The organism is Pseudomonas sp. GL-R-19, from assembly GCF_019956375.1.
Lineage (GTDB): Bacteria > Pseudomonadota > Gammaproteobacteria > Pseudomonadales > Pseudomonadaceae > Aquipseudomonas.
Genome location: NZ_JAHBDJ010000092.1, coordinates 56,325 through 111,428 on the forward strand (window position 1 = coordinate 56,325; position 55,104 = coordinate 111,428).

58 protein-coding genes (2 of these 58 running past the window's edge) are annotated in these 55,104 nt (G+C 61.3%); 32 read left to right on the top strand and 26 right to left on the bottom strand.

Annotation, left to right across the window (positions count from 1 at the left end):
- On the bottom strand, nt 1–1,040 hold the 5' portion of the coding sequence (locus tag KGA83_RS29125) for a M16 family metallopeptidase (RefSeq protein ID WP_108217066.1). 316 nt of this gene lie to the left of the window's left edge; the window shows 1,040 of its 1,356 coding nt (coding positions 1–1,040); its start codon is at nt 1,038–1,040; the stop codon falls past the left edge of the window.
- Between the two features lie 343 nt (nt 1,041–1,383).
- Here KGA83_RS29125 and ftsY point away from each other — a divergent pair, with 343 nt between their 5' ends.
- From ftsY to rpoH, 4 genes are all read left to right on the top strand, one after another.
- A complete protein-coding gene (gene ftsY / locus KGA83_RS29130; RefSeq protein WP_223531466.1) occupies nt 1,384–2,859 on the top strand; it encodes a signal recognition particle-docking protein FtsY in 1,476 nt (491 codons plus the stop codon).
- Nucleotides 2,856–3,527 carry a cell division ATP-binding protein FtsE gene (ftsE, locus tag KGA83_RS29135; protein WP_007975383.1) on the top strand — a complete coding sequence of 224 codons (672 nt, stop codon included), beginning with the start codon at nt 2,856–2,858 and terminating at the stop codon, nt 3,525–3,527. Before ftsY ends, ftsE begins: the two co-directional genes overlap by 4 nt.
- Nucleotides 3,524–4,546 (top strand): permease-like cell division protein FtsX, encoded by a 1,023-nt coding sequence (gene ftsX / locus KGA83_RS29140; RefSeq protein WP_108217064.1) that lies wholly within the window; start codon nt 3,524–3,526, stop codon nt 4,544–4,546. Before ftsE ends, ftsX begins: the two co-directional genes overlap by 4 nt.
- A gap of 119 nt (nt 4,547–4,665) precedes the next feature.
- Nucleotides 4,666–5,520, top strand: a complete 855-nt coding sequence (gene rpoH, locus KGA83_RS29145; protein WP_108217063.1) for an RNA polymerase sigma factor RpoH — start codon at nt 4,666–4,668, stop codon at nt 5,518–5,520.
- 148 nt (nt 5,521–5,668) lie between these two features.
- Here the strand turns inward: rpoH and mtgA are convergent, their stop codons facing one another.
- The gene (gene mtgA, locus KGA83_RS29150) at nt 5,669–6,391 is read right to left on the bottom strand and encodes a monofunctional biosynthetic peptidoglycan transglycosylase (protein ID WP_223531467.1); all 723 of its coding nucleotides are present in this window, start codon (nt 6,389–6,391) and stop codon (nt 5,669–5,671) included.
- 74 nt (nt 6,392–6,465) lie between these two features.
- Here mtgA and KGA83_RS29155 point away from each other — a divergent pair, with 74 nt between their 5' ends.
- The 4 genes from KGA83_RS29155 to trmB all read left to right on the top strand — a co-directional run bounded on the left by KGA83_RS29155 (nt 6,466) and on the right by trmB (nt 8,797).
- On the top strand, nt 6,466–6,837 hold the full coding sequence (locus KGA83_RS29155) for a DUF423 domain-containing protein (protein ID WP_108217061.1): 372 nt from the start codon (nt 6,466–6,468) through the stop codon (nt 6,835–6,837).
- A gap of 169 nt (nt 6,838–7,006) precedes the next feature.
- Nucleotides 7,007–7,207 carry a sulfur carrier protein ThiS gene (gene thiS / locus KGA83_RS29160; RefSeq protein ID WP_007953386.1) on the top strand — a complete coding sequence of 67 codons (201 nt, stop codon included), beginning with the start codon at nt 7,007–7,009 and terminating at the stop codon, nt 7,205–7,207.
- Between the two features lie 60 nt (nt 7,208–7,267).
- On the top strand, nt 7,268–8,062 hold the full coding sequence (locus KGA83_RS29165) for a thiazole synthase (protein ID WP_008019974.1): 795 nt from the start codon (nt 7,268–7,270) through the stop codon (nt 8,060–8,062).
- Nucleotides 8,063–8,071: 9 nt separating this feature from the next.
- Entirely contained in the window at nt 8,072–8,797 is a 726-nt protein-coding gene (gene trmB / locus KGA83_RS29170; RefSeq protein ID WP_108217060.1) for a tRNA (guanosine(46)-N7)-methyltransferase TrmB, read from the top strand.
- Between the two features lie 130 nt (nt 8,798–8,927).
- On the opposite strand, the gene KGA83_RS29175 is transcribed toward trmB, so the two are convergent.
- From KGA83_RS29175 to KGA83_RS29220, 10 genes are all read right to left on the bottom strand, one after another.
- Nucleotides 8,928–9,251, bottom strand: a complete 324-nt coding sequence (locus KGA83_RS29175) for a DUF3392 domain-containing protein (protein WP_007987827.1) — start codon at nt 9,249–9,251, stop codon at nt 8,928–8,930.
- Between the two features lie 9 nt (nt 9,252–9,260).
- Nucleotides 9,261–10,466: a radical SAM family heme chaperone HemW gene (gene hemW, locus KGA83_RS29180; RefSeq protein ID WP_223531468.1), complete on the bottom strand. Its 1,206-nt coding sequence runs from the start codon at nt 10,464–10,466 to the stop codon at nt 9,261–9,263.
- Complete coding sequence (gene rdgB, locus KGA83_RS29185; RefSeq protein WP_108217057.1) at nt 10,463–11,059, bottom strand: RdgB/HAM1 family non-canonical purine NTP pyrophosphatase; 597 nt, start codon at nt 11,057–11,059, stop codon at nt 10,463–10,465. The genes hemW and rdgB overlap by 4 nt, the downstream gene beginning before the upstream one ends.
- Nucleotides 11,056–11,490, bottom strand: a complete 435-nt coding sequence (locus tag KGA83_RS29190; protein WP_108217056.1) for a DUF4426 domain-containing protein — start codon at nt 11,488–11,490, stop codon at nt 11,056–11,058. The genes rdgB and KGA83_RS29190 overlap by 4 nt, the downstream gene beginning before the upstream one ends.
- A gap of 26 nt (nt 11,491–11,516) precedes the next feature.
- Nucleotides 11,517–12,137, bottom strand: coding sequence for a methionine biosynthesis protein MetW (gene metW, locus KGA83_RS29195; RefSeq protein ID WP_056726485.1), 621 nt, complete (start codon nt 12,135–12,137; stop codon nt 11,517–11,519).
- Between the two features lie 7 nt (nt 12,138–12,144).
- Nucleotides 12,145–13,284 carry a homoserine O-succinyltransferase MetX gene (gene metX / locus KGA83_RS29200; RefSeq protein ID WP_108217055.1) on the bottom strand — a complete coding sequence of 380 codons (1,140 nt, stop codon included), beginning with the start codon at nt 13,282–13,284 and terminating at the stop codon, nt 12,145–12,147.
- A 159-nt stretch (nt 13,285–13,443) separates the two neighbouring features.
- Nucleotides 13,444–13,731 (bottom strand): DUF167 domain-containing protein, encoded by a 288-nt coding sequence (locus KGA83_RS29205; RefSeq protein WP_008019963.1) that lies wholly within the window; start codon nt 13,729–13,731, stop codon nt 13,444–13,446.
- 4 nt (nt 13,732–13,735) lie between these two features.
- Nucleotides 13,736–14,326, bottom strand: coding sequence for a YggT family protein (locus KGA83_RS29210; RefSeq protein ID WP_108217054.1), 591 nt, complete (start codon nt 14,324–14,326; stop codon nt 13,736–13,738).
- A gap of 10 nt (nt 14,327–14,336) precedes the next feature.
- Nucleotides 14,337–15,155 carry a pyrroline-5-carboxylate reductase gene (gene proC / locus KGA83_RS29215; protein ID WP_115947973.1) on the bottom strand — a complete coding sequence of 273 codons (819 nt, stop codon included), beginning with the start codon at nt 15,153–15,155 and terminating at the stop codon, nt 14,337–14,339.
- A 34-nt stretch (nt 15,156–15,189) separates the two neighbouring features.
- Nucleotides 15,190–15,876: a YggS family pyridoxal phosphate-dependent enzyme gene (locus tag KGA83_RS29220; protein ID WP_108217052.1), complete on the bottom strand. Its 687-nt coding sequence runs from the start codon at nt 15,874–15,876 to the stop codon at nt 15,190–15,192.
- 56 nt (nt 15,877–15,932) lie between these two features.
- Between KGA83_RS29220 and KGA83_RS29225 the strand changes: the two genes are divergently transcribed.
- Nucleotides 15,933–16,967 carry a type IV pilus twitching motility protein PilT gene (locus KGA83_RS29225; protein WP_108217051.1) on the top strand — a complete coding sequence of 345 codons (1,035 nt, stop codon included), beginning with the start codon at nt 15,933–15,935 and terminating at the stop codon, nt 16,965–16,967.
- Nucleotides 16,968–17,027: 60 nt separating this feature from the next.
- On the opposite strand, the gene KGA83_RS29230 is transcribed toward KGA83_RS29225, so the two are convergent.
- Nucleotides 17,028–17,648, bottom strand: coding sequence for a C40 family peptidase (locus tag KGA83_RS29230; RefSeq protein WP_108217050.1), 621 nt, complete (start codon nt 17,646–17,648; stop codon nt 17,028–17,030).
- Between the two features lie 251 nt (nt 17,649–17,899).
- On the opposite strand from KGA83_RS29230, the gene KGA83_RS29235 reads away from it, so the two are divergent.
- Nucleotides 17,900–18,319: an NINE protein gene (locus KGA83_RS29235; protein WP_046039250.1), complete on the top strand. Its 420-nt coding sequence runs from the start codon at nt 17,900–17,902 to the stop codon at nt 18,317–18,319.
- Between the two features lie 95 nt (nt 18,320–18,414).
- On the opposite strand, the gene KGA83_RS29240 is transcribed toward KGA83_RS29235, so the two are convergent.
- The 8 genes from KGA83_RS29240 to gshB all read right to left on the bottom strand — a co-directional run bounded on the left by KGA83_RS29240 (nt 18,415) and on the right by gshB (nt 25,297).
- Nucleotides 18,415–18,813, bottom strand: coding sequence for a hypothetical protein (locus KGA83_RS29240; protein ID WP_223531469.1), 399 nt, complete (start codon nt 18,811–18,813; stop codon nt 18,415–18,417).
- Between the two features lie 592 nt (nt 18,814–19,405).
- A complete protein-coding gene (locus tag KGA83_RS29245; protein WP_223531470.1) occupies nt 19,406–20,677 on the bottom strand; it encodes a dihydroorotase in 1,272 nt (423 codons plus the stop codon).
- Nucleotides 20,674–21,678: an aspartate carbamoyltransferase catalytic subunit gene (locus tag KGA83_RS29250; RefSeq protein WP_007939362.1), complete on the bottom strand. Its 1,005-nt coding sequence runs from the start codon at nt 21,676–21,678 to the stop codon at nt 20,674–20,676. The genes KGA83_RS29245 and KGA83_RS29250 overlap by 4 nt, the downstream gene beginning before the upstream one ends.
- Nucleotides 21,679–21,705: 27 nt before the next feature.
- Nucleotides 21,706–22,209, bottom strand: coding sequence for a bifunctional pyr operon transcriptional regulator/uracil phosphoribosyltransferase PyrR (pyrR, locus tag KGA83_RS29255; protein ID WP_108217047.1), 504 nt, complete (start codon nt 22,207–22,209; stop codon nt 21,706–21,708).
- A gap of 79 nt (nt 22,210–22,288) precedes the next feature.
- Nucleotides 22,289–22,726 carry a Holliday junction resolvase RuvX gene (gene ruvX / locus KGA83_RS29260; RefSeq protein ID WP_057398155.1) on the bottom strand — a complete coding sequence of 146 codons (438 nt, stop codon included), beginning with the start codon at nt 22,724–22,726 and terminating at the stop codon, nt 22,289–22,291.
- A complete protein-coding gene (locus KGA83_RS29265) occupies nt 22,726–23,298 on the bottom strand; it encodes a YqgE/AlgH family protein (protein WP_108217046.1) in 573 nt (190 codons plus the stop codon). Before KGA83_RS29265 ends, ruvX begins: the two co-directional genes overlap by 1 nt.
- 81 nt (nt 23,299–23,379) lie before the next feature.
- Nucleotides 23,380–24,279 (bottom strand): energy transducer TonB, encoded by a 900-nt coding sequence (locus KGA83_RS29270; protein WP_218431208.1) that lies wholly within the window; start codon nt 24,277–24,279, stop codon nt 23,380–23,382.
- Nucleotides 24,280–24,343: 64 nt separating this feature from the next.
- Nucleotides 24,344–25,297: a glutathione synthase gene (gene gshB / locus KGA83_RS29275; RefSeq protein WP_223531471.1), complete on the bottom strand. Its 954-nt coding sequence runs from the start codon at nt 25,295–25,297 to the stop codon at nt 24,344–24,346.
- A gap of 344 nt (nt 25,298–25,641) precedes the next feature.
- Here gshB and pilG point away from each other — a divergent pair, with 344 nt between their 5' ends.
- From pilG to madM, 15 genes are all read left to right on the top strand, one after another.
- Nucleotides 25,642–26,046: a twitching motility response regulator PilG gene (gene pilG / locus KGA83_RS29280; protein WP_108217043.1), complete on the top strand. Its 405-nt coding sequence runs from the start codon at nt 25,642–25,644 to the stop codon at nt 26,044–26,046.
- Between the two features lie 57 nt (nt 26,047–26,103).
- The gene (gene pilH, locus KGA83_RS29285) at nt 26,104–26,469 is read left to right on the top strand and encodes a twitching motility response regulator PilH (protein WP_008068134.1); all 366 of its coding nucleotides are present in this window, start codon (nt 26,104–26,106) and stop codon (nt 26,467–26,469) included.
- 10 nt (nt 26,470–26,479) lie between these two features.
- Complete coding sequence (locus tag KGA83_RS29290; RefSeq protein ID WP_108217042.1) at nt 26,480–27,019, top strand: chemotaxis protein CheW; 540 nt, start codon at nt 26,480–26,482, stop codon at nt 27,017–27,019.
- Nucleotides 27,020–27,173: 154 nt separating this feature from the next.
- Nucleotides 27,174–29,234 carry a methyl-accepting chemotaxis protein gene (locus KGA83_RS29295; RefSeq protein WP_108217041.1) on the top strand — a complete coding sequence of 687 codons (2,061 nt, stop codon included), beginning with the start codon at nt 27,174–27,176 and terminating at the stop codon, nt 29,232–29,234.
- A gap of 37 nt (nt 29,235–29,271) precedes the next feature.
- Complete coding sequence (locus tag KGA83_RS29300) at nt 29,272–35,286, top strand: Hpt domain-containing protein (RefSeq protein WP_223531497.1); 6,015 nt, start codon at nt 29,272–29,274, stop codon at nt 35,284–35,286.
- A complete protein-coding gene (locus tag KGA83_RS29305; protein WP_108217039.1) occupies nt 35,279–35,740 on the top strand; it encodes a chemotaxis protein CheW in 462 nt (153 codons plus the stop codon). The genes KGA83_RS29300 and KGA83_RS29305 overlap by 8 nt, the downstream gene beginning before the upstream one ends.
- A gap of 220 nt (nt 35,741–35,960) precedes the next feature.
- A complete protein-coding gene (gene mdcA, locus KGA83_RS29310; RefSeq protein WP_108217038.1) occupies nt 35,961–37,631 on the top strand; it encodes a malonate decarboxylase subunit alpha in 1,671 nt (556 codons plus the stop codon).
- Nucleotides 37,631–38,506 (top strand): triphosphoribosyl-dephospho-CoA synthase, encoded by an 876-nt coding sequence (locus KGA83_RS29315; protein WP_108217037.1) that lies wholly within the window; start codon nt 37,631–37,633, stop codon nt 38,504–38,506. The genes mdcA and KGA83_RS29315 overlap by 1 nt, the downstream gene beginning before the upstream one ends.
- Nucleotides 38,506–38,805, top strand: a complete 300-nt coding sequence (locus KGA83_RS29320) for a malonate decarboxylase subunit delta (protein WP_007975424.1) — start codon at nt 38,506–38,508, stop codon at nt 38,803–38,805. The genes KGA83_RS29315 and KGA83_RS29320 overlap by 1 nt, the downstream gene beginning before the upstream one ends.
- Nucleotides 38,798–39,649 (top strand): biotin-independent malonate decarboxylase subunit beta, encoded by an 852-nt coding sequence (locus tag KGA83_RS29325; RefSeq protein WP_108217036.1) that lies wholly within the window; start codon nt 38,798–38,800, stop codon nt 39,647–39,649. Before KGA83_RS29320 ends, KGA83_RS29325 begins: the two co-directional genes overlap by 8 nt.
- A complete protein-coding gene (gene mdcE, locus KGA83_RS29330; protein WP_108217035.1) occupies nt 39,646–40,449 on the top strand; it encodes a biotin-independent malonate decarboxylase subunit gamma in 804 nt (267 codons plus the stop codon). The genes KGA83_RS29325 and mdcE overlap by 4 nt, the downstream gene beginning before the upstream one ends.
- Complete coding sequence (locus KGA83_RS29335) at nt 40,443–41,063, top strand: malonate decarboxylase holo-ACP synthase (RefSeq protein WP_108217034.1); 621 nt, start codon at nt 40,443–40,445, stop codon at nt 41,061–41,063. Before mdcE ends, KGA83_RS29335 begins: the two co-directional genes overlap by 7 nt.
- Complete coding sequence (mdcH, locus tag KGA83_RS29340) at nt 41,060–41,971, top strand: malonate decarboxylase subunit epsilon (RefSeq protein WP_108217033.1); 912 nt, start codon at nt 41,060–41,062, stop codon at nt 41,969–41,971. The genes KGA83_RS29335 and mdcH overlap by 4 nt, the downstream gene beginning before the upstream one ends.
- 65 nt (nt 41,972–42,036) lie before the next feature.
- Complete coding sequence (gene madL / locus KGA83_RS29345) at nt 42,037–42,453, top strand: malonate transporter subunit MadL (RefSeq protein WP_108217032.1); 417 nt, start codon at nt 42,037–42,039, stop codon at nt 42,451–42,453.
- Between the two features lies 1 nt (nt 42,454).
- Nucleotides 42,455–43,219, top strand: coding sequence for a malonate transporter subunit MadM (madM, locus tag KGA83_RS29350; RefSeq protein WP_108217031.1), 765 nt, complete (start codon nt 42,455–42,457; stop codon nt 43,217–43,219).
- Between the two features lie 110 nt (nt 43,220–43,329).
- Here madM and KGA83_RS29355 read toward each other — a convergent pair whose 3' ends face one another.
- Nucleotides 43,330–44,244 (bottom strand): LysR substrate-binding domain-containing protein, encoded by a 915-nt coding sequence (locus KGA83_RS29355; protein ID WP_090451917.1) that lies wholly within the window; start codon nt 44,242–44,244, stop codon nt 43,330–43,332.
- Nucleotides 44,245–44,464: 220 nt separating this feature from the next.
- On the opposite strand from KGA83_RS29355, the gene trhA reads away from it, so the two are divergent.
- Nucleotides 44,465–45,082 (top strand): PAQR family membrane homeostasis protein TrhA, encoded by a 618-nt coding sequence (gene trhA / locus KGA83_RS29360; protein WP_108217030.1) that lies wholly within the window; start codon nt 44,465–44,467, stop codon nt 45,080–45,082.
- Here trhA and KGA83_RS29365 read toward each other — a convergent pair.
- Complete coding sequence (locus KGA83_RS29365; protein WP_108217029.1) at nt 45,079–45,996, bottom strand: LysR family transcriptional regulator; 918 nt, start codon at nt 45,994–45,996, stop codon at nt 45,079–45,081. The genes trhA and KGA83_RS29365 overlap by 4 nt on opposite strands.
- A 109-nt stretch (nt 45,997–46,105) precedes the next feature.
- Between KGA83_RS29365 and KGA83_RS29370 the strand changes: the two genes are divergently transcribed.
- From KGA83_RS29370 to KGA83_RS29380, 3 genes are read left to right on the top strand one after another with little or no spacing between them, the layout of a single operon-like run.
- Nucleotides 46,106–47,347 carry a D-amino acid dehydrogenase gene (locus KGA83_RS29370; RefSeq protein ID WP_115947975.1) on the top strand — a complete coding sequence of 414 codons (1,242 nt, stop codon included), beginning with the start codon at nt 46,106–46,108 and terminating at the stop codon, nt 47,345–47,347.
- A gap of 27 nt (nt 47,348–47,374) precedes the next feature.
- Complete coding sequence (locus tag KGA83_RS29375; RefSeq protein ID WP_115947976.1) at nt 47,375–47,725, top strand: RidA family protein; 351 nt, start codon at nt 47,375–47,377, stop codon at nt 47,723–47,725.
- 29 nt (nt 47,726–47,754) lie between these two features.
- The gene (locus KGA83_RS29380; protein WP_108217026.1) at nt 47,755–48,657 is read left to right on the top strand and encodes a transporter substrate-binding domain-containing protein; all 903 of its coding nucleotides are present in this window, start codon (nt 47,755–47,757) and stop codon (nt 48,655–48,657) included.
- Nucleotides 48,658–48,722: 65 nt separating this feature from the next.
- On the opposite strand, the gene KGA83_RS29385 is transcribed toward KGA83_RS29380, so the two are convergent.
- Together KGA83_RS29385 and KGA83_RS29390 are read right to left on the bottom strand one after the other, a co-directional pair.
- Nucleotides 48,723–49,442, bottom strand: coding sequence for a 16S rRNA (uracil(1498)-N(3))-methyltransferase (locus tag KGA83_RS29385; RefSeq protein WP_115947977.1), 720 nt, complete (start codon nt 49,440–49,442; stop codon nt 48,723–48,725).
- Nucleotides 49,443–49,523: 81 nt separating this feature from the next.
- On the bottom strand, nt 49,524–50,930 hold the full coding sequence (locus tag KGA83_RS29390; protein WP_108217024.1) for an adenosylmethionine--8-amino-7-oxononanoate transaminase: 1,407 nt from the start codon (nt 50,928–50,930) through the stop codon (nt 49,524–49,526).
- A gap of 223 nt (nt 50,931–51,153) precedes the next feature.
- Between KGA83_RS29390 and KGA83_RS29395 the strand changes: the two genes are divergently transcribed.
- From KGA83_RS29395 to KGA83_RS29405, 3 genes are all read left to right on the top strand, one after another.
- Nucleotides 51,154–52,905, top strand: a complete 1,752-nt coding sequence (locus KGA83_RS29395; RefSeq protein ID WP_115947978.1) for a flavin monoamine oxidase family protein — start codon at nt 51,154–51,156, stop codon at nt 52,903–52,905.
- 265 nt (nt 52,906–53,170) lie between these two features.
- Nucleotides 53,171–53,722, top strand: a complete 552-nt coding sequence (locus KGA83_RS29400) for a cytochrome b (protein WP_108217022.1) — start codon at nt 53,171–53,173, stop codon at nt 53,720–53,722.
- 32 nt (nt 53,723–53,754) lie between these two features.
- On the top strand, nt 53,755–54,348 hold the full coding sequence (locus tag KGA83_RS29405; RefSeq protein WP_108217021.1) for a YceI family protein: 594 nt from the start codon (nt 53,755–53,757) through the stop codon (nt 54,346–54,348).
- 178 nt (nt 54,349–54,526) lie between these two features.
- On the opposite strand, the gene KGA83_RS29415 is transcribed toward KGA83_RS29405, so the two are convergent.
- Nucleotides 54,527–55,104, bottom strand: the 3' end of a protein-coding gene (locus KGA83_RS29415; RefSeq protein ID WP_108217020.1) for a DEAD/DEAH box helicase. 1,294 nt of this gene lie beyond the right edge of the window; 578 of the gene's 1,872 nt are visible here — the last part of the coding sequence; its start codon lies beyond the right edge, outside the window — the gene reads right to left on this strand; the stop codon is at nt 54,527–54,529.

Genomic DNA, 55,104 nt, shown 5'->3' on the forward strand with positions numbered 1-55,104 from the left:
GTCTTGTGTTTCTGTGAGTTTGGCGATGCCGACAGGGTGAAGAGGCTGTCGCCACGGGTGTAGGCGTCGTAACTCGACGAGCCGCCGGACACCAGTTCTTCTCCGCGCTCCAGTTGTGTCGGGATGCGTCCGCTGTAGCCGCCGTCGAGCAGCGCCGACATCAGGCGCAGCGCATTGACCAGGCGTTTGTCGTCGGTGGTGGCGATGCTTGGCACGTTGAAGGCCAGCATCAGGCTAGGCAGTTGGGTCTGCACATGCAGGGTGATCTGGCGCTCGCCCGGCTCGGCCAATTCCAGCGGTTTTTTCGCGGCGGGCACTTCACGCTTGGCGATCGGGCCGAAGTAGCGTTGGGCCAGGGTTTTGACTTCGTCCGGCGTGACATCGCCAACCACCACCAGCGTGGCGTTGTTGGGCACGTACCAGGTTTCGTACCAGTGGCGCAGTTCTTCGACGTTCATCCGTTCAAGGTCGGCCATCCAGCCGATGGTCGGCGTGTGGTAGCCGCTAGCCGGGTAGGCCATGGCCTTGAAGCGCTCGTAGGCCTTGGACATCGGCTTGTCGTCGGTGCGCAGGCGACGCTCTTCCTTGATGACTTCGATTTCCTTGGCGAACTCGTCGGGCGGCAGGCGCAGGCTGGCCATGCGGTCGGCTTCAAGCTCGAAGGCTACGCCCAGGCGATCCCGGGCCAGCACCTGGTAGTACGCGGTGAAGTCGTCGCTGGTGAATGCATTCTCTTCGGCGCCGAGGTCGCGCAGGATCAGCGAGGCTTCGCCGGGGCCAACCTTCTCGCTACCCTTGAACATCATGTGTTCCAGAGCGTGGGACAGGCCGGTATTGCCCGGCGTCTCGTAGCTGGAGCCGACCTTGTACCAGACCTGGGAAACCACCACGGGCGCACGGTGGTCCTCACGCACGACCACCTTCAGGCCATTGTCGAGGGTGAATTCGTGGGTGGGTTGCGGGTCGGCGGCCAAGGCCGAGAGAGGCAGGCAAACTGTGCTGAGCAGCAGGCCTGCGGCGCGGCGGGCAAGAGCATTCATTCGTTTTTAAACCTTTGGGGCTGCCCGCTTGTTCTTAGCGTCAGCGGGCGAGAGGGTGCTAGGATACTGATCCGTTTTAGCGGCGGCCACGCCTATCAGGCCTTTATGCTTGATCAGGTTGTATGGGTTTGCGACGGAAGGTGGATATTTATCAACCGAGTTCCGCTTTTTCGCCGATTTTGCTGCTTTAGTCCTATGAGAAATCGATTGCTTGAGGTGCCGCTGAGCACTTCGACAAAATGTTGCGCGTGAACAAGCTGGGTCAATCGCAGTCTGTTCTGCATCGAATATTTATTTGCCGGGGCGCCATTGGCGCGTCGCTACCGTGAGATAGCCGTCCTCCATGTTTGGTTCCAACGACGACAAGAAGACCCCAGCTGCGGCTGGCGAGAAAAAAAGCCTGTTCGGATGGCTGCGCAAAAAGCCGCAGGAACCCGTCGTCGAACAGCCACAAGCCATTCCTGAACCAGCGCAGACGCCTGTCCCGGTAATAGAAGAAGCGCCTGCACCGGTTGCTCTGCCGATTGCCGAGCCAGTGCTGCAGACGCAGGCCGAAGTCGTCGCCGAACCTGCCCGTGAAATCATCGAGCAACCGCTGACCACCGCCACCGAGCCATGGCTGACATTGCCCGTGGCGGAAGAGCCGGTGGCACTGGTCGAGAATGACCAGGCCCCCCACATGACACCGCCGATTCCGGCCCCGGCTGAGTTTGCGCCGGCCCCGGTTCATGCGCCTGTGGTCGAGCCGGTGGTGGCGCCAGTCGCTGTGGCTGAGCCTGCACCTGCACCGGTTGTAATCGAACCGGCAGCGCCGATTGTTGCAGCACCCGCTCCCGCTCCCGCCCCCGTCGAAACCCCAGTCCAGCCAGTGCGCACCGAAGAAACCAAAGCCGGTTTCTTCGCCCGTCTCAAGCAGGGCCTGTCCAAGACCAGCGCCAGTATCGGCGAAGGCATGGCCAGCCTGTTTCTGGGCAAGAAGGTCATCGATGACGAACTGCTGGAAGACCTCGAAACCCGCTTGCTGACCGCCGACGTCGGTGTCGAAGCCACTTCGGTGATCATCCAGCGCCTGACGCAGAAGGTCGCACGCAAAGAGCTGGCCGACGCCGATGCCCTGTACAAATCCCTGCAGGCTGAGCTGGCGGCCATGCTCAAACCTGTAGAGCAACCGCTGAAAGTCACCTCGCAGAACAAGCCGTTCGTGATTCTGGTCGTTGGCGTCAACGGTGCCGGCAAGACCACCACCATCGGCAAGCTGGCGAAGAAACTGCAGCTGGAAGGCAAGAAAGTCATGCTTGCCGCCGGCGACACCTTCCGCGCCGCGGCGGTGGAGCAGTTGCAGGTCTGGGGCGAGCGCAACAAGATCCCGGTGATCGCGCAGCACACTGGCGCCGACTCGGCTTCGGTGATCTTCGACGCCGTACAGGCCGCCAAGGCTCGTGGCATCGATGTGCTGATCGCCGACACCGCCGGTCGCCTGCACACCAAAGACAACCTGATGGAAGAGCTGAAAAAGGTTCGCCGGGTGATCGGCAAGCTCGACGCCGACGCACCTCACGAAGTGCTGTTGGTGCTTGACGCCGGCACTGGCCAGAACGCCATCAACCAGGCCAAGCAATTCAACCAGACCGTCGAGCTGACTGGCCTGGCGCTGACCAAGCTCGACGGCACCGCCAAGGGCGGGGTGATTTTCGCCCTGGCCAAGCAATTCGGCCTGCCGATCCGCTACATTGGCGTCGGCGAAGGCATCGACGATTTGCGTACCTTTGAAGCAGAACCCTTTGTCCAGGCATTGTTTGCCGAGCGGGAGCGTTCATGATTCGTTTCGAACAGGTCGGTAAGCGCTACCCGAACGGTCACGTCGGCTTGCATGAGCTGAGCTTTCGAGTCCGTCGTGGCGAGTTTCTGTTTGTCACCGGCCATTCCGGCGCCGGTAAATCCACGCTGTTGCGCCTGTTGCTGGCGATGGAGCGCCCGACCAGCGGCAAGTTGCTGCTCGCCGGGCAAGACCTGAGCACCATCAGTAACGCACAGATTCCTTTCTTGCGCCGGCAGATCGGTGTGGTGTTCCAGAATCACCAGTTGCTGTTCGATCGCACGGTGTTCAACAACGTTGCGTTGCCATTGCAGATCCTGGGTCTGTCCAAGGCCGAGATCGCCAAGCGCGTGGACTCGGCGCTGGAGCGCGTGGCGCTGTCGGATAAAACCGATCTGTACCCGGGTGATCTATCCACCGGTCAGCAGCAGCGCGTCGGCATCGCCCGCGCTATCGTCCACCGTCCGGCCTTGCTGCTGGCGGACGAGCCGACCGGCAACCTCGACCCGCGTCTGGCCGCCGAGATCATGGGTGTGTTCGAAGACATCAATCGCCTGGGTACCAGCGTGCTGATCGCCAGTCACGACCTGGCCCTGATCGCCCGCATGCGCCATCGCATGCTGACGCTGCAACGCGGTCGATTGATCGGTGACGGGGAGGCGGCAGTATGAGCGCAACACGTAGCCCCAAGGTTTCCGAGCGCGTGGCCCCGAAGGCCGCCGATCCGCAGCCGCAAAAGAAAAAACGCGACGATGACGACGGGCCGGACTTCGCCACGTTGTTCCGTGCCTGGATCGAAAGCCATCGCGCCAGCCTGGTGGACAGCCTGCGCCGCCTGGGCAAGCAGCCCATCGGCAGTTTTTTCACCTGCATGGTGATGGCGGTGGCCCTGAGTTTGCCCATGGGGCTGTCACTTTTGCTAAGTAATGTCGAGCGTCTGGGCGGTTCCTGGCAGCGCGCGGCGCAGATTTCCCTGTATCTGGACCTTGAGGCCAAGCCGGCGGAAGGTGAATCGCTGCGCGATCAGATCAAGGGCATGCCTGGCGTCGCCGATGCCGAATATGTTGGCCGGGAGCAGGCGCTGGAAGAATTCCAGCAGCAGTCCGGTCTGGGCGAGGCGCTCAAGGAGTTGCCGGAGAACCCGCTGCCGGGCGTGGTACTGGTGACGCCGACCGAAGTCGACAAGCCGGCCCTTGAAGCATTAAGACAAAAACTATCCGAGCTGCCGAAGGTACAACAGGCTCAACTTGATTTAGTCTGGGTCGAGCGTCTGGCAGCCATCCTCAAGCTGGGTGATCGATTTGTCTTCGGTCTGACCGTGCTTCTGGTTTCTGCATTACTTTTGGTGATAGGCAATACCATTCGTCTTCATATTGAAAACCGCCGCACAGAGATAGAAGTGATTAAACTGGTCGGCGGCACTGACAGCTATGTACGCAGGCCCTTTCTGTATATGGGCGCGCTGTATGGCTTCGGTGCGGGGATTCTGTCCTGGGGTGTACTGGCGTTCGGCCTTGATTGGCTGAACGACGCAGTGGTAGGGCTGGCCGGCTTGTACGGCAGTGATTTTGCGCTGGCTGGAGTGCCAGTTGCCGACGGTCTGTCTCTCTTGCTTGGCGCGGTGCTGTTGGGGTATATCGGTGCATGGATTGCAGTCGCACGCCACCTGAGGGAGCTTGCGCCTAAGTAGTATCATTTTGCTCGTATTGACCTTTCAGCGTTTTTGGGTTTTGGGAACTTGTCTTTCGGTTTCCGGTCAATTTTCGCAGTGCTGAACTGCACGAGTTTGTAAGTCGGAGGTTTTTTCGTATGACCAATTCTTTGCAACCTGCATATGCTCTGGTCCCGGGTGCGAACCTGGAGGCCTATGTGCACACCGTCAACAGCATTCCATTGCTGTCGCCGGAGCGGGAGCGTGAACTGGCCGAGAGTCTCTATTATGAGCAGGATTTGGGGGCGGCTCGGCAGATGGTGCTCGCCCACCTGCGTTTTGTCGTACATATCGCCCGTAGCTATTCCGGCTACGGCCTGGCTCAGGCCGACCTGATCCAGGAAGGCAACGTCGGCCTGATGAAGGCCGTGAAGCGCTTCAACCCGGAAATGGGCGTGCGCCTGGTGTCCTTTGCCGTGCACTGGATCAAGGCGGAAATCCACGAATTCATCCTGCGTAACTGGCGTATCGTGAAGGTTGCGACCACCAAGGCCCAGCGCAAGCTGTTCTTCAACCTGCGCAGCCAGAAGAAACGTCTGGCCTGGTTGAATAACGAGGAAGTCCACCGCGTGGCGGAAAGCCTCGGCGTTGAGCCTCGGGAAGTGCGCGAGATGGAAAGTCGCCTGACCGGCCATGACATGGCCTTCGACCCGGCTGCCGAAGCGGACGACGACAGTGCTTTCCAGTCGCCAGCCAATTATCTGGAAGACCACCGGTACGACCCGGCCCGTCAACTGGAAGACGCTGACTGGAGCGACAACTCCAACCACAACCTGCACGAAGCGCTGGAAGTGCTGGACGACCGCAGCCGTGACATCCTCTACCAGCGCTGGCTGGCGGAAGAAAAGGCCACGCTGCACGACCTGGCGCAGAAGTACAACGTGTCGGCGGAGCGTATTCGTCAGCTTGAGAAGAGCGCGATGAACAAACTCAAATTGTCGATCGCTGCTTAATTTGCGAGCAGGCAACGCAAAACGCCCCGATCATTGATCGGGGCGTTTTGTTTTCAGGGTCAAAAGATCGCAGCCTTCGGCAGCTCCTACATAGGATCGCGTCTCCCCTGTAGGAGCTGCCGAAGGCTGCGATCTTTTGATTTTTCAGTTACTGCGCCCAAGGCGCCCGGCGCGAATCGTTCAGCCCCGCCAGATAGCTGTCGCCACCGAGTTGGCTCATCTGTCGCCGAATCCAGCCTGCACGTCGCGCCACGTAAGCGGTCGGATGGCTCGCACTCCACACACGAGGATTGGGCAGTACCGCAGCCAGCAAGCTCGATTGCTGACGGCTGAGGTTCTTGGCGCTCACGCCAAAATGATGTCTGGCCGCCGCTTCGGCGCCAAACACGCCGTCATCCCACTCGACACTGTTGAGGTACACCTCAAGAATCCGCTGCTTGGGCCAGAGCACTTCGATCAGCCCGGTGAACCAGGCTTCCAGGCCTTTGCGCAGCCAGCTGCGGCCGGACCACAAGAACAGGTTTTTCGAGACCTGCTGGCTCAGGGTGCTGGCGCCACGGATCGAACCGCCGCGCTCGTTATGGGCAAACGCCGCCTGAATCGCGTCGATATCGAAGCCCCAGTGCTCCGGAAATTTCTGGTCTTCGCCGGCAATCACCGCGACTTTCAGGTCATCGGAGATCTCGTCCCAGGGTTTCCAGGTCCGTTGCAGGTCGATGGGTTCGCCGTCAAACCAGGATTCGATCTTGCGCTCGACCATCAGCGCTGTTCCCGGTGGTGGTACCACGCGAAAGATCAGCACCAGCAATACGCTGCCACCCATGAACCAGAGCGCGGCCTTGGTGAAATGACGGAAATAGATACGCAGCATAGAGATGGCTTGGCCGAACCCGTTGAGCGGGCCATTATACAGACCCTTGGGATCGAAACTGACTGGAGTTCTGCATGCTGCGTGGCTTTCTGATGCTGGCCGCTTTTTTCGGCTTCACCGGTGTCGGCCTCGGCGCCTTTGCCGCCCATGGCCTGAAGAGTCGCCTGAGTGCCGAGTACATGGCGATTTTCCACACGGGCGTCACCTATCAACTGGTGCACGCCTTGGCGTTGCTGGGTGTCGCATTCCTGGCCACGCAGATTCCCGGCCGCCTGATCAGTTGGGCCGGCGCATCGTTTGCCATCGGTATCCTGCTGTTCTCCGGCAGCCTGTACATCTTGACGCTGACCGGCATCAGCAAGCTCGGCATCATCACCCCGTTCGGTGGCCTGGCCTTCCTGGTGGGTTGGTTTTGCCTCGGACTTGCCGCTTGGCGCCTGAGCTGACCTTGTAGGAGCTGCCGCAGGCTGCGATCTTTTGATCTTAAAAAATCAAAGTCAAAAGATCGCAGCCTGCGGCAGCTCCTACAGGATCGAGTTTCAAGACGAATGGCTTGGGTCGGCCTGACTGATCGGGCTAGAATGCCAGCCCCTAAAAATGATGGCGGCATCCGGCATGCGCATTCAGTTGAACGGCGAATCCTTTGAACTGCCCGACGGTGAAACCGTTGCGGCCCTGCTGACCCGTCTGGACCTGACCGGACGTCGGGTGGCGGTCGAACTCAATCTGGATATCGTCCCGCGCAGTCAGCACGCAGACACCACGTTGAACGACGGCGACAACGTCGAAGTGGTGCACGCCATCGGCGGCGGCTAGCAGCCTCGGCCGAGTAGCCACAGAATTCTGCAAGAACCTCACCCCTACAGAGGATTTCCCATGAGCATCGTTCGTAGCGACAAGCCCTTCGTCCTGGCCGGTCGTACTTACCAGTCGCGTTTGCTGGTCGGTACCGGCAAGTACCGTGACATGGAAGAAACCCGCCAGGCCATCGAAGCCTCGGGTGCCGAGATCGTCACTTTCGCTGTGCGCCGCACCAACCTCGGGCAGATCGAGGGTGAGCCGAACCTGCTCGAAGTGCTGTCGCCGGATCGCTACACCTTCCTGCCAAACACCGCTGGTTGCTACGACGCTATCGAGGCCGTGCGCACTTGCCGCCTGGCCCGTGAGCTGCTCGACGGTCACAACCTGGTGAAGCTGGAAGTGTTGGCCGATCAGAAAACCCTGTTCCCCAACGTGATCGAAACCCTCAAGGCCGCCGAAACGCTGGTCAAGGAAGGCTTCGACGTGATGGTCTACACCAGCGATGACCCGATTATCGCCCGTCAATTGGCGGAAATCGGCTGCATCGCCGTCATGCCGCTCGCTGGTTTGATTGGTTCGGGTCTGGGGATCTGCAATCCGTACAACCTGCAGATCATCCTTGAAGAAGCCAAGATCCCGGTGCTGGTGGATGCTGGTGTCGGTACCGCTTCCGACGCCACTATTGCCATGGAACTGGGGTGTGATGCGGTGCTGATGAACTCGGCCATCGCCCACGCCCAGCAGCCAGTCATGATGGCTGAAGCCATGAAACATGCGATCGTCGCAGGCCGCCTGGCCTACCTCGCCGGCCGCATGCCGAAAAAACTCTATGCCAGCGCCTCTTCGCCGCTGGATGGTCTGATCAAGTAAGAGCCATTGATGACTGAATCGAACGACACGCCTATCCAGACGGAAGAAGGCGACGAGCGCCAACACCGCCGTATCAAGAGTTTCGTGATGCGTGCCGGGCGCATGACCGAAGGCCAGCAAAAGGGCCTGGAGCAGGGTACTCCGCTGTTCGTGCTGCCGCTGGCTGATGCGCCGGTGGACTTCGACCAGGTGTTCGGTCGCTCGGCACCGCGCTCGCTGGAAATCGGTTTCGGCATGGGTCATTCGCTGCTGGAAATGGCCGCGGCCGCGCCGGATCAGGATTTCATCGGCGTCGAGGTTCACCGTCCGGGTGTCGGCGCGCTGCTCAATGGCGTGCTGACGCAAGGCCTGACCAACCTGCGGGTCTACGATTGCGATGCCATCGAAGTGCTCAACCGCTGCGTGGCCGATAACAGCCTCGATCGCCTGATGCTGTTTTTCCCGGACCCGTGGCACAAGAGCCGTCACCACAAGCGTCGTATTGTTCAGGCGTCCTTCGCTGAGCTGGTGCGCAGCAAGTTGAAGGTCGGCGGCATTCTGCACATGGCCACTGACTGGGAACCATACGCCGAATACATGCTGGAAGTAATGAACGTGGCGCCGGGTTATCGCAACCTGGCCGAAGACGGCAAGTGCGTGCCGCGTCCGGCCGAACGGCCGATCACCAAGTTCGAACGCCGTGGCGAACGTCTTGGGCATGGCGTGTGGGATTTGAAGTTCGAAAAGCAATTGTAGGAGCAGCCGGTCGACGCTCGATTGCTCGCGAAAAACTACAAAACAACGCGGGGCTTCAGATGCCCCGCGTTTTCGTTTGCGACCATCGCGAGCAAGCTCGCTCCTACAGTGGTCTTGTGGGTATTTGAGATCAGCGACGATCAGCGACTACGCCAATCAACACCAGCACCACCAGCAACACCGGCGCCAGGCTGTAGTTGTTGAACTGGCTCAAGCCGCGCACGACCCATGGCGTGGCGTAGATCAACGCCGCGCCGCTGCCAATCATGCACAGCAGGGACATCAGCGGCACGCGCAACGCGCCGGCGATGCTGCCCAGGCGCTGCTCGACCCAGCCTTTGAAATCCGCACCGAACAGCACCAACAGGCAACCCACCAGGGCCAGGGCGATTTCCGAGAGGTTGCTGCGGCTCCAGCGGGACACGGTGGCAAGCAGGTCGAGTACCAAATCCATTCGATTTCCTTATGTCAGAAATTTCTGCAGCAAGTCGTTGAGGAAGAGTTGTCCGCGCGTCGTGGCTACCAGACGTGACGGTTCGACCTGCAACAGGCCGCTTTGTTCGGCTTCACAGCGGCCTTCAGCAAGGCTTTCCAGCGTCATGCCGGTACGTTCCGGGTACAGTCGCGATTCGACGCCTTCAGTCAGGCGCAGCGCGTTCATCAGGAACTCGAACGGCATTTCATCATTGGTCAGCGCTTTCTCGCCAGCCTGGAAGCTTTTCGCCGGATTCAGGTAGTCCTTCGGCAGGCGGGTCTTCCAGGTGCGAATGATGCGCCCGTCCGGATGGCTGAGCTTGCCATGGGCGCCCGCGCCAATGCCGATGAAATCGCCAAAACTCCAGTAATTGAGATTGTGGCGTGCCGGGCGATCGGGCAGGGCGTAGGCCGAGACTTCGTATTGCACGTAACCGTGTTCGGCCAGCAACGCTTGCCCCGCCTCCTGGATGTCCCACAGCGTGTCGTCTTCCGGCAGCGTCGGCGGCTGGTTCCAGAACACTGTGTTCGGTTCCAGGGTCAGTTGATACCACGACAGGTGCGTCGGTTTCAGGGCGATGGCTGTGCGCAGGTCCGCCAAGGCATCGTCCAGGGACTGATTCGGCAAGCCATGCATCAAGTCCAGGTTGAAGTTGTCGAACCCGGCCTGCCGTGCCATGCCGGCGGCGCGTACGGCTTCGTCACCGTTGTGAATCCGCCCAAGGGCTTCGAGCTTTTCTTGCTGAAAACTCTGGATGCCGATCGACAGGCGGTTGATGCCCAGTTTCCGGTACGCCACGAATTTGTCTTGCTCGAACGTCCCCGGATTGGCTTCCAGCGTGATTTCGATGTCGCTGGCAAACGGAATGCGCTGTTCGACGCCGTTGAGCAAGCGCCCCAGCGAATCAGCGCTGAACAGGCTTGGCGTGCCGCCACCAAAGAAAATCGAGCTCAGCTCACGGCCATAGACGGCGTGCAGGTCCTGATCGAGATCGGCCAGCAAGGCATCGACGTACTCTTCTTCCGGCAGCACAGGGCTGGCAGTGTGGGAGTTGAAGTCGCAATAAGGGCATTTGCGCACGCACCACGGGATGTGGATATACAGCGCCAGCGGCGGCAGCACAGGCAGGGTTGCCCGAGGCGATTGAGCGTCGCCGCCGAAGATCAGCGGTGACGCGGATGATTCGCGGGTCATTTCAAGCCCAGACGCTGGCGCAGCAGTTCCATTGCACGGGCGCGGTGGCTGATCTGGTTTTTGTCGCCCGGGCTCAGCTCGGCGCTGGAGCACTCGCGCTCCGGCACCCAGAACAGCGGGTCGTAGCCGAAACCGTGTAAACCGCTGGCCTGGGTCAGGATTCGCCCGTGCCACAAACCTTCGCAGAGGATCGGCAACGGATCATCGGCATGACGAACCAGTGCCAGCACGCAGACGAACTGCGCACCGCGTTCGGCTTCAGGCACATCTTTCAACACGTCGAGCAGTTTGGCGTTGTTCGCCGCATCGCCCTTGCCGTCTGCATAACGCGCCGAGTAGATGCCTGGCGCGCCGCCCAGGAAATCCACCGCCAGCCCGGAATCGTCGGCCAGCGCCGGCAGGCCGGAAATGCGCGCGGCATTGCGGGCTTTCAGGATGGCGTTCTCGACGAACGACAGGCCGGTTTCTTCAGGCTCCACACTGCTGAACTCGCCGATCGAGCGCAGATGCACCGACTCGCCGAGCATGGCCTGGAGTTCCTTGAGTTTGCCGGCGTTATGGCTGGCCAATACGAGTTGCGTGAAGTTGATCATTGGCCGGGGAAGAGCTCTTGGTTGAAATTGATGGTGTTGATTTTGTCACCGGTCTGCACCTTGATGTCGAAGGTGCGGGTTTCCTGCTGCGGTACCGGAAATTGGGCGATGTAGTAGATCGCACCTTGTTCAGTGATCTGGCGGAACTTCAGGTCCACACTTTGGCTGGTCAGGTCTTTGACCGTACCGCTGACCTGTGCCATCTGCGGTTTGCCGTCCTTGAGCACCGCAATGTTGATCACACCCTGGTTCTTGCTGCGGGTGAGTTCGGCGGACTTGGCAATGTCCGGGGTCAGGTAGGTGGAGTTGAAGGTGTTGTAGTGCACCGTCACGTCGCCGAAGGTTTCCTTGCGTTCGCCCTTGATGGCGTCGGCGGCCATGGCGGTGACGCTCAGGCAGGCAGTGAGTAGAAACAACGCTAGACGACCCATGATCGTTCTCCTTGAAATAGGGTGGATCAGACTGCGACCTTGTGGTCGGAAAGTCCCGGGCTGCTGACCCGGTAGATGCCGATCTCACCTAACAGATTAGGCCATAGCTTGCTGGCCCACCCGTGCCGATGCTGTTGATCCACGGCAAGTCGATCAATGACCTTCGCCTCACGTTCGCGACACAAGGCTTCAAAGTCCGCGAAGGTGCAGAAGTGAATGTTCGGCGTGTTGTACCAGGTGTACGGCAGGAACTCGGAAACCGGCATCCGGCCCTTGCTCGCCAGGTACCAGCGGCAGCGCCAGTGACCGAAGTTGGGGAAGGTGATGATGCACTGCCGGCCCACGCGCAGCATTTCTTCGAGGATCCTGTCCGGGTAGTGCACCGCTTGCAGCGCCTGGGTCATGACCACGACATCGAAACTGTTGCTGGCAAAGTTGCCCAGGCCCTTGTCCAGGTCCTGTTCGATGACGTTGATGCCCTTGGCCACGCACTCGGCAATGTTGTCGGCGTCGTTTTCCAGGCCATAACCGGTGACTTGCTTGTTATCGCGCAGCCAGGTCAGCAGTTCGCCATCGCCGCACCCGAGGTCAAGCACGCGGCTGCCGGCGGGGATCCATTCCTGGATGATTTCCAGATCAGCTCTCATGGCTTTCTCACAACGTAATGCGGTTCATGTAATTGCCGAAAGCCTGCAGATAGCGCGGGATCGGAATCAGGAAGGCGTCGTGGCCTTGCGGTGCGTCGATCTCGAGGTAGCAGACGTCCTTGCGCGCGGCCATCAGCGCATCCACCAGTTCCCGCGAGCGGGCAGGGGAGAAGCGCCAGTCGGTGGTGAACGACATCACGCAGAACCTGGCCTTGGCGCCTTCAAAGGTTCTCGCCAGGTTATCGCCGAAGTCCGCCGCCGGATCGAAGTAATCGAGCGCTTTGGTCATCAACAGATACGTATTGGCATCGAAGCGCCCGGAGAACTCCTCGCCCTGATAGCGCAGGTAGCTTTCGACCTGGAACTCGACGCTGTGGAAGTCGTAGTTGAGCTTTTCGCTCTTGAGCCCTCGGCCGAATTTCTCGCCCATGGAGTCGTCGGACAGGTAAGTGATGTGCCCGACCATCCGCGCCAGCATCAGGCCGCGCTTGGGGATCACACCGTGTTCCTGAAAAGAACCGCCGTGGAATTCCGGGTCGGTGAGGATCGCCTGACGCGCCACTTCGTTGAACGCGATGTTCTGTGCCGACAGCTTGGGCGCCGAGGCGATGGCCAGGCAATGACGGATGCGGTCAGGGTAGGTGATGCTCCATTGCATCGCCTGCATGCCGCCGAGGCTGCCGCCGATCACGGCCGCGAACTGGGCGATACCGAGGCGATCCGCCAGGCGCGCTTGACTGTGCACCCAATCCTCGACGGTCAACACCGGGAAGTCGGCGCCGAACGGCTTGCCGGTGTCCGGGTTGATGCTGCTCGGGCCGGTGGAACCGTTGCAGCCGCCGAGGTTGTTCAGGCTGACCACGAAGAACTTGCTGGTATCGATCGGCTTGCCGGGGCCGATGCAGCTGTCCCACCAACCGGGTTTGCGGTCGTCGGCGCTGTGGTAGCCAGCGGCGTGGTGGTGACCGGACAGGGCGTGGCAGATCAGCACGGCGTTGCTCGCCATGGCGTTGAGTGTGCCGTAGGTTTCGTAAATCAGGTCATAGGCCGGGAGCGAACGTCCACAGGCCAACGCCAGGGGTTCGCTGAAGTGCGCCACTTGCGGCGTCACCAGACCAACAGAATCGGGGGGAAAGGCAGCTGGCATCGACCCTGCTCTCGTTGAAATGAGGCGTAAGTCTAAAGACCGCTGCCCCTAGCAGCAAGCTAACCCTTGCCCACTGTAGGAGCCGGCTTGCCGGCGAACCAGATGTCACGGTGTGTCAGTCACGCCGCCTTCGCTGGCAAGCCAGCTCCTACAGTAGGTTCAGCGTTCCAGTCCGGGCAAATCCGGCAGTTTTTTCGGCGAACAGATTCGCACCCGCTTCTGCCGGTTCAACTCGCCACTGATCAAACTGACCTGGCTCTTGGACACGCCAAAGGCCTTGGCCAGAAACGCCATCAGATACGCGTTGGCCTTGCCCTCGACCGGCGGCGCGGTCAGGCGGATCTTCAGGCGATCGCCGTGCAGCCCGCAGAAGTCATCGCTACGGGCTGCCGGTTGCAGGTGACACTCCAGAATCAGGTCGTCGCCGTCCCAGCGAAAGTAGCTCACCGGGTCAGATCAACACGCGGAGGATTTCCGGCATCATGGTCATGGCTGCGAGGTTGTTGATCACCAGCATGTCGACCAGTTTGATGGCCAGGAACGCAAAGATCGGCGACAGATCCAGGCCGCCGAGACTCGGCAGGAACTTGCGGAATGGCGCCAGGGCCGGTTCGCAGACGTCGTTCACCAGTTCGGCGCCCGGGTTATGGCTGCCCGGAGCGACCCAGGACAGGATCACGCTGATGATGAGGGCGAAGAAGAAAATCTTCATGAACAGCGCGGTCACGCCGATGATCGACCAGATCAGCAGTGTTAGCGGGTTGCCGGTGGTGCCGTAGGTCAGCAACAGGGTCAGGGCCATCAGCGCCAGTTGCACCAGGATCGCCAGCACCAGCGAGGACATGTCCAGGCCGAACACGCTCGGGATGATCCGGCGCAGTGGCTTGAGCAGTGGCTGAGTGGCCTTGACGATGAACTGGCAGATCGGGTTGTAGAAGTTCGCCCGTACCAGTTGCAGTACGAAGCGCATCAGCACGATCAGCAGATACAGGCTGCCGAGGGTTTGCAGCACGTAGACCGCTGCGGTATTCAATCCAATCATGAAAGGCTCCTTATTGACCCAGTTGTTCGGCCATCTCGGCCGAGCGATGCGCGGCAGCGCCGAGTGCTTTTTCGACCAGGGCTTCGAAGCCATTGGCCTGGAACGACTTGATTGCAGCTTCTGTGGTGCCCGCGGGCGAGGTGACACGGCGGCGCAGCTCGGCCGCGTCGACATCGCTGGAGACGGCCATGTGGGCGGCGCCCAGTGCGGTTTGCAAGGTCAGTTGCGCGGCGATGTCCGCCGGCAGGCCGAGTTTCACGCCGGCGGCGGTCATGGCTTCGATCAGCAGGAAGAAATACGCCGGGCCCGAGCCTGAAACGGCGGTGACGGCGTCCAGTTGCTGCTCTTCATCCAGCCATAAGGCGATGCCGACTGCGGACAGCAGCTCCTGGGCCTGCTGACGCTGTTCGGCGGTCACTTCGGCTGTCGCGAACAGGCCGCTCGCGCCCTGACGCACCAGCGCCGGGGTGTTGGGCATGCAGCGCACGATCGGCTGGGCGCCGAGCCAGTTGTTCATGCTGGCGCAGGTGATGCCCGCGGCAATCGAAACCACCAGTTGATTGGGCTTGAGGCTTGGGCGAAGCGCTTCGCACACGGCTTTCATCGCCTGGGGCTTGACCGCCAGGACGACGACGTCGGCGCCATCAACGGCTTGGGCGTTGTCGGCGAAGGTTTCGATGCCATGCTCGGTACTCACGCGGGCGCGGGTTTCTTCGCCCGGATCGCTGGCGCGAATCTGTGCGGCTTCCAGACCCTTGGCCCGCAGGCCGCCAATCAAACTGGCGGCCATGTTGCCGGCACCGATAAAGGCAATACGTGTCTTGCTCATGTCAGGTCCTTATTCAGAAGTGTGTCAGCCATGTTTACGGCTGGCTGTAGTCGCGGGCGCCAAACAGGGCCGTACCGATGCGGACCCAAGTGGCGCCCTGGGCAATGGCCGACTCGAGGTCGTGGCTCATGCCCATGGATAGTGTGTCGAGTGGCAGGTTCAGGCTGGCTTGCAGGCTTTGCACGGCAGCGAAAGCGGCGTCCTGGGTGGCGCGATCTTCAGTCGGTTCAGGGATAGCCATCAACCCGCGCAACTTCAAGCGCGGGAGGGCGCTGATGGCGTTGGCCAGGGCCGGCAGGTCGGCCGGGGTGCAGCCGGATTTGCTGGCTTCACCGCTGACGTTGACCTGGATGCAGATATTCAGTGGCGGCAGATCGGCAGGACGTTGTTCGGACAGGCGTTGTGCGATTTTCAGGCGATCCACGGAATGCACCCAGTCGAAGTGCTCGGCGATAGCACGAGTCTTGTTCGATTGAATGGGGCCGATGAAGTGCCAGATCAAGGGCAGGTCGGCCAGTTCGAGCTGCTTGCCCAACGCTTCCTGCAGGTAGTTCTCGCCAAAGTCGCGCAGGCCGGCGGCGTAGGCTTCACGTAGGTCTGGCGCGGGTTTGGTCTTGCTCACGGCCAGCAGCTGGACGCTGTTCTCGGCGCGGTTGGCGGCGAGTGTTGCGGCATGGATGCGCGAACTAACTTCGAGAATGTTGTCTGCTATGGTGGACATCAAGAGGCGCCAGCGGTCTGAAGGTTCGCGGCATTCTACTGGAATTGAGGGACGCTATGGATATCACCGAACTGCTGGCATTCAGCGCCAAACAGGGGGCGTCCGACCTGCACTTGTCTGCTGGCCTGCCGCCGATGATCCGGGTGGATGGCGATGTGCGGCGCATCAACCTGCCGGCCCTGGATCACCAGCAGGTGCAGGCGCTGATCCATGCCATCATGAATGACACTCAGCGGGCGGACTTCGAGAAACACCTGGAAACCGATTTTTCCTTTGAGGTGCCCGGTGTGGCGCGCTTTCGGGTCAATGCGTTCAATCAGAACCGTGGCGCGGGCGCTGTGTTTCGTACCATACCGTCGAAAGTGCGGGGCATGGACGAACTGGGCATGGGGGACGTGTTCCACAAAATGACCGACGCGCCCCGTGGCCTGGTGCTGGTGACTGGCCCGACCGGTTCCGGCAAGTCCACCACGCTGGCGGCGATGATCGATTACCTCAATACCCATCGCCATCACCACATCCTCACCATCGAAGACCCTATCGAGTTTGTCCACGAGCCGCGCAAGTGCCTGATCAACCAGCGTGAAGTTCATCGCGATACCCGCAGCTTCGCCACCGCCTTGCGATCGGCACTGCGGGAAGATCCGGATGTGATTCTGGTGGGCGAGATGCGCGATCTGGAGACTATTCGCCTGGCATTGACTGCCGCCGAAACCGGCCATCTGGTGTTCGGCACGCTGCACACCACGTCGGCGGCGAAAACCATCGACCGTGTGGTGGACGTGTTTCCGGGGGACGAGAAGTCGATGGTGCGTTCGATGCTCTCCGAGTCGCTGCTGGCGGTGGTGTCCCAGACCCTGGTGAAGAAGATCGGCGGCGGACGCATCGCGGCCCACGAGATCATGCTGGGGACATCGGCGATCCGGAACCTGATCCGCGAGGACAAGGTGGCGCAGATGTATTCGGCGATTCAGTCGGGAGGGTCGTTGGGGATGCAGACGCTGGATATGAGTTTGAAGGATCTGGTGACCAAGGGGTTGGTCAGTCGTGATCATGCGCGGGAGAAGGCGCGGTCACCGGATGGCTTTTAAAAGCAAAAGATCGTCCGAACGCGGCCCGAGCCTTCGGACGATCTTTTGATCTTGCTTCAATCAGCGCTGAACAACCCGCAACTGATTCGGCTCTTTCGGCAGAACTCGCTTGGCAACCACATAGTGGTTTTCCCAGTACGGTTTATTCAGGGTGTCGATGGACACCGACTTGCCGCGACGTGGCGCGTGGATGAAGCGATCGTTGCCCAGGTAAATGGCGACGTGATTGACCCGACGGCTCTTGATGTTGAAGAAAATCAGGTCGCCGGGTTTCAGGTCATTGCGATCGACTTTTTCCCCATGACCGCTGGCCATGGCATTGGAGGTGCGTGGCAGGTCGAACGTGGCGTCGTTGAACGCGTACTTCACCAGGCCGCTGCAATCGAAGCCTTTGCTTGGGCTGCTGCCGCCCCAGCGATAGGGAGTGCCAAGGACGTTCACGGCGCGGCTCAGCACGTCGCTGCTTTCCTTGGTGCCCATCGGTGGAACCAGGCCGCTTTTGCTGCTGGCCAGGCTTGGAGCATATTTGGCGAATTTTTTGTCTTTGCTCGAAGGAGCAGAGGCATGGGATTTTGGGGTGTAACCATTGACGTTAGGAAGACGTTGCTCACGATTGGTGGCGTGGGCGGCCAGTGGCATCAAAAGGCAAATGGTTAGCCATGTCTTGAAAAATGAACGCATTAGGCAAGGCTCTTAATAGGTCAGCGCGCAACTTTATAACAGCTTTTTTGCCGCTTCCGAGGCCGTTGGTCGATTCAATCTGGAGGGCAATGGTGGCAAAAAAGCGGCAAAATGACGCAATTGTCGGACAGAAGTCCGGTGTTACAAGGCTTTGACGGGGGTGAAGGTAGCATTTGCCATACGTCGGATGCCTGTAAAAAAGTCACAAAGAATTCAAGAATATTTATCTATCGTGTGAATCGAGGTCATTCATGAACCCCTATCAACAGGCTGTCCAGCAGCAAGACACTCACAGCAAAGTGATCGGTTACCTGCTGTGGATTTTCGGTTTTACCGGCGCTCACCGCTTCTATTACGGCAAGCCGGTGACCGGGACGATCTGGTTCTTCACCTTTGGCTTGCTGGGGATCGGTTGGCTGATCGACCTTTTCCTGATCCCGGCGATGGATCGCGAGGCTGACCTGCGGTTTACCGCGGGTCCCATCGAATACAACGTGGCGTGGATCCTGCTGACGTTTCTCGGGGTGTTCGGCGTGCACCGGATGTATCAGGGGAAATGGATCAGTGGGTTGCTGTACCTGGTGACGGGTGGTCTGTTCTTTATTGGCGTGCTGTATGACTTCTGGACGTTGAATGACCAGGTGTCCGTGCGTAATGCGCAGAGTCGTTGATTTCTGCGGCGAGAGAGCAAACCCTCTCGCCGCAGGGTTTTACGTCTGGTGACTGATCCAGCTATCTGCCTGCTTGAGTTACAGCCTATGAGTGGTTACTGAAATGCTTTCAGTAATTGAAGTTGAAGCGTTAAAAATGCCATTGTGCTGAAGCTGTAGAAGATTGAAATGATGAAGTGGTTTGGGGTGGCCCAGTAATTTATGCTGTCGGCGAGAATCGCAAGCGATGCAATTGCAATTATTAATGCTGATATTTTTATCAAGGTTGAATTGGTGTGGCGGGCTTTTTTGTATAAAAATATTTGCATTAGGTGAAATATGAATAACACTAAGCCCGCAATCAGGATTGCACCTATTGGTATTCCGATTGAGTCTCGATCTATGTCGTAAATGCCTGTGCTCAAATTTTTTTCTATGGTAAATATTGCTACGCTGGAAGTGATCGCTAAAAGTAAAGGGTAGATGTAGTTCAGGTGTTTGTAGAGGGGCTTCATGTTGGCTCTTCCTGAATGCAGAAGCTCATAAGTAAAGGCTTTTATACCGCTTTTCATTCTAGCCAATCTGTAATCCCATAGGCCCCCAGCTGAATCCAGGATTTACTGTAAAACCGTCTGAGTTTCCCGTTGTTCCTTTCCTAACGATAGGAGGTAGGGTAAGTCAACTTTTCACGTCTTGCTCCTTGCTTGCACTTTGTATTCATGGTGTTTGTAGTGATGTTTCCTTGCGCTGTTTTTATGCTAGAGGATAGGCGTTGAATCGGCACTCAATAACTTTGTAGGATGTTTCTGTGTGTTGCGAAGCTCCTTTCGCACAGGTGATGATGAGTCAGAAATTTCTGTTCATTGGATAGGTTTATTCGCCATCGCTTGTAGAGATGCTCTTGATGCGGATGTGCTGTTAGGGGAGAGGCAGTGGATGACGGAGGGGGAAGAGGGCTGTATGACTTCTGGACGTTGAATGACCAGGTGTCGCTGCGTAATGCGCAGAGTCGATAAGCGAAGATCAAAAGTTCGCAGCCTGCGGCAGCTCCTACACGGGAATATGCATTTCCCCGTAGGAGTTGCCGCAGGCTGCGAACTTTTGTTTTTAAGCCTGGTGGCTGATCCGCCCATCCACCAGGGTGTAACGCACCACACCCGGCAGGCTGTGGCCAATGAACGGGCAGTTTTCGCCCTTGGACAGCCAGGTTTCACCGGCGACGGTGGAGGCCGCTGGGTCGAACAGTACGATGTCCGCCGCACCACCCACTGCCAGTTTGCCTGCCGGCAGGCGCAAGGCGTCGGCAGGGCCAGCGCTCAGGCGCGCCAGCAACGTCGGCAGGTCCAGCAAGCCATCTTCGACCAGGGTCATCGCCAGCGGCAACAGCAGTTCGACGCTGCTGATGCCCGGCTCGGTTGCGCCGAACGGTGCCAGTTTGGCGTCACGCTCATGGGGTTGGTGATGGCTGGAGATGGCCGAGATCACCCCCGATTTCACCGCTGCGCGCAGGCCTTCGCGGTCGGCGCGGGTGCGTAGCGGCGGCTGGACGTGATACAGGCTGCTGAAGTCGATCAGCGCTTCGTCGGTCAGGATCAGCTGGTACAGGGCGACGTCCGCGGTCACCTTCAGGCCCCGGGCCTGGGCCTGGGCGATCAATTCAACGCCGCGGGCACTGGTGAGCTGGCTGAAGTGCGCGCGCACGCCGGTCTGTTCAACCAGCAGCAGATCCCGGGCCAGGGCGACGGTCTCGGCACTTTCCGGGATGCCCGGCAAGCCCAGGAAGCTGGCGGTCGGACCTTCGTGAGCAAGGCCACCCTCGGCCAGGTCGTGATCCTGGGAGTGGAATATCACCGTCAGGTCGAAGGTCGCTGCGTAGTCGAGTGCCCGGCACAGGGTACGGGTGTTGCGGAAACTCTCAAGGCCGTTGCCGAAGGCCACGCAACCGGCATCGCGCAGTGCCACGAGCTCTGCCAGCTGTTCGCCGTCCAGGCCTTTGCTCAGGGCGCCAATCGGGAAGACTTTGGTGTTGCCGGCCTCACGGGCGCGGTCGAGGATCAGTTCGGCCACTGCCGAGGTGTCCAGCACCGGTTTGGTTTTTGGCGGGCAGCACAGGCTGGTCACGCCGCCAGCCGCCGCCGCGCGGGTTTCGCTGACAATCGAGCCTTTGCGGCTGTAACCTGGCTCGCGCAGGGCAACGTTGAGGTCGACCAGGCCGGGAGCGGCCACCAGGCCTTTGGCGTCGATCGTGTCGACGGCGACAAAGCCGGCTGGCGCTGCGCCAAGGGCGACGACTTTGCAGGCTTCAATGTGGATATCGGTCACTTGATCCAGGCCACTGGCCGGATCGATCACGCGGGCACCGAGAATGCTGAGCTTCACTGGGCGTTCTCCTGCTCGAATTGGCGCTGGGCTGTTTGCCCGCTCATGGCCATGGACAACACGGCCATACGAATTGCGATGCCATAGGTCACCTGGTTGAGGATCACCGAGTGCGGGCCGTCGGCCACCGCCGACTCGATTTCCACGCCACGGTTGATCGGCCCCGGGTGCATCACGATGGCATCGGGCTTGGCGCCGGCCAGGCGCGCGGTGGTCAGGCCGAACAGGCGGTAGAACTCGCCTTCGCTCGGCAGCAGGCCGCCGGTCATGCGTTCACGCTGCAGGCGCAACATGATCACTACGTCGACATCTTTCAGGCCTTCGGTCATGTCGGTGTAGACCTTCACGCCGTATTGCTCGATGCCGATCGGCAGCAGGGTTTTCGGTGCGATCACGCGGATGTCCGGGCAACCGAGGGTTTTCAGCGCCAGCATGTTCGAGCGTGCGACCCGCGAGTGCAGGATGTCGCCGACGATGGCCACCGAAAGGTTTTCGAAGCCGCCCTTGTGCCGACGGATGGTCAGCATGTCGAGCATGCCCTGGGTCGGGTGCGCGTGCCGGCCGTCACCGCCGTTGATGATCGCCACCTGTGGGCAAACATGCTCGGCGATGAAGTGCGCTGCACCTGAATCACCGTGGCGCACGACGAACATGTCGGCGGCCATGGCTTCCAGGTTACGCAGGGTGTCGAGCAGGGTTTCGCCCTTGCTCGCCGACGACGTGGACACGTTGAGGGTGATCACGTCCGCCGAGAGCCGCTGGGCCGCCAGTTCGAAGGTGGTGCGGGTACGGGTCGAGTTCTCGAAGAACACGTTGCACACGGTCTTGCCGCGCAGCAACGGGACTTTCTTCACGGCCCGGGCGCCGACTTCGAGGAAGGAGTCGGCGGTGTCGAGGATTTCCGTCAACAGCTCGCGGCGCAAACCGTCGAGCGAGAGGAAATGGCGCAGCTGGCCCTGATCATTGAGCTGCAGCGGGCGCTTGGTTTCTAGAGGCGTCATCGCGAGGGGGACTCTCAATAGGGCAAATTAAAGGGCGAGGTCTTGCAGTTCGAGCGCGAGCTCCGGGCCAGACAGCTTCACCCGTTCGTGGGCCGCCAGGGACAGGGTCGCGCCCACCACGTTCGGGCGGATTGGCAGCTCGCCGGCGTCCAGATCCAGCAGGCACACCAGCGTCACGCTGGCCGGGCGGCCGTAGTCGAACAGTTCGTTCATGGCGGCGCGGATGGTCCGGCCGCTCATCAGCACGTCGTCGATCAGCACCAGGTGCTGGCCTTCGATCTCGAACGGCAGCGCCGAAGGGCGAACCTGCGGGTGCAGGCCGCTCTGGCTGAAATCGTCGCGGTAGAAGGACACGTCGAGAGTGCCGAGGGGCTCATGGCTGCCCAGTTCCTTGAGCAGGGCCTGGGCCACCCAGACGCCGCCGGTACGGATGCCAATGAAACGCGGGTCGCTGATGCCTCGTTTGGCCAGATAAGCGTCAAGTCGGGTTGCCATCTGGCTGACCAGTTCGGCGGGATTGGGCAGGCTCATGGTTGCTCCTTCTTGGGTTCGAGCCAGCTTGTGCGCAAAATGGCTCGGGTTGTAGCTAATGGAGACGCACAACGGCTCTTCAGGACTCGAACAGTGCGCCATTTTCGTCGAGCCAGCCTTGCAGCAGCAGGGCGGCGGCGATGGCATCGACCGGGTTGTCGCGGTAACTGCCTTTCTGGCCGCCCCGGGCCAGGCGTTCGCCCTTGGCCTCAAAGGTGGTCAGGCGTTCATCGTGGGTATAAAAGGGCAGGTTGAAGCGGCCGTTCAGGCGCCGGGCGAACTTTTCCGCGCGGGCGCACATGTCACTGGGGGTGCCGTCCATATTCAACGGCAGGCCGACCACCACGGCATCGGGTTTCCACTCTTTGATGAGGGCTTCGACCTGGTTCCAGTCAGGAATGCCGTTCTGCGCTTTCAGGGTGCACAGCTCGCGGGCCTGGCCGGTCACCACCTGGCCGACCGCAACGCCGATCTGTTTGGTGCCGTAGTCGAATCCGAGAATCAGCCGCAGGGCCATCAGGCGTGCCCCGCCTGACTGGTCAGCAGGCTGAGGTTGATGCCCAGGTGCTTGGCCGCCGCCTCCAGGCGCAGTTCGCTGCTGGTGTTGAACAGGATGTCGGCGTCAAACGGGCAGGTCAGCCAGGCGTTCTGCGCCAGTTCGGCCTCCAGCTGCCCGGCTTCCCAACCGGCATAGCCGAGGGCAATCAGGCTTTTTGCCGGGCCGACGCCGTCAGCGATGGCGAACAGTATGTCCTGGGTGGTCGACAGGGATAATTCGTCTTCCAGATCAACGGTTGCCTGGAAGCTCAGCCCCTTGGGGTGAAGGACGAAGCCGCGATCTGTCTGCACCGGGCCGCCGATAAAGATCGGCACATGCTGGCAGAGCGCTGGCGGTTCGATATCCGGGCGCAATTGCTCAAGGATATCGGCCAGGCTCAACTCTTGCGGACGGTTGATCACCAGCCCCATGGCGCCATTGGCCGTGTGCTCGACGATGTAGGTCAAGGTGTGCGCAAAGTTCGGGTCGGCCATGTGCGGCATGGCGATCAGGAATTGATGCTTGAGGTAGCTGGGGCTGACGTTTTTCATGAACGCTAGTGTGGCGTTCGAGGGGCGAACTGACAAGCTGGGGATGCACAGGAAATAGCGCAAATCTGTAGGAGCGTGTGGTCAATTACTGGAGAGTCGATCCCCGCGGGCAAACTTCCAGGTGCGGATGATCTCCAGCCGGTCAACATCCGACAGATCCCCGGTAAACGGTGCAAACGGTGCCGCCAGCCGCACGATCCGCTGCGCCGCCTGGTCCAGCAGCGGCTGGCCTGAGGATTCCAGCACCAGCACTTCATACAGCGAACCGTCGCGATTGATCGACACCATCAAGCGCAAGTTGCCGTAGATCTGTTTGCGCCGCGCTTCGTCGGGGTAATTGAGGTTGCCGATGCGCTCGACTTTCTTGCGCCATTCGTCCTTGTACCAGGCGCCCTTGTCGCGCATGGTCGAGGCCGCGCTCAAGCGGTGAATGCGCGGGCGCTTGGCGTACAGCTGTTGCTCGGCGGCCAGTTCCGCTTCCAGGCTGGCGATGTCGCTGGACAGCTGCTCGCTGTCGAACGTCGGTGCCTGGACCTGGGATTTGACCTCAGTCTTGGGCTCCTCGGTCTTGGCGGGGGCTTTTTTCGGTTTCGGTGCCACGGTGGTCACGGCAGCCTTGGGCGGGGCTTCCTGCGTTTCAGGCTTGGCGGCCGGTGGTGGCGTGACCTTTTGCACCTTGTTGTCCTGGAACGGCGCGACCTCGGTGGTCTTGGGAATCGCCTTTTTATCCAGGGTGCCGCTGCCTTGCTGATTCTCCTGGGCGAGGAAGTCGGCTTTTTCAGGCTTCTTTTCGCTTTTGAAGGTGGCGAGGGTGATTTCCAGGGTTTTACTGATCTGCTTGGGTTCGACCACTGCAAACCCGACACCCAACAGCAAGGCAAGGTGGATCAGCGCCGCCAGAAACAGGGTAAAACCGAGGCGATCGGCCGGGCGCACGCCACGGTGGGCGAGTTCGACAGGCAGATCGGACGGGAGGGTCATGACAAGGAAACCAACATCGCGTTTTCACAGGCCGCGCATGATAACGCAATGTTGGTTTGGCTAATCAACGTGCCTTGAGCTTCTGATCGATGGCATCCATCAGCAGGCCGCCGATGTCGGTACCAAACGCATTATCAATCTCGCGAATGCAGGTCGGGCTGGTGACGTTGATCTCGGTCAGGTGCTCGCCGATCACGTCCAGGCCAACGAACAACAGGCCTTTTTCACGCAGGGTCGGGCCGACTTGCGCGGCGATCCAGCGGTCTTTGTCGGTCAGCGGGCGGGCTTCGCCACGGCCGCCGGCGGCGAGGTTGCCACGGGTTTCGCCCAGGGCCGGAATCCGCGCCAGGCAATAATCCACCGGCTCGCCATCGATCATCAGGATGCGCTTGTCGCCATCGACGATGGCCGGCAAGTAGCCCTGGATCATGATTTGCTGCTGGCCATGCAAGGTCAGTGTTTCGAGGATCACCGACAGGTTCGGGTGGCCGGCGGTGTGGCGGAATATCGAAGAACCGCCCATGCCGTCCAGCGGCTTCAGGATCACATCGCCATGGTGGTCGGCGAATTCGCGCAGGACGTCCGGGCGACGGCTGACGATGGTCGGCGGCGTGCATTGCGGGAACAGTGTGGCGAACAGCTTTTCGTTGCAGTCGCGCAGGCTTTGCGGCTTGTTGACCACCAGCACCCCGGCGCGCTCGGCTTGTTCCAGCAGATAAGTGGAGTAGACGAACTCCATGTCGAACGGCGGATCCTTGCGCATCAGGATCACGTCCAGGTCGCTCAGCAGCGCGTCGGTTTCAGCGCCCAGTTCGAACCATTTTTCCGGGTTGGCGAACACCTGCAGCGGACGCATCCGCGCCCGCGCCTGGCCTTCGCCCTGATACAGGTCGCGCTGTTCCATGTAGAACAGCTCCCAGCCACGCTTCTGCGCGGCCAGCAGCATGGCCAGCGAGCTATCCTTTTTATAGGAAATGCTGGCGATAGGGTCCATGACAATCCCGACGCGAACGCTCATTGGGTTTTCCTCGAAATTTTGGGGGCTTGTGCCGATCTGTAGGAGCGAGCCTGCTCGCGATGGATGTCAGAACACCGCGTTCATCCAGCCTGCACGCGTCATCGTTAGCGATCATCGCGAGCAGGCTCGCTCCTACAAAGAGCCGTATAAAAGTGGCGTCAGAGTGGCGCTGAGTGTGTTCCCGGTCAAGGAAAAACCACCTTGCAGGTCGGCCGATAGATTGGTTTTGGAGACTGTGCTAAAAAGACTGCCATGTCGTGCCGGCCCTTGAGCATCAAGGGTTTCGAGCCGCGTTAACCGGCAAACGGACAATTTGTTTCGCAAAGGCGACGGTAGAGCATTTTATGGAACGGTACCCCAGCGCCTTGAAGGTCATGGTGATCGACGATTCGAAGACGATTCGTCGCACCGCCGAAACGTTGCTCAAGAACGTGGGTTGTGAGGTCATCACGGCCATCGACGGCTTCGATGCCCTGGCCAAGATTGCCGACAACCACCCCAGTATCATCTTTGTCGACATCATGATGCCGCGCCTGGATGGCTACCAGACCTGCGCCCTGATCAAGAACAACAGCGCGTTCAAGTCCACGCCGGTGATTATGCTGTCGTCCAAGGACGGGCTGTTCGACAAGGCCAAGGGGCGCATCGTCGGCTCTGACCAGTTTTTGACCAAGCCTTTCAGCAAGGAAGAATTGCTTGATGCGATCCAGGCCCATGTACCTGGTTTTGCCGCCGTTTTGCCGCAGTAGGACACGCACAGTGACGCTCGGCCATCGGGCCCGGTGTCGACAAGAATGGGGAAGACCATGGCACGTATTCTGATCGTCGATGATTCGCCGACCGAAATGTACAAACTGACCGGCATGCTGGAAAAGCACGGTCATGAAGTGTTGAAAGCCGAAAACGGCGCCGACGGTGTGGCCCTGGCCCGCCAGGAAAAGCCCGACGCGGTGCTGATGGACATTGTCATGCCCGGCCTCAACGGCTTCCAGGCGACCCGCCAGCTGACCAAGGACCCGGAAACCGGACACATCCCGGTGATCATCATCACCACCAAGGACCAGGAAACCGACAAGGTCTGGGGCACGCGCCAGGGCGCCAAGGATTACCTGACCAAACCGGTCGATGAAGAGACCCTGATCAAAACCCTGAACAACGTGCTGGCCGGTTGATCATCAGGTCATGAACGAGTCGCTGACGGCTTTTGAACTGCTGCTGCAAATCGACCGGCGCTGTCGATTGCTGGCGGCGGACTTGCCGTCCCAGCCACCCCGGCGGGACAGCTGGAGCGGCATCGGATTTCGCCTGGGCGAGCACTGGTATGTCGCGCCCATGAGCGAAGTCAGCGAAGTCCTGCACGAACCGCGTTTCACTCAGCTACCGGGGGTCAAACCCTGGGTCAAGGGGGTTGCCAACCTGCGCGGGCGTTTGCTGCCGGTCATGGATCTGTGCGGCTTCTTCGGGCATGAGCTTTCGGCGATGCGCGGGCAGCGGCGGGTGTTGGTGGTGGAACATGACGAGGTGTTTGCCGGGTTGTTGGTCGACGAAGTCTTCGGCCTCCAGCACTTTGCCCAGGACAGCCTGGAACCGGTGCCGGCAGAGGAGTTGAAGGGGCCGATGGCGGCGTTTGTCAAAGGCCGGTTTCAGCGCGAGCAGTGCTGGCAGGTGTTCAGCCCGTTTGCGTTGACGCAGTCCCAAAGCTTCATGCATGTGGCGGTGTAACCGGGCAACAGAGAACCCTGTGGGAGCGAGCCTGCTCGCGATTGAACGATAACGCGGTATTCCTGAAACACCGCGGCGCCTGAATCGCGAGCAGGCTCGCTCCCACAAGGGGCTTGGTATGCTTTACAGGGTGTTGGTTAACAGGCGAGGACCGATGATAAAAGCAAAAGCAGGCAAGCCAATGGAAGGGTCGCGCAGCCGGTCGCAGATTATCGTGCTGTTCATCGCGCTGATCGTCTTCATCATGCTGCTGTTCGCCAACTTCGCGTACCTCAACACCCAGGCTACCTACGACAAACAGTACATCGGCCACGCGGGCGAGCTGCGTGTGCTGTCCCAGCGTATCGCCAAGAACGCCACCGAAGCCGCCGCCGGCAAGGCTGCCGCGTTCAAGTTGCTCAGCGATGCGCGCAACGATTTTGCCCTGCGCTGGGGTTACCTGAAGAAAGGCGACCCGGCCACCGGCCTGCCACCGGCCCCTGCTACCGTGCGTCCGGAGATGCGCGCGGTGCAACAGGATTGGGAGCGTCTGCTGAAAAACACTGATGCGATTCTTTCCAGCGAGCAAACCGTACTGTCGCTGCATCAGGTCGCCGCGACCCTGGCCGAAACCGTGCCGCAGTTGCAGGTCGAGTACGAAAAAGTCGTCGAGATCCTGCTGCAACGGGGCGCCCCGGCAGCCCAGGTGGCCATGGCCCAGCGTCAGTCGCTGCTGGCCGAGCGCATCCTCGGCGCGGTGAACACGGTATTGGCCGGCGACGAAAACTCACAGCAGGCCGCCGACGCGTTCGGACGCGACGCGACGCAGTTCGGCAAGGTGCTCAACGGCATGCTCCAGGGCGACCCGGCGCTCAAGGTCAGCCAGGTCGAAGATCGCGACGCCCGTGCGCGTCTCGCGGAAATCTCCGAGCTGTTCGAATTCGTGTCGGGTTCGGTGGACGAGATCCTCGAAACCTCGCCAGAGCTGTTCAAGGTCCGCGAATCGGCCTCGAACATTTTCAGCCTGTCGCAAACCCTGCTCGACGAAGCCTCACACCTGGCCAGCGGGTTCGAAAACATGGTCGGCGGGCGCACCACCGACACCATCGGCGGTTATGTGCTGGGCTTGCTGGCGCTGGCTTCGATCATCCTGATCGGCATGGTGATGGTGCGCGAAACCAATCGTCAGTTGCACGAAACCGCCGAGAAAAACGAGCGTAACCAGAACGCGATCATGCGCTTGCTCGACGAGATCGAAGACCTGGCCGACGGTGACCTCACGGTGACCGCCTCGGTGACCGAAGACTTTACCGGCACCATCGCCGATTCGATCAATTACTCCGTCGACCAACTGCGTGATCTGGTCGCGACCATCAACCTCACCGCTGGTCAGATCGCCGCCGCCGTACAGGAAACCCAGGCCACCGCCATGCACCTGGCCCAGGCTTCGGAACATCAGGCCCAGCAGATTTCCGAGGCCTCCATGGCGATCAACGACATGGCCGAGTCCATCGACCAGGTGTCGGCCAACGCGGCTGAATCTTCGGCGGTTGCCGAACGTTCGGTGGAAATCGCCAACAAGGGCAATGAGGTGGTGCACAACACCATCCACGGCATGGACAACATTCGCGAGCAGATTCAGGACACCGCCAAACGCATCAAGCGCCTGGGTGAGTCGTCCCAGGAAATCGGCGACATTGTCAGCCTGATCGATGACATTGCCGACCAGACCAATATCCTTGCCCTCAACGCGGCCATCCAGGCGTCCATGGCCGGTGACGCCGGCCGCGGTTTCGCCGTGGTCGCCGATGAAGTGCAGCGCCTGGCCGAGCGCTCATCCGCTGCCACCCGGCAGATCGAAACCCTGGTGCGGGCGATCCAGACCGACACCAACGAAGCGGTCATCTCCATGGAGCAGACGACGACCGAAGTGGTACGCGGCGCCCGTCTGGCGCAGGATGCAGGTGTGGCCCTGGAAGAAATCGAAGGCGTGTCCAAGACGCTTGCGGCGCTGATCCAGAGCATTTCCAATGCGGCGCAACAGCAGACGTCGTCGGCCGGTCAGATTTCCCTGACGATGAACGTGATCCAGCAGATCACCTCGCAGACGTCGTCGGGCTCCACTGCTACGGCCGAGAGCATCGGTAACCTGGCGAAAATGGCCAGTCAGTTGCGTCGCTCGGTGTCCGGTTTCACCTTACCGGCAGCCAAGGCGCAGGCTGTGGACAAAGCGTGAATCGCCCGCGGGTAGAACTATGGTGACTGAAGTGGTTATGGGGGATCGGCACGACTATGTGGCCCTCGAATGGGTCAAGGGCGAGATTGCCGAAACGCTGAAACAGGCTCATCACGCGATTGAAAACCTGCTCGATGACCCGCAGGCGACGCAAGCGCTGGATGATTGCCTTTCGTGCATTCATCAGGTCCACGGCAGTTTGCAGATGGTCGAGTTCTACGGCGCGGCGTTGCTCGCCGAAGAAATGGAACAACTGGCCATGGCCTTGCAGGACAACCGTGTCAGCCATCGCGACGAGGCGTTGCACCTGTTGATGCAGGCCCTCGGGCAGCTGCCGATCTACCTCGACCGGGTGCAAGGCGCGCGTCGCGACTTGCCTCTGGTGGTGTTGCCACTGATCAACGACCTGCGCAGTGCCCGCGGCGAAAGCCTGCTGTCGGAAACCAGCCTGTTCAGCCCGCAATTGCCCGAGTTACTGGCGCTGGACGCAGATACGCTGGCGCAGCTGGAGCCGGCCGAATTGCCCAATGTGCTGCGCAAGCTGCGGCAGATGCTGCAAATGGCGCTGGTCGGTTTCCTGCGTGAACAGGACAACGACACCAATCTCGATTACCTGGCCAAGGTCTTCACCCGCCTCGAAGCACTGTGCGCCAATGCACCCCTGAGCCCGTTATGGCAGGTGGCATCGGCGCTGGTCGAAGGCATGCAGGGCGGTGCGATCGCCAACAGCCCGGCTTTGCGCAGCCTGTTCAAGGATGCCGACAAGGAACTCAAGCGCCTGCTCGAACAAGGCATGCCCGGCATCAACCAGCCGGCCCCGCCGGAGCTGCTCAAGAGTTTGCTGTTTTACATTGCAAAGGCCGAACATCCCACCGGGCAGATGCTGACCATGAAAGAACGCTACTCACTGGACGACGCGCTGCCCGACAGCGCGATGGTCGATGAAGAACGCGCGCGGCTGGCCGGTCCCGACCGTGACGCCATGCGCTCGGTGCTGGCAGCGCTGTGCGAAGAGCTGGTGCGGGTCAAGGAACGTCTGGATCTGTTCGTGCGCAGTGACCGCCAGCACACCTCTGACCTCGAGAGCCTGCTGGCACCGCTGCGGCAAATCGCCGACACCCTGGCGGTGCTGGGCTTCGGCCAGCCGCGCAAGGTGATCATCGATCAATTGGCGGTGGTGCTCAGCCTCGCCCAGGGTCAGCGCGAACCCAACGATGCGATCCTCATGGACGTTGCCGGGGCCTTGTTGTACGTCGAAGCGACGCTGGCCGGCATGGTCGGTACCGTGGAACCGGAGAGCCAGGATGACAATCGCCTGCCGACCACCGACCTGACGCAGATCCATCAGATCGTGATCAAGGAGGCCCGCATCTGTTTGCAGCAGGCCAAGGACATGATCGTCGACTACATCGACGCCGATTGGGACCGCCAGTATTTGCAGGCGCTGCCGGCCTTGCTGACCCAGGTGCGCGGCGCGCTGGCGATGATTCCGCTGGGCCGGGCGGCGAGCCTGGTCGAAACCTGCAATCACTTTATCCGCGAGCACCTGATGCTCGAACCGGGTCAACCGGGTTGGCAGGAACTGGACAGCCTGGCCGACGTGATCACCAGCATCGAGTACTACCTCGAGCGCCTCAGCGATGACCCGCAAACGCAAGGTGAAAACCTGCTCGATGTCGCGGAAAAAAGCCTGGCCAGCCTCGGGTTTTTCCCCAGTGAGCAGCATGTGCCAGTGCTTGATGATGCGCTCAACCCGACCGAAGCGCAGGTGATGCAAATGATGCAGGAGCTGGATGATCCGCAGACCGTCCAGACCCTGGCCGATGTGCTTGCCAGCCCGGTTTCGAGCCTGAATCCACCCGCCCTGAACATTCCGGGCAGCCTGCTGCCGCCGCCAGCAGGCGAAGAGCCGGTGGACGAGGAACTGCGTGAGGTGTTCCTCGAAGAAACCGACGAAGTCCTGGAGATCCTGCGCGAGTACTTGCCGGGCTGGTCGGTCAACCCTGAAAACCGCTCGGCCCTGAGTGAGCTGCGCCGTGCCTTCCATACCCTCAAGGGCAGTGGTCGCATGGTGCGCGCTCTGGTGCTGGGCGAACTGGCCTGGGCCGTGGAAAACCTGCTCAATCGCGTACTGGAAGGCAGCGTGGAACCGGGCGCTGCGGTGCAGCAACTGATCGGCGATGTGCTGCAGCTGCTTCCGGAGCTGGTGGCTGAATACGCCGCCAATGCCCAGCGTCAGCGCAACGATGTCGATCAGTTGGCCGCCTCCGCCCATGCCCTGGCCAAGGGCGATGAGCCGGTGTCCGATGAGGATACGCAGGATGTCGCGGCCCTCGACCCGCTGTTGCTGGAGATCTTCCGCAAAGAGGCTGAAACCCACTTGGGCAGCCTCAATCGCTTCCTTGATAAGGCCGCCGAACATGTGCCGTTGCCGGCCAGCGACGAATTGCAGCGCGCCTTGCACACCCTCAAGGGCAGTGCCTCCATGGCCGGTGTGTTGCCGATTGCCGAGCTGGCCGCACCGCTGGATCAACTGGCCCGGGAGTACAAGGCGCATCTGATCGCGCTGGATCTGGATGAAGTCGAATTGCTGCTGGAAGCTGAAGGATTGTTTCGCCTCGGCTTGCGCCAGCTCAAGACTGATCCGCTGGCGGAAATTCCCGGCGCCCGGGATTTGACCGAGCGAGCCAGGGCGCTGCTGGCCGAGCGTCTGGAAAACCTTCTGAACACGCCGAACACCGGGCTGCGGATCAAGCGCGATCCGCAACTGATCAACAACTTCCTCGCCCAGGGCATGGACATCCTGCTGGACGCCGAAAGCCTGTTGCAGCGTTGGCAGCAACACCCCGGCGAACGTCAGGAACTCAGCGCACTGCTGGACGAATTGACCACCCTCGGCGAAGGCGCCCATCTGGCCGACCTGCACCCGGTGGATGAGCTGTGCGAAGCGTTGCTCGACCTGTACGGGGCCGTGGAAGAAAGCAGCCTGGCGGTCAGCGAGCGGTTTTTCCATGAGGCACAGGGTGCCCACGAAGCGCTGATCAACATGCTCGACGAACTGGCTGCCGGTCAGGAAGTCAGCCCGCAGCCACAACGGATCAGGGCCTTGCGCAAACTGCTCGACGAGAGCCTCGACCCGTCGGCCATGGGCCTGATCCGCAGCGATGGCAGCCGTAGCCTGAGCATCCGTGAATTGGGCAGCGCCACTGCGGAGCTTGAGCGCACGCTACCCCCTGTAGGAGCGAGCTCGCTCGCGATGGACTCAAATGCGCCGCACTTATCCAATGACAACGCGTCATCGTTAACGCCCATCGCGAGCGAGCTCGCTCCTACAGGAGAGGGGCGCGAGCTGGATGCGGAAATCGTTGCGATCTTCCTTGAAGAAGCGGTGGATATCCTCGACAGCGCCGGTCAGGCCTTGCAGCGTTGGTTGCGCGACCCGGACAACGCCGCGCCGCTGTCGTCCCTGCAACGGGATTTGCACACCCTCAAGGGCGGCGCACGCATGGCCGAGATCGGGCCGGTCGGCGATCTGGCCCATGAACTGGAAAGCCTTTACCAGGGCTTGGTGGACCGTCGTTATGCCTTCAGTGATTCACTGGCGGTGCTGCTCAAACAGAGCCATGAGCGATTGGCGTTGTACCTTGAACAGTTGCAGCCCAACCAGCCACTGGACGACTCCCGTGAGCTGATCGAAGCCATGCGTGCCTACCGTCAGAGCTACGCGGGCGGCACCGAGACGGCCCGGCAGGCGACCGGCAACGACTCGGCTGCGCATGATCCGCAATTGCTGGAAATATTCCTCGAGGAAGGTTTCGACATCATCGAAAGCTCCGGGGCGGCGCTGGAGCGCTGGCAGGCCCAGCCTTCGAATCGGCAGGAAGTGGAAACCCTGCTGCGCGACCTGCACACCCTCAAGGGCGGCGCGCGCATGGTGGAAATCGCCGCGATTGGTGATCTGGCCCATGAACTGGAGTTCCTCTACGAAGGCCTGTCCACCGGCGAGTTGCAACCGACGGAGCCGTTGTTCGCGCTGTTGCAGCGCAGCCATGACCGCTTGGCGCAGATGCTCGACGCGGCCCGCGCCGGTGAACCGATGCCGCCCGCCGACCGTTTGATCGATGCGATCAGGAACTTCAGCCACCCGGCCGTGCTTGAAGCCCCCGCGCCGATTGCTCCGCCGGCCACGCCCAAGGCGGAGCCGCTGGCGCCGCCGTCCGATGCCGGCACCGACATGGTCAAGGTCTCGGCGGAGCTGCTCGACGATCTGGTCAACCTGGCCGGTGAAACATCGATCTTCCGTGGCCGGATCGAACAGCAGGTCAACGATGCGCACATCGCCCTGAATGAGATGGAGACCACCATCGAGCGCATGCGCGACCAGTTGCGCCGCCTCGATACCGAAACCCAGGGACGGATCCTCAGCCGCCAGCAAGTCGACGCCGAACGCCTGGGGTACGAGGAATTCGACCCGCTGGAAATGGACCGCCATTCGCAGTTGCAGCAGTTGTCCCGGGCGCTGTTCGAATCGGCCTCTGACTTGCTCGACCTCAAGGAAACCCTCGAGCGACGCAATCAGGACACGGAAAACCTGCTGCAACAGCAGGGCCGCATCAACACAGAATTGCAGGAAGGCCTGATGCGCACGCGCATGGTGCCGTTCGAACGCATGCTCCCGCGTTTGCAGCGCATCGTCCGGCAGGTGTCCAGTGAACTGGGCAAGGACGTGGATTTCATCGTCGATAACGCCGAAGGCGAGATGGATCGCAACGTTCTCGAACGCATGGCCGCACCGCTGGAACACATGCTGCGCAACGCCGTCGACCACGGCCTGGAGTCCGTCGAAGCACGGCTGGCGGCGGGGAAACCGGCCAAGGGCAAAATCACCCTCGATCTGCTGCGCGAAGGGGGCGACATCATTTTCGACATCCGCGACGACGGCGCCGGTGTGCCGCTGGACGCGGTGCGGCGCAAGGCGATCAAGCGCGGCCTGCTCGCCCCGGACAGTGTCATCAGTGATCACGACGTGTTGCAGTTCATCCTGCAACCGGGGTTTTCCACCGCCGAAAAAATCACCCAGATCTCCGGGCGCGGCGTCGGCATGGACGTGGTGCACGAAGAGGTGCGGCAACTGGGCGGCACCATGAGCATCGACTCGGTGCCCGGGCAGGGCGTGCATTTCCGCATTCGCCTGCCGTTCACCGTCTCGGTCAACCGGGCGTTGATGGTGCAGTGCGGAGAGGACCAATACGCGATCCCGCTCAATACCATCGATAGCATCGTTCGTGTCCTGCCCAATGAACTCGAAGGGTATTTCCGTTTCGATTCGCCGACCTACGAATACGCCGGACAACGTTACGAGCTGTGCTACCTGGGTGAGTTGCTGAAAACCAGCCCGCGCCCGAAGCTGTTGGGCCAGAGCCTGCCACTTCCGGTGTTGCTGGTGCAGTGCAATGAGCGGCACATCGCGGTGCTGGTGGACGCCATGGCCGGCACTCGCGAAATCGTGGTCAAGAGCCTGGGGCCGCAGTTCGCGGCGGTGCAAGGGGTATCCGGGGCGACGATTCTCGGGGACGGCCGGGTGGTGCTGATTCTGGATTTGCTGGCGCCGATCCGCGCCATGCAGGCCCGTGTGCCCCAGCGTCCGCCAGGACAAGAGGTCGAGGCCGAGCCGCATCGGCCGCTGCTGGTGATGGTGGTCGACGACTCGGTCACCGTGCGCAAGGTCACCAGCCGCTTGCTCGAACGCCACGGCATGAGCGTGCTGACTGCCAAGGATGGAGTCGATGCCATGCTGCTGCTGGAAGAACACGTGCCCGACCTGATGCTGCTGGACATCGAGATGCCGCGCATGGATGGCTTCGAAGTCGCGACCCAGGTGCGCAATGACGAACGTCTGCGACACCTGCCGATCATCATGATCACCTCCCGCACCGGACAGAAACACCGCGACCGCGCCATGGCCATCGGCGTCAACGACTACCTTGGCAAGCCGTACCAGGAATCGGTGCTGCTCGAAAGCATCGCCTTGTGGAGCAAGACCCATGCTTGAGCACCGCACCAGCAACCTCACTGGCCTGCTGCTGCCATTGGCCGACCGCAACCTGATCCTGCCCAACGTCGCCGTAGCCGAGCTGATCGACTACCAGCAGCCGGGGACCTTCGACCTGGACACACCGCCGTGGTACCTGGGCCTGGTGGCGTGGCGCGACCGGCAGATTCCGCTGCTGAGTTTTGAGTCGGCCTGCGGACAGAAAATCGTCATCGGTTTACGCGCGCGGATCGTCATTCTCAACGCCCTCGGCGGGCGCCCCGAGCTGAAGTTCATCGCGCTATTGGTGCAGGGCATTCCGCGCTCCTGCAAGCTCGACAGCCAGTTGAGTTATGTGGATGTGCCGTTGTGCGCGCTGGAGCAGGCGGCGGTGCAGGTGGGTGAGCAGGTGGCCAAGGTGCCGGATCTGTTGGCGCTGGAGGGGTTGTTGGTGGATGCCGGGTTAGTCAACTGATCCCGACTCAGCGGTGAACTGACCGGCCCCTTCGCGGGCAAGCCCGCACCTACAAGGTTTTGTGTGCACCGCCGACCCACTGTAGGAGCGGGCTTGCCCGCGAAGGCGTCAGTTCTGACAACCATTACCCTGAGCGTAACGATCCGCCACTCTGCTTGATTGATACGCTACGACCAACACTCCTAAGGTAGCTCCACGACAGCGAACCCGTGGAGTGGTCATGACAACAACAATATCCCCCGACTCGCGATGGACGCGGCGGCGCAGCGAAAAGCAGCGGCGCCTCGAGCTGGTGCGAGGGCTTGCCGACGGCGTGGTGTTGCCCACCGACAACATCGTCGCGGCGCTGGAGGCCTTGATCCTGCCTGGCGACCGCGTGGTGCTCGAAGGCAATAACCAGAAGCAGGCGGATTTCCTTTCCCGTTCCCTGGCCAAGGCCGATCCCGCAAAGCTGCATGACCTGCACATGATCATGCCCAGCGTCGGGCGCACCGAGCACCTGGATCTGTTCGAGCGCGGCATCGCGCGCAAGCTCGACTTCTCTTTCGCCGGCACTCAAAGCCTGCGCATCAGCCAGTTGCTCGAAGACGGCCTGCTGGAAATCGGCGCGATCCACACCTACATCGAACTTTACGCACGGCTGGTGGTGGACCTGATTCCCAACGTCGTGCTGTCGGCCGGGTTCATGGCCGACCGCGCGGGCAACATCTACACCGGGCCGAGCACCGAAGACACCCCGGCCCTGATCGAGCCGGCGGCCTTCAGCGACGGCATCGTCATCGTTCAGGTCAACCAATTGGTGGACGACGTCAGCGACCTGCCGCGTGTAGACATTCCCGCCTCCTGGGTCGACTTCGTGGTGGTGGCGGACAAGCCGTTCTATATCGAACCGCTGTTCACCCGCGATCCACGGCACATCAAGCCGGTGCACGTGCTAATGGCGATGATGGCGATCCGCGGCATCTACGAAAAACACAATGTGCAGTCCCTCAACCACGGCATCGGTTTCAACACGGCCGCCATCGAACTGATCCTGCCGACCTACGGCGAATCCCTCGGCCTCAAAGGCAAGATTTGCCGCAACTGGACGCTCAACCCGCATCCAACGCTGATCCCGGCGATTGAAAGCGGTTGGGTCGAAAGCGTGCATTGCTTCGGCACTGAGTTGGGGATGGAGAACTATATTGCGGCACGGCCGGACGTGTTCTTTACCGGGCGCGACGGCTCCCTGCGTTCCAATCGGATGTTCAGCCAACTGGCCGGGCAATACGCGGTGGACCTGTTCATCGGCGCGACTTTGCAAGTCGATGGCGACGGTCATTCTTCCACAGTGACGCGCGGACGCCTGGCCGGTTTCGGCGGGGCTCCGAACATGGGCCATGACCCGCGCGGTCGTCGTCACGGTACGCCGGCCTGGCTCGACATGCGCAACACCGATGTGGCCGAGCCCATGCTCGAACGCGGTAAGAAACTCGTGGTGCAGATGGTCGAAACCTTCCAGGAGGGTGGCAAACCGACTTTTGTTGAAACCCTCGATGCGGTCGATGTGGCGAAGAAAAGCGGCATGCCACTGGCGCCGATCATGGTCTATGGCGACGACGTCACCCACCTGCTGACAGAAGAAGGTATCGCCTACCTGTACAAGGCGCGCTCGCTGGAAGAGCGCCAGGCGATGATCGCCGCCGTCGCCGGGGTAACCGCCATCGGCCTGCGCCACAACCCCAAAGACACCGCACGCATGCGTCGCGAAGGCCTGATCGCCTTGCCCGAAGACCTCGGCATCCGCCGCACCGATGCCACTCGCGAATTGCTCGCGGCGAAAAGCGTGGCCGATCTGGTGGAATGGTCCGGTGGCCTCTACAACCCGCCCGCCAAGTTCAGGAGCTGGTAATGCACGCACTTAACCTGCAACCCAAAAGCCTGAGCCTGGCCGAACGGCTGGCGGACCTGGCGGTGGACGCACTGATCGACGAAGCTGATCTGTCGCCGAAACCGGCACTGGTCGACCGTCGCGGCAATGGCGCCCACACCGATTTACACCTGGGGCTGATGCACGCTTCGGCGTTGTCGTTGTGGCCGGCTTTTAAAGAAATGGCTGAAGCAGCCATCGAGTTCGGCGAAGTCGGCTCGCCCCTGCGCGAAGCCGTGGGCCGCATTGGTCGCGAAGGCGAGCAAGCGATGCTCGACACCACCGGCGGCGTGAACACCCATCGCGGGGCGATCTGGGCCTTGGGCCTGTTGGTCACTGCCGCTGCACTGGAACCTCAATCCTGCAGCGCCAATAGCGTGGCGATACGTGCTGCGCGGTTGGCCTTGCTCGACGACCGTTTTGCACCACGTCCGCTCAGTCACGGTGCGCAAGTCGCCCAACGCTATGGCGCTCGCGGTGCTCGTGAAGAAGCGCAACTCGGTTTTCCGGCTGTGACCCAACGTGCTCTGCCACAACTGCTGCGCAGCCGCGCCGCCGGTCATGGCGAACACAACGCCCGGCTCGATGCGCTGCTGGCGATCATGACGAATCTGGCCGACACCTGTGTGCTTTACCGCGCCGGTGAAGAAGGCCTGAACACCATGCAACTGGGTGCCCGGGCGGTGCTCGATGCCGGTGGCAGTGCCAGCCTCGGCGGACGTCGCCGCCTGCATGAGCTGGACCAACAACTCATCGCGTTGAATGCCTCGCCCGGCGGTGCTGCCGACCTGCTCGCAGCCTGCCTGTTCATCGACCGTATCGCGTCTGGCGACGGCCTCATCCAGGGAGTGTTTTGATGGAAACCTTATCTTTTGAATTCCCCGCCGGGCAGCCACCACGCGGCCGCACCCTGGTGGGCTGTGTCGGCTCGGGTGATCTGGAAGTGCTGATCGAACCGGGTCAGGCCGGCAAGCTGACGATCAACGTGCAGACCTCGGTCAATGGCAGCGAGCAACGCTGGCAGCATCTGTTCGCACGGATGTTCGACGGCCAGACGCCACCGGCCATGGATATCGATATCCACGATTTCGGCGCGACGCCCGGTGTGGTGCGCCTGCGTCTGGAACAAGGCTTCGAGGAGATTGGCCATGACTGACAGCGCATCTCTGCTCAACAAGCACAGTTTCGTCGAACTCGGTGCGCGGCAACGGGCCAAGGCGTTGCTCGACGTCGGCACCTTCCGCGAACTGCTCGATCCCTTTCAACGGATCATGTCGCCGTGGCTGTCGCGCCAGGGTGTGGTGCCGCAAGCCGACGACGGCGTGGTGATCGCCAAGGGTAATCTCGATGGTTTGCCGGTGGTGATCGCGGCCATCGAAGGCGCATTCCAGGGCGGCAGCCTCGGTGAAGTCGGCGGAGCAAAAATCGCCGGTGCACTGGAACTGGCCGCCGAAGACAACCGCAACGGCATTCCGACCCGCGCCGTGCTGCTGCTGGAAACCGGCGGCGTGCGCTTGCAGGAAGCCAACCTCGGCCTGGCAGCCATTGCCGACATCCACGCGGCGATTGTCGACTTGCAGCAGCACCAACCCGTGGTCGGTGTGGTGGCGGGCAGCGTCGGCTGCTTTGGCGGCATGTCGATTGCCGCCGGCTTGTGCAGCTACCTGTTGGTGACCCAGGAAGCGCGGCTTGGCCTGAATGGTCCGCAAGTGATCGAGCAAGAAGCCGGACTCGAAGAATACGATTCCCGCGACAGGCCCTTCATCTGGAGCCTGACCGGTGGTGAACAGCGTTTCGCCAGTGGTCTGGTGGATCGTTACGTGGATGACGATGTGGCACAGATTCGCCAACAGGTGGCTGAGTTGCTCCATCAGGGTTTGCCTGCACAGCCGCGCAGCCGGCAGGCCGAGTTGTTCCTGCAACGCCTGGCGCGTCTGGACGCCGAATCGCAAATCGAGCCGTCCGTGGTTCGCGATCTGTACCAAGGAGAACGCCCATGAGTCCGTATTCCCTGCGTGGTTTGAACTGGTTCAACGCCTTGAGTGCCGGGGCGAAAGCAGTCGAGGGCTTGCCGGCTTCGCTGAAGGTCGCGGACGGAGCGCTTGGCGATCAGCCTGTGCGTTTCATCGCGGTGGTGGCTGACCCGGAAAACCGCTTCGTCCGTGCCCGCAACGGCGAAGTGGGTTTGCTCGAAGGCTGGGGCCTGGCCAAGGCTGTGGATGAAGTCATTGCCGCCGATCAGAACAAAGCACACAAACGCGCCCTTTTCGCCATCGTCGACGTGCCGAGCCAGGCTTACGGTCGACGCGAGGAAGCCCTCGGCATTCATCAGGCGCTGGCCGCCGCGGCGGACAGTTATGCCCGTGCCCGTCTCGCTGGTCATGCGGTGATTGGTCTGCTGGTGGGCAAGGCGATGTCCGGGGCATTTCTGGCCCACGGCTATCAGGCCAATCGCTTGATCGCCCTGCGCGATCCGGGGGTGATGGTGCATGCCATGGGCAAGGCGTCGGCGGCGCGGGTGACCTTGCGTAGCGTCGAAGAACTCGAAGCCCTGGCCGCCAGCGTACCGCCGATGGCCTATGACATCGACAGCTATGCCAGCCTCGGGCTGCTGTGGGAAACCTTGTCAGTGGAACAGATCGAGCAGCCGACTGCGGCGGATCTGGCGCGGGTGACTGAGTGCCTGGGTCAGGCGATGGGCGATATCGCTGAAAAGGGTACAGATCTCAGTGGTCGTCTCGGTGCGGCCAACCGTGCGGCATCGAGCAAGGTTCGCCAATTGCTGAGAGCGCAGTGGTGAACACGCTACTGGCCCATGACCTGCTGTGGGGCATGACCCCGCAGCAGTTGCCGACGGATGCGCCTGCGTGGGTAACCGAGTCGATTAGTGCTGGTCAACCGGTGGTGGTCCGTCGCGCCTTGAGCGCGGCGGGGCAGGTGGCGGTGGGCGTGCGCGGGCCGCTGCGCGAACAGCGATTTGCGGCGGTGATGGAAGTCGCTGCCATTACGCGGCAGGTGCGGCCGGAAGAACTCTGCCATGTTCAAGGGCAGCGCGATTTCCCGGCGCTGCGGGCCTTGGAGCAGCTGCGCTCGTACCTCGATGACAGTGGTTGGGTCTGGGGTGTCAGCGGAAGCGCCGGGTTCGAGTTGGCCAGTGGATTTGCCGCTTTGCACACGGGCAGCGATCTCGATCTGATCCTGCGTACGCCACGTCCGATGAGTCGTGTCGGCGCCCAGGCGTTGGCGGCCGTTCTCGACGCCGCCGTGTGCCGCGTGGACCTGCAATTGCAGACACCGTCGGGCGCCGTTGCCTTGCGCGAATGGGCCGGTGCTTCGTCGCGGGTCCTGTTGAAAAGTGCCACTCAGGCCAGCCTGATCACTGATCCGTGGAATCTACAGGAGCAAGCAGCATGAGCAGCTTGCTGGTGTTCCCCGGCCAGGGTGCGCAACAACCCGGAATGCTGGCGCGTTTGCCTCGGGAAACGTTGATCGAGGCGAGCGACCTGCTCGGCGAAGATGTCACGCAGCTGGATTCTGCCGAGGCGTTGCAGTCGACGAGGGCGGTTCAGCTTTGCCTGCTGATTGCTGGAGTCGCCGCTTCACGTCAGCTGGCCATGGCCCCGGACTACGTGGCTGGCTTGTCGATCGGCGCTTATCCGGCAGCGGTGGTGGCTGGTGCCTTGGGTTTCAGCGATGCGTTGCATCTGGTCAGCCTGCGCGGCGAACTGATGCAGCACGCTTATCCACAGGGCTACGGCATGACCGCGATCATCGGTCTGGACCTGGCCACGGTGGAAGGATTGCTGGCCCGGGTGTACTGCGTAGAAATGCCGGTTTATCTGGCCAATATCAACGCCGATAACCAGGTGGTGATTGCCGGTAGCGACGCGGCGATGAAAGCGGTGGCGGAGTTGGCGAAAGGTTACGGAGCAGGCTTGGCCAAGCGTCTGGCAGTGAGCGTGCCGTCCCATTGCCCATTGCTTGAAGCCCCTGCGCAACGGTTGGCCGAAGCCTTCGCCAAGGTGCCGCTGCAAACCCCGAAGATCGGCTACCTGAGCAGCAGTCGTGCGCGTCCGCTGATCAAGCCTGAAGCCTTGCGTGACGACCTGGCCTTCAACATGTGCCGCATCGTTGACTGGCGCGGCACGGTACAAAGCGCCTACGAGCGCGGCGTACGTCTACAGATCGAACTGCCGCCCGGTGCGGTGCTGACCGGGCTGGCGCGCCGGGTGTTCGAGCAGGGCACCGTGATTGCCTTCGATGGTGCACGGCTCGATACCTTGCAGGCGCTGATGCGTGAGGAGGGAAGCCGCCACTCTTAAATCACCCGGCTTAAGGCTTCGAACAACAAAAACAACATTCGAAATGCACTTTGAGGACTACAACAATGATTATTTACGGTGTGGCGCTGTTGGCGATCTGTACGCTGGCAGGGGTGATCATGGGTGACATGCTCGGTGTGTTGCTGGGAGTGAAGTCAAACGTCGGCGGTGTCGGGATCGCGATGATCCTGCTGATCTGCGCGCGGTTGTGGATGCACAAGCGTGGCGGCATGACCAAGGATTGCGAGCTGGGTGTCGGCTTCTGGGGCGCCATGTACATTCCGGTGGTGGTGGCGATGGCGGCGCAACAAAACGTGGTCACGGCGCTGCATGGTGGTCCGGTGGCGGTGTTGGCGGCGATCGGCTCGGTGGTGGTCTGCGGCTGCACCATTGCCCTGATCAGCCGGACCCACAAAGGCGAACCCTTGCCCGATGAACCGGCGGATGTAACGCCGGTTGGCGCACCGGCAGGAGGTCGCTGATATGTGGGAACTCATCGAGAAAGGCCTGGCCACGAACAGCCTGGTCACAGCATTCGCTTTCGTCGGCATCATCATGTGGGTGTCGGTCATTCTTTCCAAACGCCTGACTTTCGGACGCATCCACGGTTCGGCGATTGCTATCGTCATCGGCCTGGTGCTGGCCTGGGTCGGCGGCACATTGACTGGCGGACAAAAAGGCCTGGCGGATTTGACGCTGTTTTCCGGCATCGGGCTGATGGGCGGCGCCATGCTGCGGGACTTCGCCATCGTTGCCACGGCATTCGAGGTGCAGGCCACGGAAGCGAAAAAGGCCGGCTTGATCGGCGTGATCGCGCTGTTGTTGGGCACGGTGCTGCCATTTATTGTCGGCGCGTGCATGGCCTGGGCCTTCGGTTATCGCGATGCGGTGAGCATGACCACCATTGGCGCCGGTGCGGTGACTTACATCGTCGGGCCGGTGACCGGTGCGGCAATCGGTGCGACTTCGGATGTGATGGCGCTGTCGATTGCCACCGGCCTGATCAAGGCGATTCTGGTGATGGTCGGCACGCCAATGGCGGCGCGCTGGATGGGCCTGGATAACCCGCGTTCGGCGATGGTGTTCGGCGGGCTGGCCGGCACCGTGAGCGGCGTGACCGCCGGTTTGGCGGCGACGGATCGGCGCCTGGTGCCTTATGGCGCGCTGACCGCGACCTTCCACACCGGGCTGGGCTGTCTGCTGGGGCCTTCGCTGCTGTTCTTCATTGTTCGCGGGATTGTCGGGTAGCCGCAAATCCTGAGTTGTCTGATCTGACGTCTTCGCCGGCAAGCCGGCTCCTACAAGGACAGCGCAGTTCCTGTAGGAGCGAGCTTGCTCGCGATGGCCGCGACACGGTCTCAAACCTGCCGATTGGCATACATCCGACACTCCGCCAGCAACGCCAGCAGATTCGGATCACGCTCCTTGGCCTTCAGGAACACCACGCCAATGTGCTGCTGCAAGCGGTACTTTTCCTGCAACGGGATCAGCTTCACCCGGTTCTCGTACACCGCCGCAATCCGCCCCGGCAGCAATGCATAACCCACGCCCGAACTGACCATGCTCAGCAGGGTGAAGATGTCGTTGACCTGCATCGCCACCTTCGGCTCGAACCCTGCCTGCTCGAATACCCGCTTGCCGTCCTGATGGGTGGCGAAGCCCTGGGTCAGGGTGATGAAGGTTTCGTCGCGGACTTCGGCCAGGTCGACTTCGGTTCGCTGGGCAAACTTGGAATCGGCGGGGGTGGCGAGGAAGATGTCGTCGGAAAACAGCGGGATCTGCTCGCAATCCGGATCGTTGACGCTGTCGTCCAGCGACACCAGGGCCGCATCGACTTCCATGTTCTTGAGCTTGTAGAGCAGGTCGATATTGGAACCCAGAATCAGGTCGATGTTGAGCTCGCTGCGGCGGATCTTCAAACCCATGATCAGCTGCGGCACGGTCTTCACCGTCAGTGAATACAGCGAGCCCAACTTGAAGCGTTCGGCCGAGAAGCCGGCGGCCTCGCGGGTCAGGCGCACGCTTTCGACGACGTCCTGAATCAGCTTCTGCGCCCGCTCTTCCAGCACATAAGCGCTTTCCAGCGGCGTCAGGCTGCGGCCTTCGTGCTTGAACAACGGGCAGCGCAGGGCGCTTTCCAGGGAATGGATCGCCCGATGCACGCTGACATTGCTGGTCTGCAATTCGGCAGCGGCCCGCGCCAGGTTGCCGGTGCGCATGAAAGCCAGGAACACCTCGAGTTTTTTCAGGGTCAACTCTTCATCGATCAGCATGGGGCGGACTCTTTTTGGTATCGGTCAATTGTGCCCGGTAAACACGGAGCGTTGTAGGAGCTGCCGAAGGCTGCGATCTTTTGATCTTGAAAAATCAAAATCAAGAGATCGCAGCCTTCGGCAGCTCCTACAGGGATCATGACGTACGGAAACATTGCGCTTTTACGCTTGAAGCCTGAGCCTTGCGCGTTGCGGTGATGAAATTCGAGGTGAGCGACGCATGTATCACGGGGAAAGACTGAACGCCTGGACGCATCTGGTCGGGGCAGTGGCGGCGTTTGTCGGCGGGGTGTGGCTGATTGTGCTGGCCAGTCTCGACGGCAGCCCGTGGAAGATTGTCAGCATGGCGATCTACGCCTTTACCTTGCTGGTGCTATACAGCGCATCGACCGTGTACCACAGCGTGCGCGGGCGCAAGAAAGCGATCATGCAGAAGGTCGATCACTTTTCGATCTACCTGTTGATCGCCGGCAGCTACACGCCGTTCTGCCTGGTGACCCTGCGCGGGCCGTGGGGCTGGACGTTGTTCGGGACTGTCTGGGGACTGGCGCTGATCGGCATCCTGCAGGAGATCAAGCCGCGTTCGGAAGCACGCATTCTGTCGATCGTGATTTATGCGGTGATGGGCTGGATCGTGCTGGTGGCGGTCAAGCCGCTGCTCGCGGCGCTGGGTGTCGTCGGGTTTGCGTGGCTGGCATCGGGCGGGGTGCTGTACACCGTCGGGATTATCTTTTTTGCCCTCGATCATCGACTGCGCCATGCCCACGGCATCTGGCATCTGTTCGTGATCGCCGGGAGCCTGCTGCACTTTGTGGCGATTTTCTTTTATGTCCTTTAAGGCTGTACCGGGACCAGGCGATCCAGCTGCTCCCGGGCTCGACGGCTGAACACCTGCAACAGGTCGTTCAAGGTGTGGGGCGGTGGTTCGGCGGCGCGGGTCACTGCGTACAGGGTGATGGGTAGCGGCGGTGCCAGAGGGCGGATGGTTGTGCTGGCGCAAGAGGCGCCAAGGGCGGTGAACGGATCGATCACCGCCAGGCCCGCGCCGGATTCCACCATCGCCCGTGCCAGTGAGTAGGTTTGCACGGCGATGCGTACCCGCGGCGGCGGTTCGACCGCTTCCAGGTAACTGTCGAGTCGCGCGGCCAGCGGATCAGCGCTGGATAAACCGATCAGCGGCGCATCCGCCAGCGCCATCAGCGGCAACGGTTTACCTGCCTCTTCCTGAGGCCAGTAACCACTCGGCGCCAGCGCCACCAGCACGCCGGACGCCAGCGCCTGGGCCTTGAGCCCCGGGTGATCCGGGCGTTGCAGGGTCAGGGCGACATCCACTTCGCGCATCAACAGGTTCTGCACCAGTTCGCGACTGTGGGCGCTGGAGAGTTCGCAAACGATGTCCGGGTAACGCCCGGTCCACTCGTGTATGGCCGGCGGCAGCAATGACAGGGCCAGTGCCGGGGTGGCACCGATGCGCAGGCTGTGGCCGGGTTCACGGCGCAGGCTCTGCGCCAGGCGTCGCACGCCTTGCAGGCTTTCACTGACCTTGTCCACCTCGCGCTCCAGCTCCAGCGCTTCCGGCGTCGCCTGCAACTTGCCGCGTACCCGCAGGAACAACGGGAAGCCCAATTGCTGCTCGGCGTGCTGCAACACCTTGCTCACCGCTGGTTGCGAGACGTGCAGCAATTGCGCGGCAGCGCTGATCGATCCGGTCTGGCGGATGGCCTGGAAAATTTCGATATGGCGAAGGCGCATGGCAAGTCCATAACCTTTGTTTATGGGGTTGCCATCTTTATGCATTGTTCAACGTCTGTCACCTGGCTCTAACCTTGGCCTTGTCTTCACAACGTATTTAGGGACCGACATGGCTCAGCGTGTGTGCATCATCGGTGGCGGCGTGATTGGCCTGGCAACGGCCTATGCGCTGGTGCGCGACGGCTTCGAGGTGACGGTGGTCGAGGCACGGGACTCGCTGGGCAGCGAAACCAGCTTCGCCAACGGCGGCCAGTTGTCCTATCGCTATGTCGCGCCCCTGGCCGACGCCGGTGTGCCTTGGCAAGCCATCGGCTGGATGCTGCGCGGCGATTCACCGCTGAAGCTGCGCCCGCGCTTCGACCCGGCCCAGTGGCGCTGGATGGCGTCGTTCCTCGGCGCCTGCCGCCGCTCGGTCAACCGCGAGAACGCCGCGCACTTGCTGCGCCTGGCGCTGTTCAGCCAGGACACCTTGAAGTCCTGGCGCGAGGACGATGGATTGGCGGGATTCCAGTGGCGGCGCAATGGCAAACTGGTGACTTTCCGCCAGAACAGCAGCTTCGAACATGCGCGTCAGGGCCTGGCCGACCCGCAGCAACAGCAGGTGTTGTCGCCGGCCGAATGCGCGCAGCTGGAACCGGCGCTGACCGATGCGCCCTTTGTCGGGGCGATCTACACCCCGGACGAAGAGGTCGGCGATTGCCACGGTTTCTGCCAGCAACTGGCCGCACGACTGAAGGCGTCCGGCCGTTGCGAGTTTCTCCTCGGGCAAGCGGTGACCGGCATTCGCCACAGCAACGGCAGCGTCAACGCCATCGAACTGGGCGAACACGTGCTGCCGGTCGAGCAACTGGTGATCGCCGCCGGCCACCGCAGCCCGCTGTTGGCGTTGCCGGGGCTGCAACTGCCGCTTTATCCGCTCAAGGGCTACAGCCTGACCGTGCCGATTCGCGCCGGTCACCGGGCGCCGGACGTGAGCATTACCGACTACGACCGCAAGATCGTCTACGCCCGCATCGGCGAGCAATTGCGCGTGGCGGCGATGGTCGACATCGTCGGCTTCGACCCTGCGCTGGACCCCAAACGCCTGGCACTGATCAAGCGCCAGGCCCATGACACCTTTCCAAATGCCGGCGCCTACGACGAAGCCGTCGAGTGGGCCGGCATGCGCCCGGCCACCCCCAGCGGCGTGCCGTTGCTCGGTGCGACGGCGTATCGCAATCTGTGGCTCAACCTCGGCCACGGTGCGCTGGGCTTCACCCTGGCATGCGGCAGCGGGCGCTTGCTCAGCGAGCTGATCGGCGAGCGCGAGCCTTCCATCGACCTGCTCGGTTTCAACCACCGGGCCGCCTGAACACCGACTTCTGAAGAGGACATTGCAATGACCATTACCCGACTGCACAGCAACCCGCGCCTGTCCGGCGCCGTGACCTTTGGCGACCTGGTGTTTCTCTCCGGGCAGGTGCCGGGCGATGCCCTGGATGCCAGCGGCCAGACCCGCGAAGTGCTGGCGAAAATCGATACCTTGCTGGCCGAGGCGGGCAGCGACAAGGATCATCTGCTCAGCGCGACCATTTACCTGAAGAACATCACCACGGATTTCGCCGCGATGAACGAGGTCTGGTCGGCCTGGCTGTCGCCGGGGCAGGCGCCGAGCCGCACCACCGTGCAGGCCGAACTGGCCCGCCCGCAGGTGCTGGTGGAAATCACCGTCATCGCTGCACGCGTCTGATAAACCAACACCCACAACGGAGAATAACAATGCAAAAAATCACGTTGCTCGCTTGTACGCTTGGCCTGTTGCTCGGCAGTCAGGTTCAGGCCAATGAAGCGCCGCTGACCGGCACCCTGAGCAAGATCGCCAGCGCCAACAGCATCACCCTGGGCTATCGCGATGCTTCGGTGCCTTTCTCCTACGTGGGCGATCACACCGGTAAGCCGATGGGTTACTCGGTGGATCTGGCAGGCAAGATCGTCGAGCGCATCCAGCAGCAACTGGCGCTGCCGGACTTGCAGGTGAAGTACAACCTGGTGACCTCGCAGACCCGTATTCCACTGGTGCAGAACGGCACCGTGGACCTGGAGTGCGGCTCCACCGGCGTAACCGCCGAACGGCAGAAGCAGGTGGCGTTCTCCTACGGTTTCATCTACGTCAAAGGCCAGTTGCTGACGGCCAGTGACAGTGGGATCAAGAGCTTCGCCGACCTGCGCGGCAAGAACGTGGTGACCACCGCCGGCACCACCAACGAGCGCTTCCTGAAAAGCTACAACGTCGATCACAAGATCGACATGTTCGTGATCAGCGCCAAGGACCACGGCGAAGCCTTCCAGATGCTGCAGTCAGGCCGGGCGGCGGCGTTCTACATGGACGATGCGCTGCTCTACGGCGAGCGCGCCAAGGCCCATGACCCACACAAGTGGGTGGTGGTCGGGGAGGAGCAATCGCGTGAGATCTACAGTTGCATGGTGCGCAAGGACGACCCGCAGTTCCTGGCGCTGGTCAACGGCGCGTTGGCGGATCTGTACAGCTCGGGCGAGATCAACGGCATCTACAAACGCTGGTTCGAGCAACCGATCCCGCCGAAGGGTTTGAACCTCGAGTTCCCGATGACCAGCGAACTCAAGGCGATCATTGCCAAACCGGTGAGTGATCCGGTGCAGTAAAATGCAAAAGATCGCAGCCTGCGGCAGCCTGTAGGAGCTGCCGCAGGCTGCGATCTTTTTACTTTTTAGAAATCACCCCAAAGCTGCTGGGCCACCGCCAGCGCTACTACCGGCGCGGTTTCGGTACGCAGCACCCGCGGACCGAGGCGGGCAGCATGAAAGCCGCCGGCCTTGGCCTGATCGACTTCGGCATCGGACAAACCACCCTCCGGACCGATCAGGAGTGCCAGGCTTGAAGGCTTGGCATGGCTCACCAGCGGTTCGGCCACTGGATGCAGCACCAGTTTCAACTCGGTTTGCGTTTGCTTCAGCCAGTCGGCCAACAACAGCGGCGGATGAATCACCGGCACTCGCGAGCGCCCGCATTGCTCGCATGCGCTGATCGCCACCTGGCGCCAGTGCAGCAGGCGTTTGTCGGCGCGCTCGTCCTTGAGCCGGACTTCGCAGCGTTCGGTGAAGATCGGGGTGATTTCAGTGACGCCCAGTTCCGTGGCTTTCTGAATTGCCCAGTCCATGCGCTCGCCTCGGGACAGGCCCTGGCCGAGATGGATGTGCAGCGACGATTCGACCTGCCCGGCGAAGCTTTCATCGATCTGCACCACCACGCGCTTTTTGCCGACGTCGACCAGCCTGGCGCGAAACTCCTGGCCCGAACCGTCGAACAACTGCAACGCATCGCCCTCGGCCATGCGCAGCACACGGCTGATGTAATGGGCCTGGGCTTCGGGCAACTCGTGCTCGCCGATGCTCAGGGGGGCGTCGATAAAGAAGCGGGACAGTCTCATGCTGGGTCTCTAAAAATTGGATCGGAATCGCATTTGTGGCGAGGGAGCAAGCTCCCTCGCCACAGGTAACTGCATCGGGTATCAACCCGGATCACGGAACCCCGGATGGAAGTCCTTCGGCACCGCCACGCTGACGCTGTCACGGGTCGCAATGTCGATCCCTTCGCTGGCCACTTCGGCAAGGAAGTCGATCTGCTCCGGGGTGATCACATACGGCGGCAGGAAATACACCACGCTACCCAGTGGACGCAGTAAGGCACCGCGCTCCAGGGCGTGCTGGAACACCTTCAGGCCACGACGTTCCTGCCATGGATAAGCTTCCTTGCTGGCCTTGTCCTTGACCATTTCGATGGCCAGCACCATGCCGGTCTGGCGCACTTCGGACACGTTCGGGTGGTCGACCAGATGCGCCGTCGACGAAGCCATGCGCTGCGCCAGCGCCTTGTTGTTCTCGATGACGTTGTCTTCTTCGAAAATATCCAGGGTCGCCAGGGCCGCCGCGCACGCCAGCGGGTTGCCGGTGTAGCTGTGGGAGTGCAGGAAGGCGCGCAGGGTCGGGTAGTCGTCGTAGAACGCGCTGTAGACTTCGTCGGTGGTCATGCACGCCGCCAGGGGCAAGTAACCGCCGGTCAGGGCTTTGGACAGGCACAGGAAATCCGGGCGGATGCCGGCCTGTTCGCAGGCGAACATCGTCCCGGTGCGGCCGAAGCCAACGGCGATTTCGTCGTGGATCAGGTGCACGCCGTAGCGGTCGCAGGCTTCTCGCAGCAGCTTGAGGTACACCGGGTGGTACATGCGCATGCCACCGGCGCCCTGGATCAGCGGCTCGACAATGACTGCAGCCACGCTGTCATGGTTCTGCGCGAGGGTCTGCTCCATCGCGGCGAACATGTTGCGCGAGTGCTCTTCCCAGCTCATGCCCTCGGGACGCAGGTAGCAATCCGGGCTCGGCACCTTGATGGTGTCCATCAACAGCGCTTTGTAGGTCTCGGTGAACAGCGGCACGTCGCCCACCGACATCGCCGCCATGGTCTCGCCGTGGTAGCTGTTGGTCAGGGTGACGAAGCGCTTCTTGGCAGGCATGCCGCGATTGAGCCAGTAGTGAAAGCTCATTTTCAGCGCGACTTCGATGCAGGACGAACCGTTATCGGCGTAGAAGCACCGGGTCAGGCCTTCCGGCGTCATCTTCACCAGGCGCTCGGACAGTTCGATCACCGGTTGATGGCTGAAGCCGGCAAGGATCACGTGTTCGAGCTGATCGACCTGGTCCTTGATGCGCTGGTTGATCCGCGGGTTGGCGTGGCCGAACACATTGACCCACCAGGAGCTGACCGCATCGAGGTAGCGTTTACCTTCGAAGTCTTCCAGCCACACGCCTTCCCCGCGCTTGATCGGGATCAGCGGCAGTTGTTCGTGATCTTTCATCTGGGTGCAGGGATGCCACAACACGGCGAGATCGCGTTGCATCCACTGATTATTCAGGCCCATTTTCACTCTCCTGGAGGCGGTCCGTGACCAGCGCGGACAAACAATCGCGCAAGCCTATGCAATGCGTGCCACGGGGACAACCCATTGTGTCGAATCAGCTACTTTATCCAGGTCGATAGACGTTGCTGGCGGGTGTTGGAAGGCTGACGTATCCTTCGCGGTTCTTGAGCCGTCTGGCTCGCAAAAACTGCTGTTTTCCTCGTGTGATTCCGGAGTTCGCTGAATGTCTGTCGGTTGGCTGCGCGCCTGTGCGCTGGTGTTGTTGGGGCTGTTCAGCGTGTCTGCGCTGGCCAAGGATAAAACCGCGATCGTGATCGGCGGCGGCCTGTCGGGCCTGACTGCTGCGTTCGAGCTGCAGAACAAGGGTTGGCAGGTCACCCTGCTGGAAGCCAAGTCGAGCCTGGGCGGCCGTTCCGGCATGGCCACCAGCGAGTGGATCGGCAACGACAAGGCCCAACCGGTGCTGAACAAATACGTATCGAACTTCAAGCTGAGCACCACGGCGGCCCCTGAGTTCGTGCGGACCCCAGGCTATCTGATCGATGGTGAGTATTTCTCTGCCGCCGACCTGGCGACCAAGCAGCCGGCCACCGCCGAGGCGCTCAAGCGCTTCGACAAGACTGTGGACGATCTGGCGCGCTCGATCGACGACCCGCAGAACCCGGCCGCCAACAACACTCTGTACGCGCTGGATCAGATCAACGTGTCGAGCTGGCTCGACAAGCAGAACCTGCCGGCCACCGCCCGCCAGCTGATCAACCAACAGATCCGTACCCGCTACGACGAACCTTCGCGCTTGTCGCTGCTGTACTTCGCGCAGCAGAGCCGCGTTTACCGCGGAGTCTCCGATCGTGACCTGCGGGCTTCGCGCCTGGTCGGTGGCAGTCCGGTGCTGGCCCAGGCCCTGGTCAAGCAGCTGAAAACCATCAAGACCAATTCCCGGGTCTCGTCAATCACTCAGGACAAGGACGGCGTGACCGTCAAAGTCGATAGCGTCAGCTATCAGGCTGACTATGTCGTGCTGGCGGTGCCACTGCGCGCCCTGAACAAGATCCAGATGATCCCGGCGCTGGACGCCCAGCACCTGGCGGCGATCAAGGGCACCAACTACGGATGGCGCGACCAGATCATGCTGAAGTTCAAGACGCCGGTGTGGGAATCCAAGGCGCGCATGTCTGGCGAGATCTACAGCAACACCGGCCTGGGCATGTTGTGGATCGAGCCTGCCCTGAAGGGCGGTGCCAATGTGGTGATCAACCTGTCCGGCGACAATGCACGAGTGATGCAGGCGTTCGGCGACAAGCAGATGGTCGATCAGGTGTTGATTCGCCTGCATGCGTTCTATCCACAGGCTCGCGGTTCGTTCACCGGTTATGAAATCCGTCGCTACAGCACCGACCCGTCGACTGGCGGCGCCTACCTGGCCTTCGGCCCGGGCCAGATCAGCAAGTTCTGGCGCCTGTGGGAACGCCCGATTCAGCGCGTAACCTTCGCTGGCGAACACACCGACACCCTGTATCCGGGCACCCTGGAAGGCGCGCTACGCACTGGTCAGCGTGCGGCCAGCCAGGTTGAAGACCTGGCGGCGGGCAAGTCGTTCGAACCGGCGAAAGTGGTCCCGGCCGCCGCGGCGGCGGGCGCTGGTGCGGTGGCGGCGAAGAAAGGCAATTTCTTCAGCAACCTGTTCGGCGGCTCCGATGACGAGAAGAAGCCAGAGCTGGTCAAGGCACCTGAGCCGGTTGCACCGCCAGTGCCTGCTCCGGCGCCAGCCCCGGCAGTCGCACCGGCCCCGGTGGAAGCACTGAAGCCTGCGACCCCGGTAAAAACCGAGCCGGCCAAAAAGGCTCCGGCAAAACCGGCTGCCAAGACTGAGGCGAAAAAAGCCCCGGTCAAGGCACCGGCCAAGAAAACCGAGCCGGTGAAGAAGCCAGCAGCTAAACCTGCGGCGACTCCGGCGATGGATGCCAAGGCGTAGTAAGCCCTGGGACAAAAAGAACGCGGCGTAAATGCCGCGTTTTTTTTGCCTGAAGAAAGCCGGGGTCTAAAATCGAATAAAACATTTGGTACAGGTGTTCTTCGGTTTGTATTCATTTTTTCTAACACTTTCGACTTTAATCTTTCCTTAACTCGCCTGTTTCAGACTCTTGATCGTATTTCTCGATATTTCAAAGCGAAATTTTCGGCTTTAATTCGATAGATAACCCGATAGTCTTGGGCCAGCACTTACAGGGATCTAGGCAATGCAGCTACGTAACTCGACCTCCCGCTACGGCTGGGTCAGCATCATCATGCACTGGGGCGTGGCGCTGGCCGTGTTCGGTTTGTTCGCCCTCGGGCTGTGGATGGTCGGTCTCGGCTATTACGACCCGTGGCGCAAGGACGGGCCGGATCTGCACAAGAGCATTGGTTTGATCTTGCTGGGGGTCATGGTGCTGCGGGTGTTGTGGCGTTTCATCAGCCCGCCACCACCGGCATTGGCCAGTTACAGCCGCATGACGCGCCTGGGTGCCATGTTCGGTCATGCCTTTCTGTATTTCTGTCTGTTCGCCGTGATGGTTGCCGGTTACCTGATTTCCACCGCAGAAGGTGCCGGGATTCCGGTGTTTGACTGGTTTGAAGTGCCTGCCCTGGTTTCGGGACTGCCGGACCAGGCAGATAACGCCGGTGCGATTCACCTCTATCTGGCGTGGGTGCTGGTAATTTTTTCCGGCCTCCATGCGTTGGCAGCATTGAAGCACCACTTTATCGATCGTGATGCGACCCTCAAGCGAATGCTGGGTCGCAAAGCCTGAAGTTCAACCTCGACTCCCAAGGAAAACAAAGCATGTTGAAAAAGACCCTCGCCGCTCTGGCAATCGGTTCCGCTCTGCTGTCCGCCAACGTGATGGCGGCTGACTACGTTGTAGACACAACAGGCCAGCACGCCTTCGTCAACTTCAAGATCAGCCACCTGGGCTACAGCTTCATCACCGGTACCTTCAAGACCATGGACGGCAAGTTCAGCTTCGACGCTGCCAAGCCTGAAGACAGCAAGATCGAGTTCAACGTGAACACTGCCAGCGTCTTCACCAACAACGCCGAACGTGACAAGCACGTCTCCAGCAAAGACTTCCTGAAAGTGGCTGATTTCCCTAAGGCCACGTTCGTGTCCACCAGCGTCAAGGCCACCGGTAAAAACGCCGCTGGCAAAGACACGGCCGACGTGGCCGGCGACCTGACTATTGCTGGCGTAACCAAGCCAGTCGTGATCAAGGCCACTTTCCTGGGTGAAGGCAAGGATCCATGGGGCGGCTACCGTGCAGGCTTCGAGGGCACTACCAGCATCAAGCGTTCCGATTTCGGCAAGATGATGGACCTGGGCCCACAGTCCGACGCGGTTGATCTGTACATTTCGTTTGAAGGTGTTAAAGCGAAGTAATGCTGAGACGGTAGGAGCGAGCCTGCTCGCGAAAAACCTGAGAGCGCCGCAGAGCATCAAGCTTGCAGCGTTATCGTTGACGACCATCGCGAGCAGGCTCGCTCCTACAGGATTTCATCAGCCATAAAAAAATGCCCCTGATCTCGCGATCAGGGGCATTTTTTATTGCAGCGATAACTCAGCGATTGCGGGTCAGCAGCGCTGGTTTCTCACCACGAGGACGGCTCGGCAGTTGATCCAGTTGCTCAGGTGTCGGGAAGCGGTCGGCCTTCGATTCCTTGTGCATGATCTTCGGCGCCGGGCCACGCGGGTTCTGCACGGCCGGCTCGGATAGCGGCTGGTCGTCACGGGCCGGGCGGCGGTTGCGCGAGTCTTCGCGGCGGGCCTGGCCGTCGCGCGGTGCGCCACTGCGAGGGCCGCTACGCTTGGCCGGTGGGGTGCCGGTGCTGGCGCCATCGCTGTTGCGCGGACCGCTCTGGCGACCTTGTGGTTTGCCGGAGCGTGGAGCGCCCGAACTGGCGGCGGTGCCTTGTGCCGGAGCACCCGGACGGCGCCCACGGCCTTGGGCCGGTTTCTGCTGCGGCACGTAGTCGACGCGGTTACCGAAGTTATCGATATCGTCGTCCAGGAACTCGTCCGGGGCACGGTCAGCGGCGACGCGTGGTGCTTGGCTCGGCTGACGCTGTTCACGGGCCGGAGTACCTTCGCGGGGCTTTTGCTGACGGGCAGGGCGCTCGCCGCGTTCGCCGGCCGGTT

Bases quoted from the DNA above. Each gene is read 5' to 3' on its own strand.
- ftsY (WP_223531466.1), top strand. From the start codon at position 1,384: ATGTTTGGTTCCAACGACGACAAGAAGACCCCAGCTGCGGCTGGCGAG.
- ftsE (WP_007975383.1), top strand. From the start codon at position 2,856: ATGATTCGTTTCGAACAGGTCGGTAAGCGCTACCCGAACGGTCACGTC.
- ftsX (WP_108217064.1), top strand. From the start codon at position 3,524: ATGAGCGCAACACGTAGCCCCAAGGTTTCCGAGCGCGTGGCCCCGAAG.
- rpoH (WP_108217063.1), top strand. From the start codon at position 4,666: ATGACCAATTCTTTGCAACCTGCATATGCTCTGGTCCCGGGTGCGAAC.
- mtgA (WP_223531467.1), bottom strand. From the start codon at position 6,391: ATGCTGCGTATCTATTTCCGTCATTTCACCAAGGCCGCGCTCTGGTTC.
- KGA83_RS29155 (WP_108217061.1), top strand. From the start codon at position 6,466: ATGCTGCGTGGCTTTCTGATGCTGGCCGCTTTTTTCGGCTTCACCGGT.
- thiS (WP_007953386.1), top strand. From the start codon at position 7,007: ATGCGCATTCAGTTGAACGGCGAATCCTTTGAACTGCCCGACGGTGAA.
- KGA83_RS29165 (WP_008019974.1), top strand. From the start codon at position 7,268: ATGAGCATCGTTCGTAGCGACAAGCCCTTCGTCCTGGCCGGTCGTACT.
- trmB (WP_108217060.1), top strand. From the start codon at position 8,072: ATGACTGAATCGAACGACACGCCTATCCAGACGGAAGAAGGCGACGAG.
- KGA83_RS29175 (WP_007987827.1), bottom strand. From the start codon at position 9,251: ATGGATTTGGTACTCGACCTGCTTGCCACCGTGTCCCGCTGGAGCCGC.
- hemW (WP_223531468.1), bottom strand. From the start codon at position 10,466: ATGACCCGCGAATCATCCGCGTCACCGCTGATCTTCGGCGGCGACGCT.
- rdgB (WP_108217057.1), bottom strand. From the start codon at position 11,059: ATGATCAACTTCACGCAACTCGTATTGGCCAGCCATAACGCCGGCAAA.
- KGA83_RS29190 (WP_108217056.1), bottom strand. From the start codon at position 11,490: ATGGGTCGTCTAGCGTTGTTTCTACTCACTGCCTGCCTGAGCGTCACC.
- metW (WP_056726485.1), bottom strand. From the start codon at position 12,137: ATGAGAGCTGATCTGGAAATCATCCAGGAATGGATCCCCGCCGGCAGC.
- metX (WP_108217055.1), bottom strand. From the start codon at position 13,284: ATGCCAGCTGCCTTTCCCCCCGATTCTGTTGGTCTGGTGACGCCGCAA.
- KGA83_RS29210 (WP_108217054.1), bottom strand. From the start codon at position 14,326: ATGATTGGATTGAATACCGCAGCGGTCTACGTGCTGCAAACCCTCGGC.
- proC (WP_115947973.1), bottom strand. From the start codon at position 15,155: ATGAGCAAGACACGTATTGCCTTTATCGGTGCCGGCAACATGGCCGCC.
- KGA83_RS29220 (WP_108217052.1), bottom strand. From the start codon at position 15,876: ATGTCCACCATAGCAGACAACATTCTCGAAGTTAGTTCGCGCATCCAT.
- KGA83_RS29225 (WP_108217051.1), top strand. From the start codon at position 15,933: ATGGATATCACCGAACTGCTGGCATTCAGCGCCAAACAGGGGGCGTCC.
- KGA83_RS29230 (WP_108217050.1), bottom strand. From the start codon at position 17,648: ATGCGTTCATTTTTCAAGACATGGCTAACCATTTGCCTTTTGATGCCA.
- KGA83_RS29235 (WP_046039250.1), top strand. From the start codon at position 17,900: ATGAACCCCTATCAACAGGCTGTCCAGCAGCAAGACACTCACAGCAAA.
- KGA83_RS29240 (WP_223531469.1), bottom strand. From the start codon at position 18,813: ATGAAGCCCCTCTACAAACACCTGAACTACATCTACCCTTTACTTTTA.
- KGA83_RS29250 (WP_007939362.1), bottom strand. From the start codon at position 21,678: ATGACGCCTCTAGAAACCAAGCGCCCGCTGCAGCTCAATGATCAGGGC.
- pyrR (WP_108217047.1), bottom strand. From the start codon at position 22,209: ATGAGCCTGCCCAATCCCGCCGAACTGGTCAGCCAGATGGCAACCCGA.
- ruvX (WP_057398155.1), bottom strand. From the start codon at position 22,726: ATGGCCCTGCGGCTGATTCTCGGATTCGACTACGGCACCAAACAGATC.
- KGA83_RS29265 (WP_108217046.1), bottom strand. From the start codon at position 23,298: ATGAAAAACGTCAGCCCCAGCTACCTCAAGCATCAATTCCTGATCGCC.
- KGA83_RS29270 (WP_218431208.1), bottom strand. From the start codon at position 24,279: ATGACCCTCCCGTCCGATCTGCCTGTCGAACTCGCCCACCGTGGCGTG.
- gshB (WP_223531471.1), bottom strand. From the start codon at position 25,297: ATGAGCGTTCGCGTCGGGATTGTCATGGACCCTATCGCCAGCATTTCC.
- pilG (WP_108217043.1), top strand. From the start codon at position 25,642: ATGGAACGGTACCCCAGCGCCTTGAAGGTCATGGTGATCGACGATTCG.
- pilH (WP_008068134.1), top strand. From the start codon at position 26,104: ATGGCACGTATTCTGATCGTCGATGATTCGCCGACCGAAATGTACAAA.
- KGA83_RS29290 (WP_108217042.1), top strand. From the start codon at position 26,480: ATGAACGAGTCGCTGACGGCTTTTGAACTGCTGCTGCAAATCGACCGG.
- KGA83_RS29295 (WP_108217041.1), top strand. From the start codon at position 27,174: ATGATAAAAGCAAAAGCAGGCAAGCCAATGGAAGGGTCGCGCAGCCGG.
- KGA83_RS29300 (WP_223531497.1), top strand. From the start codon at position 29,272: ATGGGGGATCGGCACGACTATGTGGCCCTCGAATGGGTCAAGGGCGAG.
- KGA83_RS29305 (WP_108217039.1), top strand. From the start codon at position 35,279: ATGCTTGAGCACCGCACCAGCAACCTCACTGGCCTGCTGCTGCCATTG.
- mdcA (WP_108217038.1), top strand. From the start codon at position 35,961: ATGACAACAACAATATCCCCCGACTCGCGATGGACGCGGCGGCGCAGC.
- KGA83_RS29315 (WP_108217037.1), top strand. From the start codon at position 37,631: ATGCACGCACTTAACCTGCAACCCAAAAGCCTGAGCCTGGCCGAACGG.
- KGA83_RS29320 (WP_007975424.1), top strand. From the start codon at position 38,506: ATGGAAACCTTATCTTTTGAATTCCCCGCCGGGCAGCCACCACGCGGC.
- KGA83_RS29325 (WP_108217036.1), top strand. From the start codon at position 38,798: ATGACTGACAGCGCATCTCTGCTCAACAAGCACAGTTTCGTCGAACTC.
- mdcE (WP_108217035.1), top strand. From the start codon at position 39,646: ATGAGTCCGTATTCCCTGCGTGGTTTGAACTGGTTCAACGCCTTGAGT.
- mdcH (WP_108217033.1), top strand. From the start codon at position 41,060: ATGAGCAGCTTGCTGGTGTTCCCCGGCCAGGGTGCGCAACAACCCGGA.
- madL (WP_108217032.1), top strand. From the start codon at position 42,037: ATGATTATTTACGGTGTGGCGCTGTTGGCGATCTGTACGCTGGCAGGG.
- madM (WP_108217031.1), top strand. From the start codon at position 42,455: ATGTGGGAACTCATCGAGAAAGGCCTGGCCACGAACAGCCTGGTCACA.
- KGA83_RS29355 (WP_090451917.1), bottom strand. From the start codon at position 44,244: ATGCTGATCGATGAAGAGTTGACCCTGAAAAAACTCGAGGTGTTCCTG.
- trhA (WP_108217030.1), top strand. From the start codon at position 44,465: ATGTATCACGGGGAAAGACTGAACGCCTGGACGCATCTGGTCGGGGCA.
- KGA83_RS29365 (WP_108217029.1), bottom strand. From the start codon at position 45,996: ATGCGCCTTCGCCATATCGAAATTTTCCAGGCCATCCGCCAGACCGGA.
- KGA83_RS29370 (WP_115947975.1), top strand. From the start codon at position 46,106: ATGGCTCAGCGTGTGTGCATCATCGGTGGCGGCGTGATTGGCCTGGCA.
- KGA83_RS29375 (WP_115947976.1), top strand. From the start codon at position 47,375: ATGACCATTACCCGACTGCACAGCAACCCGCGCCTGTCCGGCGCCGTG.
- KGA83_RS29380 (WP_108217026.1), top strand. From the start codon at position 47,755: ATGCAAAAAATCACGTTGCTCGCTTGTACGCTTGGCCTGTTGCTCGGC.
- KGA83_RS29385 (WP_115947977.1), bottom strand. From the start codon at position 49,442: ATGAGACTGTCCCGCTTCTTTATCGACGCCCCCCTGAGCATCGGCGAG.
- KGA83_RS29390 (WP_108217024.1), bottom strand. From the start codon at position 50,930: ATGGGCCTGAATAATCAGTGGATGCAACGCGATCTCGCCGTGTTGTGG.
- KGA83_RS29395 (WP_115947978.1), top strand. From the start codon at position 51,154: ATGTCTGTCGGTTGGCTGCGCGCCTGTGCGCTGGTGTTGTTGGGGCTG.
- KGA83_RS29400 (WP_108217022.1), top strand. From the start codon at position 53,171: ATGCAGCTACGTAACTCGACCTCCCGCTACGGCTGGGTCAGCATCATC.
- KGA83_RS29405 (WP_108217021.1), top strand. From the start codon at position 53,755: ATGTTGAAAAAGACCCTCGCCGCTCTGGCAATCGGTTCCGCTCTGCTG.